The following is a 56,940-nucleotide window of genomic DNA, read 5'->3' on the forward strand; positions in this document are numbered from 1 at the left end:
CGGGTCGACCATGACGAGGTGAACCTGTTCTGCGCCTTTCAGCATGTCGAGCGCCTCGCGAACGGCGCGCGATGACTCAAGGCGAGCGTCCCATGCAACAAGGATGCGTTTCGGCTTCAGCGTCGGGCGCGAACCCTCGGGGACGAGCAGAATGGGTTTTCCCGACGAGAACAGCGCGCCCTGGATGACTTTGTCCCTCAGCGCAGGGCTTGCCCGCAGACCCGGCCCGATAATGGTCAGATCGGCGTAGCGGGCACGCCTTCCGATGACGTCGTCCGCCCATCCTGTGTCGGGGTAGTCGTCGCACATATCGGCCGATAGGGCGCTCTTGGAGAGAAACTCGGCGACATCAGAAATTCGTTTCTCCAACCTTCTGAGTTCGGCCTGACGTTCCTCGAGCCAAGCTGGTGAGACAACAGCAGCATACTCACCGCCCGATGGAGGGGCGGCAAGCTCGAGAACGAGCACGGAAAGGTGCGCATCGATCTGCTCAGACAGCTCAGCGGCGAGCTTGAGATCGCCCTTGCCCTGGTTCGGTCCGGTAACCGTAAGCAGCGTTCTGAAAGTCACAGCGGCAACTCCTCATTTCGGGTGAAGGTTCAGTCGTGATGTCAGTCACTAACAACGATGCGACGTGGTTTCATTGCGCTCAGTCAAACGCCGTGACTGGCGCTGCATTTGATCCGCATCAACGTGCGGGCAGACCAGCGCAGTAGAGTTCAGTCGATCAATCGAGGAAACGTTGATGAGGTTCCTGGTCGTGTCGGCACTCGCAAGCTTGGCCTTCAACGCGGCTGTCGCCCAGGAACTCGGCAATGGCAAGGCGGAATACATGAACTCATGCGCCGTCTGCCATGGCCCCGAAGGCAAGGGCGATGGCCCGTTGGGCGACGAGTTGTTGAAGCGGCCGAGCGATCTGACGCGCCTCTCCAGACGGAATGGCGGCGAGTTTCCGTATTGGCGCGTCTTTGCCGTGATCGACGGCCGCGGCACGGTGCCGGCGCATGGCGAGCGCGACATGCCGGTGTGGGGCAGCCAGTTCCTGCCCGGCGACGTGAAGAGATATGGCCCGAACGCCGGCGAAATCGTCACCAGGGAGCGGATTCATGATCTGGCCGGTTATGTCGAGACGCTGCAGCAATGAGCGCGGATGGCGCGAACAAGACACATCAAGGAGGCCGGCGATGATCGTTGACGACCAGCAAGCTGCTGCCTCGTTTCTGCTTGACCCCGCCTCATATGGCGCGACCGGACCCGTCGAGGCGATCGAAACCCATATCTCCCGTATTTTTCTGATCGGCGAACGCGCCTTCAAGATGAAACGCGCGGTCAAGCTGCCCTATGTCGATTTCTCGTCGCCTACCCTTAGGCTGGCCGCCTGCGAGAAGGAGGTGGAACTCAACGCGAAGACCGCGCCGGGTCTCTACCTGGGTGTGCGGCACATCACGCAGGAGGCCGACGGCAAACTGGCTTTTGACGGTCCGGGGCAAATGGTCGATGCGGCGATTGAGATGGTCCGGTTCGATCAGGCCAAGCTTCTCGACCGCATGGCAAGTGCCGGCGAACTGACGCCGGCGTTGATGACCGCGGTCGCACGCATGATCGTGGGCTACCACCGCGCCGCGCCGACGATCCACAATGGCACCGGCTCGTTCAATCTGACGGGCGTTCTCGACATCAACGAAGCCGGCTTTGGCACCAGCCACGTATTTACAAAGCCAGAGATCGAGACGTTTGCCAGGGCCTTCCGCACTGCGCTTGCCCGGTATTCCGGGTTACTCGACCACCGGGAGACCGCGGGGAAGATCCGCCGGTGCCATGGCGATCTGCACCTGCGCAACATCTGCCTCCTCGAAGGCGCGCCTCGCCTCTTCGACTGCATCGAATTCAATGACCAGATCGCGAATATCGACGTTCTGTACGACCTTGCCTTCCTGTTGATGGACCTCTGGCATCGTGGTTTTCCGCAGCTCGCCAATCTGGTCATGAACCGTTATCTTGACGAAGCCGACGACGAAGACGGTTTCATCCTGCTGCCCTTTTTCATGGCCGTGCGGGCTGCCGTGCGCGCCCACGTCACCGCGACGCAAGTAGAGGAAGGCAGCGCCGATACCGACAAGCTGACTGCCGAGGCGAGATCCTATTTCGACCTTGCCCAGACATTTCTCCGTCAAACACCGTCCAGACTTGTTGCCATCGGCGGCCTCAGCGGCTCTGGCAAGACGACGGTTGCGGAAGCGCTCGCCGCCCATGTCGGTGCGCCACCTGGCGCCCGGATTGTCGAGAGCGATCGCATACGCAAGGCGATGCACGGTGTGGCCGCCGAGACCAAACTGCCAGGCAAGGCTTATCGGCCAGCCGTGTCCGAACGGGTCTATCGCCAGATTGCCTGGCGTGCGGACCTTATTCTTTCACAAGGCGGATCGGTTGTTGCCGATGCCGTCTTCGACAGGCCGGTTGATCGCCACAGGATCGAACGCGTCGCCGCTGAAAGGGGTATCCCCTTTGCCGGATTTTGGCTGGCGGCCGATCCGCTTGTGCTTTGGCGCCGCGTCCAGGAGCGCACGGGCGGGCCGTCCGATGCCACGGTCGACATCCTCTCTCAGCAAATGCAGCGCAGTGTCGGCGCTTTGAACTGGTTGAGGATCGAGGCCGACCGGAGCGTCGCTGAAATCGCGGCGCAGATGCAGAGTCTCCCTGCGGCCACGACTGAAGTCTCTGCAGGCGAAGGGTCACTTCCATCCGCACCGTCTTTATTAAGCAGGAGAGATCATACGCCTCAACGTCCCGTCCCGTAGCCAGAATTGATGATACAGGGCGGCGACGGCATGGATGCCGATGAGGATGATGAAAGCGGGCTTGTTCAGCGAATGGATGTCGCCCCACGGATCGCCGAGGTAGAAGGCAAGCAAGCCCACGATCGGCGTCGCCAGCAGCAGGAGGTAGAACAAGCCGTGTGATGCATGGGCCGCGAGTTGCATCCAGCGCGGATTGTCGCCCGCCGGCGCTGGCGCACCGTGGAAAAGCCTCAGGATCAGGCGCAGCAGAACGAAGCCAATTATCGCAATGCCTACCCAGTAATGGGCCGACGCCAACAACTGATCGCTTGCCGATACGGTTTGGCCTTCGCCGGCAGCATCGACGACGATGGTCATGGTCTCGCCGTAGAAAACCTGGAATAAGACGAGCAGCGCAATAATCCAGTGCAGAGCGATCTGATAAATTGAGTATCCCTGTATAGTTTTATGCACTTCTTTCTCCCTCGGATTTGAAAACACACTGCGATGGCATTGAAAAGACCGCTGAAGATTGGCCGAAATTCGCCAGAATCCTCCCGGAATTGTGGCGGAGAGCTTACACTTTGGTATGATGGACTTGGTGCGTGGACACCTTGCCGTCGCAAAGACGCGTCGTGTCGCTTCGTCACCGGACATCCAACGTCGCAATCGACAAGCCGGTTTCGCTGGGGTGATGGACGATTGAGAACCCGGCCTCGCGGCACATCGCGAGCATCTTGGCATTTTCACCGAGCATGATGCCCTCGATCCGGCCAATGCCATCGGCCTTTGCATAGTCGACGATCTGCCTGAGCAATTCCCAGCCTAGGCCGTGACCCTGCAGATCCGTGCGCACCAGCAAGGCATATTCGGCGACGGAGTGGTCAGGATCGCAGGCGAGCCGGCTGATACCCGCCAAAGCGCCGGTGCTTGCTTCCAGAGCGACGAACGCCATGTTGCGGTCGTAGTCGAGCTGGGTGAAGCGCTTCAATGCCTGGTCGGAAAAGCGCTTGCGCGGCGACAGGAAACGCAGGCGCAGATCGTCTGGCGAAATCCTGGCAAGGAATTCGGGATAGAGCGCGATATCGGCCGGCTTGATTGGCCGGATGCGATAGTGCGCACCACCTGTCGAAAACTCCTTCTCCCAACCCGATGGATAGGGCCTGATGGCAAGTGCGGGATTGGGTCCAGGCTCCTCCAAGCGTTCAGGCTCGATCTCGATGCGGGCATCGAGCGCAATCACCCCAGCGGCGTCCGCCAGCAGCGGATTGATATCCATTGAAACGAGGCACGGAAAGTCGACAACCATCTGCGACAGCCCGTTGAGCGCCGCGATGATCGCCTGTCGATCCGCCGCCGCGCGATCGCGAAAGCCGTCGAGCAGTCGGCCTATCCGGGTTTGCCCGATCAGATCCCCGCCAAGAACGTCGTCAAGCGGCGGCAGCGCGATCGCCGTGTCGTCCATCACCTCGACCGCGACGCCGCCGGCGCCAAACAGGATGACCGGCCCGAAGATCTTATCCCGTTTCATCCCGAGGATGAGCTCCTGCGCCTGTTTGCGCACGACCATCGGCTGAACGGCATAGCCTTGAATATCGGCTTGCGGTGAGTGCTTGCGCACGCGCGCCTCGATGGCGCGCGCAGCCTCACCGGCGGCAGCGGCAGAAGCAATGTTGAGCACCACCCCGCCAATATCCGACTTGTGCGAGATTACCTTGGACAACAGCTTGACCACAACCTGCTCGGACGTCTCGAGGAGCCGGCCGGCCGCCGCTTTCGCTTCCTCAGGAGATCTGGCGACGATCGTCTCGGGGACCGGGATTCCGTAGGCGGAAATCGCCGCCTTGGCTTCGGGCTCGGTCAGCATTCGCCGCCCTTCCCGCGCGACCTGCCTGAATATGGAAAGCAAGGCTTCCCGATCGACCGCGACGTCCTCGCTGCGGCTTGAAGGGGTACGCATCAATGCCCGCTGGGCACGCGACCATTCACTGAGGTAGGAGACGGCCGTTGCCGCGTCAGCGGGCGTCTCGAAACTCGCTATGCCAGCCTGGTGCAGGATTTGCCGCCCTGAGCGCGCCGTGTGTTCCCCGAGCCAGCAGGTCAGGACCGGTTTGCCGCCGATCATCCCGTCTCTTGCGAGTTCTGCCACCGCACTTGCCGCGGCCAGCGGCGAGCCGAGCCCCGTTGGGCAATTCATCACCAGGACGACGTCCGTTCCGGGATCGGCCGCGACGGCTCCAACGGCGGTGGCGTAGCGTTGCGGCGGGGCGTCACCGATGATGTCGACCGGATTGGCGTGCGACCATGTCGGCGGCAGAGCGGCGTTCAGCCGTTCCATGGTGGCAGGGGAAAGCGCGGCCAATTCGCCTTTCAAGTCGATGAGCCGATCGATGGCCAAGACCCCTGCCCCGCCGCCATTGGTGACAATGCCGACGCGGGCCTGCTTGAGGGGAGTGAAACGGGCGATCGTTTCGGCGGCATCGAACAGCTCGGCAAGCCCATTGACGCGCAAGACGCCCGCGCGCAGCAACGCCGCGTCGACGACACGATCGGCCCCCGATAGCGCGCCGGTATGTGTCGCGGCCGCTTTGGCCGATTGCTCGTGCCGGCCCGATTTGATCGCGATGACCGGCTTGACGCGTGCCGCCGCGCGGGCTGCCGAGATGAACTTGCGCGGATTGGGAATGGTTTCCAGATACATCACGATGGCGCGTGTGTGCATGTCACCCGCCAGCATGTCGAGGCAATCGCCCACGTCGACATCCGCCATGTCGCCGAGAGAAACTATCTGCGAGAAGCCGACATTGTTGTCGGCGGCCCAATCGATCAGCGACGTGGCGATGGCACCGGATTGCGACAGCAGTGCGATGTTGCCCGGCCTGGCGGCCATGTGCGCAAACCCGGCATTGAGTTTCAAGGGCGGTATCATCAGCCCGACCGTGTTCGGCCCGATAATGCGGAACAGATCGGGCTTGGCGGCATCGAGCATCGCCTGACGCAAGCCGTTTTGACGTGTGAGCCCAGCGGTGATGACAACAGCTGCGCGCGTACCCTTCGCGGAAAGGTCGCGCACGATGCCGGGAACCGTCTCAGGCGGCGTCACGATGACGCCGAGGTCCGGTACCTCAGGCAGATCGGCAGCCCTGGCATAACAGCGCCGACCGGCGACTTGCGAGTATTTTGGGTTCACTGGCCATATCTCGCCCTCGAAGCCGCCGGTCACGATGTTCTCGAAAACGACGCGTCCGACAGAGCTGTCGCGCCCCGATGCCCCGACGACGGCAACCGACTTTGGGGCGAATGCATGTTCGAGGTTTCGGATCGTCACCTCTTGTATCTCCTGTTCGTTGCGACAATCGCCTGTCGCGCTCGCCGGTTCGTTGCGTTGGATCAAAGCCTCCCGGCATAATCGGATTACACATTGCGCACATTGCACGCGCTCGTCGGCGCCTGCGAAATTGGCGAGCAGCGTTCAAAATCGGGAAGCATCGCATGAACGAGTCCACCCTGCGACGCGCATTGCTGGTCATTGCCATCCTGGGTCTCGCCCTCGGCATCGGCGTCTGGCGAACCGGGCTCGGTCCTCTTGAGGCCGACACGATCTGGACGATAGCGACTTTGCCCGTGGTAGCGGCTCTCGCCATCTCCATTCTGCGTGATTTCTGGATCGGCCGCTTCGGTGTCGACGCGATTGCGCTGGTGTCGATGTCGGCCGCGCTGCTTCTTGGCCAACCGTTGGCTGCAGTGGTGGTCGCCATCATGTATGCCGGAGGCACCGTGCTCGAGGATTTTGCGCGCGGCCGCGCGGAGCGGAACCTCAAGGCACTCACCGACCGGTCGCCGCGTGTCGCTCACCGGACCTCAACGCCAGGGGCCGAGACCATCGCCGTCGAAGAGGTTGCTGTCGGCGATGTGCTTTTGGTTCGCGCAGGCGAACTGCTCCCTGTCGACGGCATTTTGCTTGATGCTTCGGCCTCACTCGACGAGTCGGCCGTCACAGGAGAGCCGCTGCCAGAACGGCGCAGCGCAGGGGATGTGCTGCGCAGCGGCACCGTCAATGCCGGCGAGACCTTCAGCATGCGGGCCTCTGCCGTCGCGGAACAAAGCACCTATGCCGCGATCGTGCGCATGGTCGCTGCAGCGCAGACCGCTAAATCCCCGTTCATTCGCATGGCCGACCGCTTTGCCCTGTTCCTTCTGCCGGTCACGTTGCTGGTTTCCGGCGCGGCCTGGTATGTTTCCGGCGACCCAATCAGAGCGCTTGCGGTGTTGGTCGTCGCCACGCCCTGTCCGCTCATCCTCGCCGCGCCCGTGGCCTTTATCGGCGGTGTGTCGCGCGCAGCACGTGCCGGCATCCTCATGAAAGGCAGCGCGGCTCTGGAAGCGCTTGCACAAGTCCGAACCGCGATCTTCGACAAGACCGGCACCTTGACCATCGGCGGCGCGGAACTCCTCGAGATCGAAGCGGCACCCGGCTGTGACTCGGACCATCTGCTGCAGCGGTTGGCATCGCTGGAACAAGCCTCGCACCATGTGCTTGCCGACTCGATCATCCGGGCGGCGCACGGCCGGCAGTTGATCCTTTCTCATCCGCGCGATGTCCGCGAGCATCGCGGAGCCGGACTGAAGGGCTGTGTCGACGATATGTCGATCGCGGCGGGGTCTCGGGCTCTCGTACTCGCCGAAAAGCCGTTGCCCGGCTGGGCGAAAGGCGGTGAGGACCGCTACCGGACCGAAGCGGTGCTGAGGGTCTTTGTTTCACTCGACAACCAGCTTGCAGGCGTTTTTACCTTCGGCGATGCCGTGCGCGCCGATGCACAAGAGACGCTTGTCAGTCTGCGGTCGGCCGGCATCAGGCGTATGGTCATGCTGACGGGCGATGACAGTACGGCAGCAAATCGTATTTCTTCCAGGCTGGACCTGGATGTTGTCGTCGCTGATGCCGTTCCCGCGGATAAGGTGGCGACGGTCGAAGCCGAGAAAGCCTTGGGACCGACAATGATGGTCGGCGACGGCATCAACGATGCCCCGGCGCTGGCGGCCGCTACGGTCGGTATCGCCATGGGCGAACGTGGAGCGACGGCCTCTTCCGAGGCCGCCGATGTCATCGTTCTCGCCGGCCGGCTGGCGCCCGTCGCCGACGCCGTGCGGATTGCCCAGCGGACGCGCGCGATCGCCCTGCAGAGCATCGTCGTCGGGCTGGCGCTGTCGGCCCTGGCCATGCTTGCGGCTGCCATGGGGCAGATCACGCCGGTAGCAGGCGCATTGCTTCAGGAAGGCATCGACGTGGCGGTTATCGTCAACGCGCTGCGCACTCTTGGCGACGGACGTCTCCGGCGCGCATAGTATGTGACCGAAAGTTGGTGACAGGCCATGGCAGAGCAAAATTTGGTGGTTTGCTGCGAATGCGGCGGCGTCAACCGCTTGCCACCCGCCCGCAACGCGCGGGAGGCAAAATGCGGAAAGTGCGCAAGCAGACTGTTTTCGGGTCACCCGCTGGACGTTGACGCGACGTCGTTCGACCATCAGGTTGCGCGCAGCAGCATCCCCGTTGTCGTCGACATCTGGGCACCCTGGTGCGGCCCCTGCAAGGCGATGGCACCCGCATATGAGGCGGCTGCGAGCGAGTTGGAGCCGCATGTCCGCTTGATAAAGCTCAATTCCGACAATGAGCAGGCCGTCGCGGCAAGGCTCGGCATTCGCGGCATCCCGACGATGATTATGTTTCATGGCGGGCGCGAAGTCGCGCGCATATCGGGCGCAATGACGGCAGGCCAGATCGTCAGGTGGGTTCGCGACCGCCTGCCGACAGTTGCCGCCTGACAGTCCGCACGCCAATGGATCCGCTCATTTCCCGGCTTGGACTGGCGCTGGCGATAGGTCTCCTCGTCGGCCTGGAACGTGGCTGGCAGGAGCGCGATGCGCCTGATCGCAGTCGCACGGCCGGAATTCGCACATTCGGCATATCGGGCCTGCTCGGCGGCGTTCTCGCCGCACTCGCCAATGCGCTCGGCGCGGTGTCGGTACTGGTCGGCGGGTTCATCGCTTTTGCGGCAATTTTCGCCTGGTACAAGGCGCGAGAAGCTGCCCACGACGAGGATTTCAGCGTCACGAGCGTGATCGCGGGCCTTGGCGTTTTCGCGCTTGGCGCGCTCTCTGTCGCCGGCGATTATCGTGCCGCCGCAGCCGGTGGGGCGGCATTGGCGGCACTCCTGGCCAGCCGTGAGCTCCTGCACGGTCTGTTGAAGCGACTGACCTGGGTCGAGCTCCGCTCAGCACTGATCCTGGCGGTAATGACCGCGATCGTCTTGCCCTTGCTGCCAAACCGGACACTGGACCCGTGGGGCGGTTTCAATCCATGGGAAGTCTGGTTCCTGACGGTGCTGATGGCCTCGATCTCTTTTGCCGGGTATGTCGCTGTTCGCATCCTGGGAACGACGCGTGGCCTGCTGGTCAGTTCGCTCGCCGGCGCGATCGTCTCTTCCACTGCCGTCACCTTGGCGCTTGCCCGCAACGCCGTCTCGGCGAGCAACGCAGTGCCGCTCGCAGGGGCAGCTTCGCTGGCTGCGATGGTTTCGGTGCTCCGCGTCTGCGTGGTGATTCTGATCATCGAGCCAAGCGTGTTCGCGCCGGTCGGCGTTCCGGCGATTGCCGCGGCGCTGGCCTTCGCCGCCTGCGGGGCATTGATGCTGTCTCGCGGCAATGGCGATGGCGAAAGTGGCGCTGTCGCGCGCAATCCATTCGAATTGGGTCCGCTGCTGCTGTTCGCCCTGCTCTTCGCGTTTGTCGCGACCGCGAGCGCTGGTCTGGCCGCGCAATTCGGCGGGCGCGGCCTGCTGGCAACCTCGGCGCTGGCAGGCACGTTCGATGTCGACGTCTCGGTGCTCGGTGCGTTGCGGCTGATCAGGCATTCGGTGCCCGTGGAGACGGTAGGCAAAGCGGTACTCGCGGCGTTGGCGGCAAATGCAATTGGCCGTTTGCTGCTCGCAATTTCTGCCGGTCCGGTCAGCTTCTGGCTGCCATTGGCCGCGGCAACCCTCGTCGCCGCGACTATCGGCATCGGCGCCATGTTGTTGACCGGCTTCTGAAGAGCGCGAGATTTCGAGCGATCTTTGACACGGATCAAGGTCAGCCGCCGCAGCCACGCTAAGATACTCCACAAAGGAGTACACCATGACCAGTCCGCAGGATCTCACCCCGAAATTCCGCCACGTCCGGCTGTTGCTTGCCCGCGAAAAAGGCCACCCGGGAGGCGATCGCGAAGAGGGCTATGACGTGCTCGCTCCCTTGACCGGCGAAGGCAAGATCGATGCCGAGGAATGGAGGTCGCACCGGGCTTCCTGCCGTGTGCGCCGCTTCCGCACCGGCGAGGAGGATCTGATCGGCCGGCTGAGGCGCAAGCCCGGCGGCCAGTGGTTTTTCGACTATGCTGACGGCGACCGCGACGACGAAATCGGCTTCCATCTCGGCGACGAGCGATTCGTGACCGGTGAGTACGTCTCGATCGAACGCAACGGCGCCATGCACACCTACCAGGTGGCAAGGGTCGAGCGCCCCTGACGCTGCACCACTACCGGCCCTTGGGAAGAGACCATGTCGATGCGGCGTATCCTGATTGTGGTCGGCCATCCCGACCCGTCCCCGGACCGGCTCTGCCGCGGTCTTGCCAAGGCCTATGGCGAAGGCGCGGAAGAGGCTGGTCACACGGTGCGCAGAGTCGATCTGGCGGCGATCGATTTTCCCATGCTGCGGACAATGCAGCAGTTTGAACACGGCAAAGTTCCTGACGAACTGAAAGAGGCCGCGGAGGCGATCGTGTGGGCCGAGCACATCGTCTTTGTCTTCCCGCTGTGGCTGGGCACGATGCCGGCATTGCTCAAGGCTTTCCTCGAACAGGTCATGCGGCCGGGAACGGCTTTCGCTTACCCGGACAAGGGCGGCGGTTTCACCAAGACACTGCTTCGCGGCCGCTCCGCGCGCGTCGTGGTGACGATGGGCATGCCCTCCACCCTTTACCGGCTTTGGTTCCTTGGCCACGGCATCGCCGGTATGCGGCGCAGCATTCTGCATTTTGTCGGCATCAGTCCCGTGCGCGAGACCTTGTTCGGCATGGCCGCCGGTGCAAGCGATGCGACCCGAACGAAATGGATCCGGCAAATGCGTGCACTGGGAGAGCGGGCCAGGTAACGCTTGGCGGTCGTCGTCGCGGCAGCGGCCTAGCCTTGTTAAGCATCTCGTTTCGTCGAAGGACTGCCTGGGTTCTGGGCCTATGGATCAACGGTGAATTCGGTCCACATGCCGGCTCCATAGTGACCCGGTACGTTGCAGATAAGCAGGTATTTTCCGGCCTTCAATTCGACGGTCAATGTGCCTGATTTGCCAGGATCAAGTTCCGAAACCTCGCCCTTGTCGCCCGCCTTGTCTTCGTCGACCCGGTTCTCGGCCTCAACGTACGGAAGCGGCTTGCCGGGATCGGCAAGGTACATCACGATCATTTCGTGGATGGTGTCCTTGGAGTCATTCTTCACATTGAATGTGACCTCTCCGGCCTTTACCGCACCTGGCAAAGCCTTGATCCCCATGGTCGCCTTGGCGAGATCGAAGCCTGGCGTTGCATAGGCAAGCCCCATCGGCATCTCCGTACTCGCGCCCTTGTCCCACAGCGAGATTTGGACAAGCGAAGCAGCCTGGACGGCGCCGGCACTGCCGGCCATGAGCATCGCCGCCGCGAGCCCGAGCGCTGCTCTCCTCGACATGGTTTTCATCGTGATCCTCTTTCAGGATGGCAGCAGAAGCGCTCTACATCCTGGCCGTCATCCTGCTTGCGGCATCACCCGCCGTCCTTGCGCCAGATCAAACCGATCGGTGCGAGCCCGATCGGCGGTGCCGACCCAGCTGTCAGCCAGTTGTCAGGTTGAACGGGTTATTTCGACCGATGACGGTCAAATCGCCGTCTGACAGGTCCGATCGAAATCCCACCCGCAGGCGCAAGATCGGCGCCCAATCCCGAATGGAGCCATTATGTATCGCACACTCGTCCTCGCCGCTCTCGCTGGCATGATTGCAGGACCAGCGCTCGCCGCCGGCGGCAGCTGCAGCACCGCCCCGAAATCACAGTTCAAGCCCAAAGCAACGCTCGAGGCGCAATTGACCGGCGAAGGGCTCACCGTCCGCCAGATCAAGGTCGAGAAGGGTTGTTATGAAGTCTACGCGGTCGACAAGGCCGGCAAGAAGGTGAACCTGGCCTACAATGCCGAGACCCTTGAAAAGCTCGACAATGCCGAAGCCGGCGAAAACTGATCGAAACGTTTCCATAGCCGCGGACGCGCAACCATCGCCGCAGATGGTGCGCGTCTGGGACCGGGCCGTGCGGAGTTTCCACTGGGCGCTTGTGCTCAGCTTCGTCACGGCCTGGCTCACCTCCCATTCCTCCGAGGACATTCACCATTGGGCCGGCTACACCGCTGCCGCGCTGGTCGCAATGCGGCTCCTATGGGGTGTTCTGGGCACGCCCTATGCACGGTTCTCTCAATTCGTGCGCGACCCGGCGACGGTGCTACGCTATTTCTCGGCAATACTGAGCGGTCGCGAAGCCCGCTACATCGGCCACAACCCGGCCGGCGGCGCAATGGTGGTCGTGCTGATCGCGGCGATGGGGTCAACCGCATTGACCGGTTGGCTGATGACAACGGACGCCTATTTCGGCGTGTCGTGGGTCGAAACGGCGCACAGCCTGAGCGCGCACGGCCTACTTGTGCTGGTCCTTTTCCATATAGGCGGCGTCGCGCTGGCAAGCTTTCGCCATCGCGAAAACCTGGTATGGGCGATGATCACCGGGCGAAAACGCAAAGCCGAGCCGGCGGACATCGCCTGACGACCTACCAATAGACCAAATCCGATTTGCGCCCTGGCTAATTTCGGGGGGCGCAAGTCGGTCGCTCCTTGTTCAACATGGCCCTGGAAGCGCGCGATGCGACAAGGGCGGCGCGGACAAGATAAGAGCCGGCATTGGTGCGTCGACCCAGAAGCCGGAACACCCAGCGCCACTCTTTTTATTCAACAACCACTTATTGACCCGCATCAAAGCTGCCGGGCCTATCTTCCTGTCTATTGCCTCCCATCAGAGCCTTCAAATTGGGGAGAGCATCATGACTACGGCTGATTTCAACATCCCTGCTGCGAAAGTCGCGACCGCGGAGCCAACGAAACTTCGATTGGGGTCCCTGACCGCATTGGTGATCGGTTCCATGGTAGGCTCCGGTGTGTTCAGCCTGCCGCAGAACATGGCTGCTGGTGCTGGTCCCCTCGCCATCCTGATTGGCTGGGCGATCACTGCGGTCGGCATGCTGGCCCTGGTCTTCGTCTATCAATCGCTTGCGACGCGCAAGCCCGATCTCGATGCCGGGCCCTATGCCTACGCCAAGGCCGGTTTCGGCCCCTTTATCGGCTTCAACAGCGCCTGGGGCTACTGGATCAGCGCCTGGGTCGGCAACGTCTCCTACGCGGTGATCGTGTTCAGCGCCCTGTCCTACTTCTTTCCGGCCTTCGGCGATGGGAACACCTGGCAGGCGGTGCTTGGCGCATCGATCCTGCTGTGGCTGATCCATGTCTTGATCCTGGCCGGCATCCGGCAGGCCGCCGTTGTGAACCTCATCGTCACGGTTGCAAAGATTGCTCCGATCGTCCTGTTCGTCGGGGTTGTTGCCGTCGCCTTCAAACTGCAGGTCTGGTCGCTCGACTTCACCGGTCTCGGCAACGCCAGTCTTGGCTCGATCACCGCGCAGGTGAAGAGCACGATGCTGGTGACGCTCTGGGTGTTCATCGGAATTGAGGGCGCCAGCGTCTTTTCCGGCCGGGCGGAGCACCGCAAGGACATCGCCACGGCGACAGTTCTCGGCTTCTTCACCTGCCTCGCGCTCTATGCCCTGGTGTCGTTGCTGTCGCTCGGCATACTGAGCCAACCCGAACTTGCGACATTGAAGAACCCTTCAATGGCCGGTGTTCTGGAGGCCGTTGTCGGCCCCTGGGGCGCCATCCTCATCAACATCGCGCTCGTCGTATCCGTGGTCGGCGCCTTCCTGAGCTGGACGCTGCTTGCGGCCGAAATTCCGCATGTCGCCGCCAAGGACGGGACAATGCCGAAGTTCTTCGGCCACGAAAGCGAACGCGGCGTGCCGTCGACCTCGCTCCTGATCACCAACTTGCTCGTCCAGGCTTTCCTGGTGATCACTTTGTTCGCGCAAAGCACCTATCAGGCGCTGTTCTATATCGCGTCGGCCGCCATTCTGGTTCCTTACATCTTTTCTGGAGCTTACGCGGCCAAGCTCGCGCTGACCGGCGAGAGCTACAAACCTGGCGAGGGCCGCGCCGGTCCGCTTTTTGCGGGATTGCTGGCAACGGTTTACGGGCTGTGGCTCGTCTATGCGGCGGGACCCGCATACCTGTTCATGTGCGCGATCCTCTATGCGCCGGGGATCATCTTCTTCATCTGGGCCCGTCGCGAAAACAAGCAGCGCGTGTTCCATACCGCCGAGGCCGCCCTCGCCGGAACCCTCATCGCGGTCGCCATCCTCGCCGTCTACGAGATGTGGACCGGCGCCGTCAGCCCACTTTGAAGGGATTGGCTCGATGACGAAGCTGGGTGTCCATTCCGAAGTCGGCCGTCTGCGCGAGGTGATGGTCCATCGCCCAGATCTGAGCCTGCGCAGGCTGACACCGGAAAACTGCAAGGCGCTGCTCTTCGACGACGTGCTGTGGGTCAAGCGGGCTCGCCAGGAACACGATGTCTTCGTCGATGCGCTGCGCGAACGCGGCGTGCTGGTGCATGCCTTCGGGGAACTCCTGGCCCAGACAATGAGCCTGGCCAGGGCCCGCGACTGGCTTCTTGACCGCCGGGTCCATCCAGGCGTCGTCGGACTCGACATGGTCGACGAGTTGCGCGGATGGCTCAACGAGATGCCGCCGGAGCAACTGTCGTCTTACCTTGTCGGGGGCATTGCGCGGGCGGAGCTTCCTTTCGAGCCCAAAGGGCTGACCGGAAGGACGCTCGCCCCTCAGGATTTCGTACTGCCGCCGCTGCCGAACCAGCTGTTCACACGCGACAGCTCCTGCTGGATCTACGGCTCGGTCTCGGTCAATCCCATGTACTGGCCCGCGCGGCGCCCGGAAGCGGCCAATGTCGAAGCCGTCTACCGGTTCCATCCCCGCTTTCGCGACAGCGGCATACCTTTCGTCTCGCCGGACCTGGGCTCCGGCACCAGCCTGGAGGGCGGTGACGTCATGCCGATCGGGGGCGGAACAGTTCTCGTCGGCATGGGCGAGCGCACCACACCGCAAGCGGTAGGCGATCTCGCGCGCAACCTGTTTGCTGCCGGCGAAGCCACGCGCGTGATTGCCGCCTTGATGCCCCGCGACCGCAGCTTCATGCATCTCGACACTGTCTTCACCTTCTGCGACCGCGACCTTGTCACCCTGTATCCGCCGGTGGTCGACCGGTTGCGCACCTTCTCGCTGCGTCCGGGCGATGCAGAGGCGGCGGTCGAGGTCATCGATGAGACAAAGCCCTTCACGACGGTGGTCGCCGAGGCCCTTGGGCTGAAGACACTACGCATCATCGCCACGGGCGGCGACCGCTACGAGGCCGAGCGCGAGCAATGGGACGATGGAAACAATGTCGTCGCGGTCGAGCCCGGCGTCGTGATCGGATACGACCGCAACGTCTACACCAACACGCTTCTGCGCCGCGCCGGCATCGAAGTGATCACCGTCGAGGGGGCCGAACTCAGCCGCGGTCGCGGCGGCGGCCACTGCATGACCTGTCCCATGGCGCGCGACCCGATCTGACCAGAAAGGATTCTCCGATGTCGATCAATCTTCACGGCCGCTCCGTCTTGACGCTGGACGATCTGACCGCAGATGAGATTCGGTTTCTTCTGAGGCTGGCGGCTGACCTCAAGGCGGCCAAGGTCGCCGGACATGAGATCCCGCGTCTTGTCAGAAAGAACATTGCGCTCATCTTCGAAAAGGATTCGACACGCACCCGGACGGGATTTGAGGTGGCAGCCTATGACCAGGGCGCCCACGTCACATATTTTGGCCCGAGCGGCAGCCATATCGGCCACAAGGAATCCATGAAAGATACAGCGCGGGTGCTGGGCCGCATGTATGACGCGATCGAGTATCGCGGTTTTGGCCAGCACCAGGCCGAGCTGCTTGCCGCGCATGCTGGCGTGCCCGTTTACAATGGCCTTACCGACGAGGCGCATCCAACGCAGATCCTTGCCGACTTCATGACGATGCGCGAATTCACGCACAAGCATCTGTCGGACATGACCGTCGCCTTTGTCGGCGAGGGCCGCGACAATGTCGCGCTGTCTTTGGCACTGGGTGCAGCCAAGGTCGGCATGGATATGCGCATTGCCTCGCCAAGGGACCTTTGGCCCGACGAAGCGTTCTGCGCCCATGTCAGGGAGCTCGCAGTACAAAGCGGCGGCCGATTCAGGCTGGATGAAGACGTGGCGAGCTGCGTCCAGGACGCCGACTTCGTCTACACCGATGTATGGATGTCGATGGGCGAGGACAAATCCGGCTGGGCGGAACGCATCCGCCTGTTGACGCCATACCGGGTCACGGGCGCAGTCATGGCAGCGACGGGCAACCCCCACGCCAAATTCATGCACTGCCTGCCGGCGTTTCATGACACCGAAACAGAAATCGGCGCCTTCATCGCCAAGGAGTATGGCATCGACTGCATGGAAGTGACCGACGAGGTCTTCGAGTCGTCGGCCTCGATCGTTTTTGATCAGGCTGAGAACCGCATGCACACGATCAAAGCCCTGCTCGTCGCCACGATCGGCACCTGAGATGCGCATCGTGGTTGCCCTTGGCGGAAACGCGCTGTTGCGGCGCGGCGAGCCGATGACCGCAGACAATCAGCGTGACAATGTCAGGCGTGCGGCATCGGCGCTGGCGGCTTTGATCGGCGAGGGCCATTCTATCGTCATCACGCATGGCAATGGGCCCCAGGTCGGGCTGCTCGCACTCCAGTCGGCGGCAGGCCCTGACGGCAGCGCCTTCCCGCTCGACGTGCTCGGCGCCGAGAGCGCCGGCATGATCGGTTACATGATCGAACAGGAGCTCGGCAACCTCATCAAGCACAGACTGTTCGCGACACTGCTCACCCAGGTCAAGGTCGACCCGACGGATCCTGGTTTTACGCATCCCACAAAGCCGATTGGGCCGGTCTACGATGAGGACACGGCGCGACGCCTCGCGACCTCGCGCGGCTGGGCGATTGCCCCGGACGGCGACAAATGGCGCAGGGTCGTGCCCTCCCCACGCCCGCTGGAGATTCTCGAAGCGGCGGTCATCGCCTACCTGGTCGATCACAATGTGACCGTGATCTGCACCGGCGGTGGCGGCGTTCCTGTGGTGGCGCGTGACGATGGCAGCCTGGGTGGCGTTGAGGCCGTCATCGACAAGGATCTGGCGAGCTCGCTACTGGCGCGGCAGCTGACAGCCGACATGCTGCTGATGCTGACCGACGTCGATGCGGTCTATGTTGGCTACGGCACAGCCGGTGCGCGTGCCCTGCGTCGTGTCAGGGCAACAGAGATATCCGGGCGCGATTATGCGGCTGGGTCAATGGGACCCAAGATCGATGCCGCGATCGAATTCGTCGATGCAACCGGCAATCCGGCAGCGATCGGCCGGCTCGAGGACGCGGTCGAGATCGTCAAAGGCCGGCAAGGCACTTGCTTCTACGCATAAGCCGCTGTCGATCTCTCGGTCCCCAGACGCGAAGGCGCAGCGGCGCGGCCTGTCGACCATAGGCGCAGGACAGGTCTCACCTGCGATTCAAGCTCTTGATGTAGGATACGATGGCGTCGATCTGACTGGGCGTGGCGACGAATTCCGGCATGTCAGGGTGGCCAGTGGAAATCCCCTCGCCGAGCGCTTCTTCCAGATCTTCAATCGGATAGCGGCTCGACAAAGTGCGGAAGGGCGGCGCATCGGGATGGGTGCTCTCGCCATTCAAGCCGACGGCATGGCACCGCGAACAGTTCGCCTCGACAAGCCTCTTGCCGCGAGCGGCCTGCGTATCGTCAGCTGCCCATGCCGGCGTCGCACAAAGAAGTGCAAGTCCAAGCAAAAGAGAGCTCCCAGCTACGGATCGAGGTTTCATTATTTTAGGATAGACGAGCTGCGAATACCCGCCTTGATCTGGCTCAAATCCGGCACGGGCGCAAGCCGGTGCCGTCTCGTTGGCAGCGTGTTTCGCAGAGCCAGGCACCTCAGGCGGCAGCGGTCGCGGCAGTCATGTCCTCGACGGTGTTGCGTGCCTCCTTGCGCATTTGGCCGGCCGCTTGCGCGGCAAACCTGGCGCCGATCGAGGCGACCTTGCCGATTTCATTCGCGTAGGAGGCGGTAGAGTTCTGGACAAAGTTGCCGACGATGTCGAACGCATCGGCAAGATCGTCGCGGGCGATCAGAGTCTCGACCAGGTTCAGGCCGGCTTCAAACCGACGGTTGAAGAAAAAAAGACCTTCGATCTGGCAACTGATCAAGGCCCCCGCCGCCTGCGCCTGCAGGGCGGCGTTCATTTGCAAAACCTTTTGCCCGGCCTTCATGAACGGAAGAAGCTCCGGCGCGCGCAACGCTTCACCCAAAACTGCGTCGGCATCCTGCAGACCGCGAGTCGTCATATCAAAACCTCACCTTCACCCGAAGCGGCCGGGTGTGACGGCCAAAGCCATAATTTATCGAAGACGGCACGCCTCTCCTGGCCGAAGCAAGTTCGAAGCAAATCGAGACACCAGCGACATAGGCAAAGCCAAGCGCGGCAGCCCATAGGACGATAGCATCTGCAGACACGGTCGTATCCTTTCGTTAATCCTGAACAGGAATGACAGAACAGCCGCCCAAAACATTGATCCCGATCAAGCCGATCATGGTCGAGCAACCGTCATGACAGCCCCGGCGCCTACGGCCGACGAGCCTGCGCGACGGATGGCGCGACTATGGCGTAGATGGTTGACCGGTGCCTGAAGCACCGCATATCCAGCGTCTTTCGCCGCCTTTGATCGCCGTCAAGGCAAGCGCAAATCGCGCAAGCTAGTTTCAGACATCGAAACAATGATCAGGCGCGATGCAAATGGGCTACAAATCCATCCTCTTGAACGTCGACATCGACGGCCCGATCGAACCGATTGCCAAGGCGGGGATAGATCTCGCCAAGAGATTCGATGCCCGGCTGATCGGGTGCTGTGCGGCCGACGCGCCCTTACCGGTGACAATGGCACCGGAGGGCGCCGAGTTGGCGGCCGAGTTGTGGGAGCAGTCGAAGGAAGAAATCCGGCAACGATGCAAGGATCTGCGCAGCCAGTTCGATGGCCTCGCCGCTGGGAGGGTGTCGACGGAATGGCGGGGCGCGGTGGACAATCCGAACCACAGCCTGGCCATCAATGCGCGCGCCGCCGACCTTATCCTGACGAACGCCTCCCAAGGCGTATTGACTGGAAATGCCTACAGGGTTGCCGACCCGGCAACGGCGGTGTTGCGCGCCGGCAGGCCGGTGATTGTTGTCGCGCATGGCGCCCAGGATGTGCCGGCGCGCAAGATCGTGGTCGCTTGGAAAGACACGCGCGAAGCAAGACGAGCCATGGCGGACGCCGTGCCGCTGATGCTCGGCGCCAAGGAGGTCGTGCTGGCAACGATCGACCCTCATCCAACCGACTGGTTGGAGGAGAGCATGAAGGATGCTGCGGGCTTCCTGCTCCATCATGGCGTCAGAGCGCGCACGGAAGTGCTAAAGGCCAAGGACGAGCCCGCCGCGCTCAGTGATTTCATCCGCTCGGTCGGCGCCGACCTGATCGTCTCGGGTGCCTATGGCCACAGCCGCCTGAGGGAATGGGTTTTCGGCGGGATGACCCGTTCGCTGCTTGACGATGTCTGGCTCAGCCGCTTCATGTCGAGCTGATTGCGTCACGGACCTCGGCCTTGACGCCCAAGCCCTGCGTAACGTTTTGACCCGAGGCGCGACGCGCGGCTGCGCGGATTTCATGCGTACGCTCTGCCTATCAAGGTTCGGTGCAACCAAGCGACTAAGTAGTTTCCCTTAGGGACATAAACGAATTTCGGCCGGTTCGAATTTGCGCGATTTCTGTTGTCACGGATCAACCGGGAACACAGCCATGTACGCTCAACAGATCGCCAATATCGAACTGCCTACGCAGCAGAACCCTTTTGCTCTGCTCGATGCGACGCAGCCGGTAAGCTTCTTCCCGGCGGGTACGGAGATCTACGCCCAAGGCGAAAAGGCAGGGCCGCTTTACCAAGTCGAATTCGGCGCCGTGCGTGTCTACCGCCTTCTGGCCGATGGCCGCCGGCAGATCAGCGCCTTCCATATGGCCGGAGAGACATTCGGCTTCGAAGCCGACGCCACCCATCATTTCTTCGCCGAGGCGATCAATGCGACCGGCATCCGGGTTTTCCGGATCGCCGCGGCCGCGGATATGTCCCGGCAGCTGCTGCCACTGGCGCTCAAGGGTCTCGTCAGAGCCCAGGAACATCTGCTGGTGCTTGGCCGCCAGAATGCCATCGAGCGCGTCGCGGCCTTCCTGGTCGACATGGCGGAGCGCCAGGGCGGCCTGCGCCAGGTCGAGTTGCCGATGTCGCGCATGGATATTGGCGACTATCTCGGCCTCACCATCGAGACCGTGTCGCGGGTGTTCACCCGCCTGAAGGACAAGGGCGTCATTCGCCTGCTTGGCCTGCGCAGCCTCGAGATCCTCAAGCAGGACGTGCTCCTCGACATGGGCGAATAAAGCGGCGCGGCCACAGCCTCCCAGACCAAAATGCCCGCAAGGGCAAGCCAAGGACCGAAGACGATGAAAACCATCCTTACCACGCACTCAGGATTCCGCTTTGACGTTCGCGAGGCCCGCCCCGAGGACGAGCCGACACTTGCAGAGTTCTTCACGCACGTAACGCCCGAGGATCTGCGCTTCCGCTTTCTTGGCGCCGTGCGGGAAGTTTCGCACGAGAGGCTGGTTGCGATGACCCGCTCCGACGACGCGCATATCCATAATTTCCTGGCGTTTGGACCGGACGGAATGTTGATCGCGGTGGCGACGCTGGCCAGCGATCCGGCCGATCGGCGCGGCGAGGTCGCCATCTGCATCCGCGATGACCGCAAACATCTGGGCGTCAGCTGGGAATTGCTCGCCCACGTCGCGCGCTACGCGGACAAGCACGGCCTCGAAACGATCGAATCGATCGAAAATCGCGAGAACCGGGCGGCGATCGAACTTGAGCGCGAGATGGGTTTCACGGTCACGGCTGACCCCGACGATGCGACCCTCGTTCTGGTTCAGCGCAAGCGTGGCGCCAGCTTGCCCGCATAGGTCCGTGAATCCCATCCAGCCGCAAGAAGACCTGCTTAGAATGCAAGCAGGTCTCGCGCCACGGCGACCTCCTCATCGGCCGGAATGACAAGAATATCGACACGTGACGTCGCGGCGCTGACGAGTTCGCCGCCGCTTCGGTTCAACCCTTCGTCAAGCGCCAGGCCAAGCCATGCGGCAGCCTCGCAGATCTTGTGCCGGATCAGGGGCGCGTGCTCACCAATACCTGCGGTGAACACCAAAGTGTCGAGGCCGCCTAGCGCGGCAGCCAGCGATCCGATTTCTCGCCCGACGCGATAGACAAAGAGATCGACGGCTTCAACAGCCGCAGCGTCTTTGGAGTCGAGCAAAGTCTGCATGTCCCCGGAAATGCCGGACACGCCCAGCAGGCCTGAACGCTCGTAGAGAAGGTCGTTCAGTTCATCGGCAGATAGGGTCTTGCTACGCAGAAGATGAAGGATCACGCCCGGATCGAGCGCACCGCAGCGGGTGCTCATGACGAGACCATCGAGCGTCGAAAATCCCATTGTGGTCGCCACACTTGCCCCTTCCCGCATGGCACAGAGGCTTGCGCCGCTGCCGAGATGGGCAACGATCGCGCGACCGCCGGCGCCCGTGCCGTACCGTTCCCGCAGCATCCCCGCGATGTGACTGTAAGACAGTCCGTGGAAGCCGTAGGAGACGATTCCCTGCTCCGCCAGGTCGCGCGGCAGACCGTAGATCTTGGCGAGCGCCGGCCGGGTCGCATGAAATGCCGTATCGAAGCAGCCGACCTGCACGGCATGCGGCAGCAGCTCAGCTGCCAGCTTCACGATCTCAAGATTGACCGCCTGGTGGATCGGCGCAAGTGGCTCCAGCCGGCGCAGAACCGCAAGAGTTTTTGCCTCGAGCCGGACCGCATGTGTGAAGGTTTGGCCGCCATGAACGATGCGATGGCCGATCTTGCCGATGCGGCCGAGGAGATTGCGATCGGCGAGCAGCGAGGCCACCACCGAAAATGCGTCGGCGATCGCGATCGGCCCATCGCCGACGCTCGTGTCGATGGCGGACGCCGCCGCCGTGGCCATGGTGCGCAGTCTGGGATTTCGGCCGAGTGAAGACACGCTGCCGCGCAACAGCAGGGGAAGCGTCCCCTGCTCCTCGAAGACGGCGAACTTCAAGCTGGATGAGCCGCCATTAAGAACCAGCACCGCATCAGTCATGGTCGGCCTGGCGCCAGCTTACGGGACCCACTTCCAGCCGAGAATCTCCGGCATGTCCTGCCCGTGGGCGCGGATATAGGCGCGATGCTCAATCAGCTTTCCTTCCATCGCGTGTTTGAGCCCGACATGGGCGCCGCTCGGCTCGGGAATCCGGTCGAGCACGCTGAGCACAAGATGATACCTGTCGAGGCCGTTGAGTACAGTCATGTCGAAGGGCGTTGTGGTCGTGCCTTCTTCATTGTAGCCGCGCACATGAATGTTCTGGTGGTTGTTCCGTCGGTACGTCAGGCGATGGATGGTCCAGGGATAACCGTGATAGGCGAAGATCACTGGCTTGTCCTTGCTGAACAGGGCGTCGAAGTCGCGGTCCGACAGGCCGTGCGGATGATGTTCCTTGGGCTGCAGGGTCATCAGGTCGACAATGTTGACCACCCTGATCCGCAGATCCGGAATATGCTCTTTCAGGATCTGCACCGCGGCAAGCGTCTCCAGCGTCGGCACGTCGCCGGCGCAGGCCATGACCACGTCCGGCTCGGCGCCGTGGTCAGTCGAGGCCCACTCCCATATCCCCACGCCCGCGTTGCAGTGGACGATCGCCTGCTCGAGGCCCAGCCACTGCCAGGATGGCGCCTTGCCGGCGACAATGACGTTGATGCGGTTCCAGGTCTTGAGCACATGATCGGTCACGCACAGCAGGCTGTTGGCATCCGGCGGCAGATAGACACGCACGACATCTGCCTTCTTGTTCAGGGCGACGTCGATGAAGCCTGGATCCTGATGGCTGAAGCCATTGTGTTCCTGGTGCCAGACGTGACTGGACAAGAGGTAATTCAGGGACGCAACGGGCTGGCGCCAAGGCAGCTTGCGGCAGGCATCCAGCCATTTGGCATGCTGGTTGAACATGGAATCGATGATGTGCGTGAAGGCCTCGTAGCACGAGAAGAAGCCATGCCGGCCGGTCAGCAGATAGCCTTCCAGCCAGCCCTGGCAGGTATGCTCGGACAGGATCTCGATCACCCGGCCGTCTCGCCCGAGATGGACGTCCTCTGGAAGGATCTCGTCCATCCAGGCGCGTTCCGTCACCTCAAAGACATCCTGGAGCCGATTGGACGCCGTCTCGTCGGGGCCAACGATGCGGAAGTTCCTGGCATCCTGGTTGAGCGCCATCACGTCGCGCAGGAAGTGGCCCATGATCCGCGTCGATTCTGTCTTCACGGCGCCGGGGCGCGCGACCGCTATGGCATGCTGATCAAGGCCGGGCAAATCGAGAGAACGCCGCAGCAGGCCGCCATTGGCATGCGGGTTGGCGCTCATGCGCCGTGAGCCCTGCGGAGCAGTCGCGCGGATCGTCGGCGCTGGAGCACCTGTTGCGTCAAACAGCTCTTCAGGCCGGTAGCTGCGCATCCAATCCTCGAGCATCTTCAGATGCGCCGGGTTTTCGGCGAGACCCGACAAGGGAACCTGATGCGCGCGCCAGAAACCTTCGGTCTTCAATCCGTCGACTTCCTTGGGCCCGGTCCAGCCCTTCGGGCTGCGCAGCACGATCATCGGCCATCTCGGCCGCGACTGGACAATGGCGCCGCTGCTGCGCGCAGTTTCCTGGATCGCCTTGATGCGGTCGAGCGCTTCGTCGAGCACGACCGCCATCTTTTCATGCATCAGGGCCGGGTCGTGGCCTTCGACGAACAGCGGCTCATAGCCGTAGCCTACGAACAGCGCGCGCAGTTCCTCTTCGGGGATCCGGGCGAGAATGGTCGGATTGGCAATCTTGTAGCCGTTGAGATGCAGGATCGGCAGCACCGCACCGTCATGCGCCGGATTGAGGAATTTGTTGGAATGCCAGGCGGTGGCAAGCGGTCCGGTTTCCGCCTCGCCGTCTCCGACCACGCAAGCGACGATGAGGTCGGGGTTGTCGAATGCCGCGCCATAGGCATGCGAGAGCGAATATCCCAATTCGCCTCCCTCGTGGATTGAGCCCGGCACATCCGGCGCCGCATGGCTGGGGATGCCGCCTGGAAAGGAGAACTGGCGAAACAACTTCTTCATGCCGGTTTCATCCAGCGAGATGTCCGGATTGAGCTCGCTGTACGTGCCCTCCAGATAGGTGTTTGCAACCATGGCAGGCCCGCCGTGACCGGGGCCGCAGACATAGATGACGTTGGCGTCGCGCTGCCTGATGGCGCGGTTGAGATGCGCATAGATGAAGCTGAGACCAGGCGAGGTCCCCCAATGGCCAAGCAGTCGCGGCTTGACATGCTCGAGCCGCAGAGGTTCGCGCAGCAGCGGATTGTCGAGCAGGTAGATCTGGCCGATGGTCAGGTAGTTGGCGGCACGCCAATAGGCGTCGAGATCGCGCAGCTCCTGTGCGGACAAGCGGTTGGCGTCAGCCGCGGGTCTCGAATGATCGTCCATTTTCCTGTTCCTCTGCATTCGCGAAAATCCTGGCTACCGTCCAACGCAAACCAGCGGGTTGAGTTCGTTTCGACGCTTTCAATCCGATGTCGGCGGGAACCGTCGCACACATCTACCGCGACTCTGTGACCGTCGCTGTCACCTAACGGCTGCGATCCTTTCTGGATCCCAGCTGAAATCCCGGTCGACTGGTTTCGTTTCTAGGTCGGCGGGGTGCGCGCGGCATTGATGCAGCGCAAATGCGCCGTTCACGGATTTGCCAGTTGAATGCCCGGCCGGCCGATGCGGGTTGTCCTTCCAAATCTCAAAGGACACGTTCCACGACGCAGCGGGTCACTGAATGGTGGGCCGTTGATGTGCGTCAATTCGCTCAAAGCCTTGGCATGGCACTAATCCGTCATGCTCCACGCCGTCTCGAATTGCCAAGACAATCGCCCAATGGTGCCGGAACAACCTGACGGGTCCGACCTGCATCCCATTCCTACATCGGCAGCGCCGGGCAGCACGGCACTTTGCCAGGCGCGAACCTTTGCCGCCCCCGGCCTGCGTGCCGCTATAGCGCTCCAAATGGTGCGTTCGGTCCTGCGACTTGCCTTCACCGGCCTGTCTGCAATCTTCGTCGGCGAGATGATCACGGGAGACGCCAATTTGCCGCTCCTCGGAGCGGCATTGGCTACCCTGATCCTCGTTTCCACGATCGGCCTTTTGACAGACCGCGCTGTTGCCAATACGGAGCTGAAGGTCGCCAATGGGCTACTTGGGACGGCGCGCAGCGCCCTTGCCGCGGCGCAGTCCCGCGACATCCAGGCAATGCCGCTCGGAACGTTGATTGCCGGACTGCAACGCTATCCGCAAGCCGTCGCAAGTCTCGCAGTGGGACATCGCCTGGCCTCGGTCATGCTGGGGCTCGGCCCACTGGTTGCCGCGGCAGCAATCATGGCGGTCTCTTGGCAAGCTGCGTTGGTACTTGTGGTTCTAACGCCGGTGATGATTGTCTTCTTTATCCTGATCGGCCGTGCGATCCGGATCGGCGCCGAGGCACAGGAGAAGGCCTTCGGCCGCCTCGCAGCACAATTCGCCGATCGAATCCGGGCGTTGCCGACAATTTTGGGAAACCATGCACTGCCGCGTGAGAGCCGCAAGCTCGCGACGCGGATGGACGCCTATACATCGGGCACGATGAGCGTCCTCAGGGTCGCCTTCCTCAACGCTGGCATCATCGACCTCTTCGCGTCGCTTTCGATCGCGATCCTTGCCGTATTTCTCGGCCTCGGACATCTCAAGCTGATGAGTGTTCCCGGCTTTGCCGGGCTGCAACTCTGGCAAAGCCTGTTCATACTCATGATCGCGCCCGAATATTTCGCTCCGTTCCGCCGTTATGCCGAGCAGTATCACGCCAAGTCGGAGGGGTTCGCAGCCGCCACGGCGCTCGACACGCTTGTTCTGGCAGCGCGTCCGCAGTTCGCGGACTTCGAAGCGGCTATCTTGACCCGCGAACTGCTTGGCGAAGCATCGCTCCTGCCTCGGACGGGGCTGGTGGCCATCACCGGGGCGAGCGGATCAGGCAAATCTACCTTGCTGCGCCACGTTGCCGGGCTCCGTTCAGCACTGCCGGATCAAACGGAGCGCGACCAGCCTGGCATCGCGTGGTGCTCGACCGAGATCTATGTACCCGAAGGCACCCTTGGCGACGCCATCGGCTGGGAAGCTGGACCGTGTTCCCGGACCCGCTTGTTCCTGGCTGCGGGCAGTGTCGGCCTCCTCGACGACGCGCTTCTGCCTGGAGGGATCGATGCATCGATCAAGGCCGGCGGCGAAAACCTTTCAGGCGGACAACGCGTGCGTATCGGACTGGCGCGAGCGCTGCTCTCGGGCCGCGACATCTTCGCCGACGAGCCGACCGCCAAGCTTGATCCCGCAAATGCCGCGATGGTCCGCCGCGCGCTCGCCGATGCGGCGCAGACCCGCCTGGTTCTCGTCGCAACGCATGACAGGGCCCTGGCCATGCTTGCTGGCAACACGATCGACGTTGGATGGCACAACCGGCAGGCACAGGAGAAGGTCGCGTGAAAGACAACGTTTCCTCGATCGTCAACCTGCCGCAGGCAAGCATCCGGCAGACGGCGCCATGGCGCCTCGCCCTTGTGTTCGCATTTGCGGCCTTGGCGGGAGGGATCTTGCTGACGAGCGTATCCGTATGGCTTTTGGGCGCTGTCGCTCTGGCTGGAATGACACCCGCCGCTTTGACGTTCAGCTTTCAAATGCCCGCCGCATTCATACGGCTGTTCGCCCTGACCCGAACGGCGGCCAAATATGGCGAGCGTGTTGTCGGGCATCGGGCGGCGCTGACGGATCAGAACGTGCGCCGATCGGCGCTTTTCGCCGCGATGGCCGCCGCCCCGTCCGTTCGCAGGGCCAGTTGGCAACTTGGCAACCAGGATCGCCTTGCCGACTTTCTCGACGATGTCGAGGACGTGGACTACGCACGCCTGCGCGTCAGCCTGCCGTCGGTGACCCTTTGTGTTGCCCTTCTCTTGCTTCTGGCAACAACTCTTTGGATGACCCCGTTGGCAGGCGTCGCTATTTTGATCCTCTTCGCGGCGAGCGCCGCCGCGGCCGTCTACCTCGCCAGCCGGATTGAAGCCGATCAGGCTGCACTGCGCCTAAGCCGGCGGCACGCCTCGCGCCTGCTTGGCGCCGCGATGCAGGCCGTGGTTCCGTTACATGGCGAAAGGCGCTGGGACGCTATGCTTGGCGAGCCGTTCGGCGGTTATACCGATGCGCAGAACCGCGCGCTGATGCTTCGCCGCCGCCAGGCGCTGTTGGACATGCTGGCCAGTTGCATGGCGCCATGCGCCATGCTGAGCGTTCTGGCATGCGCGTGGCTGGCGGGCCTGCGCGGCGCGGCTCTGTTGCCACCGGCGCTCCTGGCATTCGCCTGGCTTGCCGTCGGGGACTCTCTCCAGGGCGCATCGAGGATTCTGATTGCCTTTGTACGCGCGAAGGCAGCGAAGGCCGCGCTGGCGAAATGGCTTACCGCTCCGGACGCACCGCCACGTCGATATGCCCAGGATCGCATTTCCACGCTTTCCCTGGACGGCTTGCCGCGCTGTGCTCCAGATGGCCGACGGATTGGACGGCCTCTCGCCGCAGTGTTCAAAGCGGGCAGGCCGACAGCCCTGCATGGCCCCAGCGGCTGCGGCAAGACCTCCCTGCTCAAGCAGATCGCCGGCTGGCTGGATGCCGGTGATGGACGCATCGCGGCAGATGGCGTGGGGCTGCGGTTGGAAGCACGCCGGTCCATGACTTGCTTTTGCCCGCACGACGCGACCGTTTTGGCCGACACGGTGCGCGAGAACCTGTTTGCCCCAAACGCCACCGACGAAGAATTGTGGGCTGCGTTGAACGCGGTGGAACTGGAGGGCAGGATCAGCGCAGCCGGCGGCTTGGACAGCTGGCTCACGCAAGGCGAGCTGTCGCTCGGCGAGGCGCAAAGGCTGAACCTCGCCCGCGCCTGGCTTTCCGACAAGCCTATCGTGCTGTTGGATGAACCGACCGAACATCTTGATGCCGAACAGGGCGAACGCATCCTCAGCATCTTGCTGCATCGGCTGCGGCAACGCATCGTGATCCTGTCGAGCCACGAGCCATGCGGAATGGCTTCGGGGGGTCTCGTCTTTCGTCACATTGCGCAAGGGTGAGCTGGACGATGGTGCAATCGCCACTGCCGGCCAGTAACCGCGGCGTCTTCAACGTCGTCAACGTCATAGAAATCGAGGAAAAGACCATCCAAAGGGAATGAAGCTTTGTAAACGGCCTCCTTTAAAACAAACAGGCAGCGGGCATAAAGTGGAGACATGCCAAGGCGACTGCGTTCGCCATTTGTCGTCACGATGTCGATGAGATCTTTGGGCAAGGTTTCTGCTGGCTCGATATCAATACCGAGAGTCAAAAATCTGCTTTTCGGTGAAACGGCCGCCACTGCTGTTTTTCGATCATGCGCCAATGAACCCACAATTCCTCTGGGCCAGATTGGTGGTCCACCCGTTGACTTGTTGATCGCTTCGCAGGCCTGGCCCAACTCTTGGAGCAATGATCGGGCAACGATTCGAGCAGCACCACTTTGTCTGCGAACTGTGTTCACCGAATTGCTATAAGAAACCGCCTCCGAGGGGAGGAGGGCGTCCTCCTCCCCTGCGCATATAGGTCGACGGCCAACGAGTAAATCAGACTACCACCAGAAACTTTCGGCCGTGCTCGTGGGCGAAATCCCCAAGGATCTTACAGGGCATTCAGCGCATGAGATAGAGAAGGTGGTTGCCGCCGCGTAGTTGGATGGGTGCTCCTGGTCTTTTTGCCTGCAGGCGACATGCCAGGCACCCTCCTTGGATATTTTGAGATTTGCACGGGTGTGTCTCGATACACCCGTGCCCCAGGGAATGCGTTAGCCAGCCGGTGCGCCCCCAAGTCACAAGATTGATGTCAGGTCTAAGCCGGTCGACCATACTGCGTGGCCCGCACTATGATTGGGGAACCTGGTTCTTGCGAAGCCGTTGTGGACTGTAGATCGAGGTCCTGCGCTTGAGCGAACCAGCCCCAGATATCGAGCGAAGGCCTCTCGGCAGTCCCTGCCCTCCCCCGCCGACTGGGATTAGCGGTGCATCCGCTCAAGACAAATACAGCCTTGTCGCGGTGATGCTTGTGGCATGCCTCGTTCTCGGCTTTGGGGTGCTCGCCGAGGAGGTCCTGGAAGGCGATACGACCAAATTTGACCTGGCGATCATGTCGACCCTTCGCGCTGCCGATCCCGCCAACCCGATCGGTCCGCCATGGCTACAGGAAGCAGCCAGGGATGTGACCTCAGTCGGAAGCGTGGTGTTTCTTGGATTCGTGTTGGTGGCAGGGGTTGTCTATCTTCTTCTCATTCACAAGCGGGCTCTCGCCATTTGGATGGGGGTGGCGGTGACCGGCGGCGAACTGCTTGGCACCATCCTGAAATTGAGCTTCAACCGGCCCAGGCCGGAAATCCCTCATGTCACGCGGGTATTCACCGCAAGCTTCCCGAGCGGCCATGCAATGCTCTCGGCGATCACGTTCCTGACCGTGGGCGCCCTCCTTTCGCACGCAAATCAGGATCGGCGTCTCAAACTGTATTTCATGGCGCTCGCTGTGTTTCTGACGGTGGCCGTTGGCGTAAGCCGGGTTTATCTCGCGGTCCACTATCCCACGGATGTGTTGGCCGGCTGGTGCATTGGTTCAGGCTGGGCGATCCTGTGCTGGATAGTCGCTTTATGGTTTCAGGAAAGGCCGAAGCGGGGGCCAAAGACTTGAAGGTCATGGCACTCATCAACAAAAGGGCCGGCGCTGCGGCGCGCAAGGGCGACATCGAGAGAGCCGTACGGGATGGGTTCGCCGAACGTGGCGTCGAGGCGGATGTGCGATTGGTGGAAGGGCGAGAGGTTGGAGAACTCGCCCGGCGCTTCGTTGCTGACAACAAGTCGACTTCCGGCGATCAATCAATATTGGTAGTGGGCGGTGGCGACGGCACTCTCGGCAGCGCGGCCTCGGCGCTGGCGGGGACGGATGTGGTGCTCGGTATTCTTCCGCTCGGCACGCTAAACCACTTTGCCAAGGATTTGGGTGTGCCGCTCGACCTGACTGCGGCGATCGGTACAGTCGCGACGGGCAAGCCTGTCGCAGTCGATGTCGCCGAGGTCAACGGCCGAGTCTTTCTCAACAACTCATCGATCGGCATCTATCCCTTCTTTGTAGCAAAGCGTTCAGCCGAGCAGCGGCACCGCGGGTTCGGCAAGCTTGCCGCCATCGGTCCCGCCCTGATGAGAACGTTGAGATCCGCCTCCTGGCAGGCTGTCCACGTCGCTGCCCAGGGCACCCGCGAGAGATTGCGGACCCCTTGCGTATTTGTCGGCAACAATTTCTACGACATCGCCGATCTTGGCCGTCGCGGCAGCCTCACGTCAAAAGAACTGTGTGTCTATGTCGTCAAGCAGCAGTCCTGGTTTGGACTCGCACTGCTTCCGTTCAAAATCGCGTTCGGCATGATCGACTCCGCCCGAGATCTGGAAATCTATCGGGCTGGTTCACTTCAAATCACATCGCATCGCCACGCCATGCTGGTTTCTCTGGATGGCGAAGCCGTCAGTATGGCCATGCCCCTGAACTTTCGGATTCGACCAGCGGCCTTGCACGTCCTTGCACCTGCCAAAAGAGACCAGAACCGGTGACCGTCGCTGAAAGCGGAGAACTTCAGTGAAAACCCTGGTCCACCTTTCGGATTTGCACTTCGGAAAGACAGAGAGCCGGCTTGTGGAGGCGATTGCGACGGAGGTTCTTGCGGTCGACTCCGATTTGCTCGTCGTGTCAGGAGATCTGACGCAGCGCGCCCGGAAAGAGGAGTTCCTGCAGGCGCGGGCATTCCTTGATTCCCTTCCTGGCCCCCGCATCGTGGTGCCAGGCAATCACGACGTGCCGCTCTGGAATCTCTTCGCGCGTGCCATGACGCCTCTGTCGCGTTACAGGCGCTACATCGAGGCGGACACCGACCCGTTCTATGCCGACGGCGAAATCGCCGTGGTCGGGATCAACACGGCACGATCCCTGACAATAAAGGACGGCAGGATCAACGTCCGCCAGCTCGAGGCGGCGACGGAAAAATTCGCACATATGTCCGATGACGTTACCCGGATAGTGGTCACGCATCATCCTTTCGAAGGGCTGGACCTGGAAAACGACGACGGCATCGTGGGCCGGGCTGATCTGGCAATGGACGCCTTCTCGCGCAGCGGCGTAGACGTAATATTGTCTGGCCACCAGCATCTTCACCGCGCTGGTTCGAGCGCACGGCGCTACCTTATCGACGGCTATGCGGCACTGCTTATTCAAGCGGGAACGGCGGTTTCGTCGCGGGTACGCCAAGCTGCAAATTCGTTTAACATCATTCGCGTCGAGCAGCCGAGGATCTCCATCGAATGTCGGGCATGGCAGCCTTCGCAGTCCGGGTTCGAAACCTCAGCCAGTTATTCCTTTCGGCAAGGTCCAGGCGGGTGGGAACCTGCTTGAATGGCGGTTGTGGAGAGCGTCAACATTCCCAGAATCCGCCGACATACGGCTAAAGCTGAGATTCGATGGGGAGGTGCCTGACCAAGGCGGCCAGTATGCGGCGGGACCATGCTGCCTCGGGTTCGCGAGTGTAGGTTTGCGGCCTGCCTTCATCGCTGCCATGCCAGCGAAGAACCTCGTTCTTCAATTCGAGCCGGTAGCTCGCTTCCGGCGCTATCTCCGATTTGAACCTGTGCCGCAGTTCCGCGACCAGATTCTCGTGTTCAAAAAGCACGCCCATTTCCGAATTCAGGGATACGGACCGCGGATCGAAGTTGAAGGATCCGACGAAACCGATCCTGTCGTCGACGCTGAACGCTTTGGTGTGCAGGCTGGCGCCCTTGGATCCAAATACGGAAATCTTGGGCTGCCGGCTAAAGGGTTGGAGCTCGAAAAGCTGCACGCCCATTCTCAGCAAGCGCTTGCGATAGTTGGCGTATGCCCCGTGGACCGCGGCGACATCGGTCGCGGCCAAGGAGTTGGTCAAAACAGAAACCTGCACTCCATCGTCGACGAGGTCGCCGAGGATTTTTGAACCCTTCTTGCCGGGGATAAAATACGGGGACACGATTTCCACCCGCTTGCGCGCCGACTGAATGATTGGAAGCAACTCCTTCATCAGCCAACCGCGCGGTCTCCAGCCTCGGACCTTTTCCGGAGGGTCGGAGATCACGCGCACGCGCTCGACCCAATGTACGTTGCTGCTCGCCGCTATGAACTCGGCGATGGAGCCCTTGTCCCTGATACCGCTCAGAAGCGTCGATTCGGTTTTCTCCTCGCTTCCGTCGAAATACGAGGCATGCGAGCCTGGAACGGATGCGCCGAGTTCAGCTATTGGCTTGGCGTCCTGACATACCCAGAACGTTTGGAAGATCTGTGCGGTTTGCTGGACGGCGGGACCGAGAAGCAGCATGTCGAGGTCACGGAAATTCGTCTCCGCTGCGTCAAAATACGCATCGCCGATATTGCGCCCACCGACAATGGCGATGTTGTCGTCGGCAATCCACGCCTTGTTGTGCATCCGCCTTGTCAATGCAAAGAGCCGCAAGAGGACTTCCGCGCCGCGCATGAGGCCGCGCGCTCTGATGCCGCTCGGGTTGAACAATTTGAGTTCGATGTTTGGATGGTTGCTCAGCGCCAAATAGGCGGCATCGCTCTTGCGCGGATTGACGTCGTCGAGCAGCATTCTGACCCGCACGCCTCGCTGGGCCGCCCGGACAACTTCCTGCAAAAGCAAGCGCCCAGTGTGGTCGTCATGCCAGAGATAGTACATGAGATCGAGAGTGCGAGCCGCGCCCCTTGCCGCTAAAACACGCGCGGCGAACGCATCGTAATTGTCCGAAATCAGCAGCAGGCCGCTCTTACCTGCTTTGATTTTATCGGCCGATGTTTGCGTAATCGAGACGTCCATGGATTGACCAGTTTCGGAGGAGAACGAGGCGCCGTTTCATTACGTCAAGAACCCGCGAGCGCTGATCTGGTTGCACGGGGGCTTTCAGCCTGCTGAGAGCGCACGGACAGTTCGCCCGTAGGCAATCAGGTGGCTCGCTCATTTCGTTGCGCTGCTTCTTGTTCGAGCAACGCAATCTTTTCGCGGATTTCCTCCGGCTCGGCATGTTCCAGGCCGACAACGTCGTTTCTGGTCTCGTCCAGTGAAACGATGATCTCATCAAGCTTGGCGTGGATGGCGGCGGTATCGCGATAGCCCTGTATCAGGACAACACCGGTGATCACAATGGCGGCCACCGAAAGGGCATAGGTGACTGCGTTGGTCAGTCCGAATGGCACCAGCGCGGTGCACAATACCATTGCGACCATCATGACGTAGAAGCCCGGCGGGCGGGAAAGGAAGTCCGCCGCCACAAAAAGGATGCGGTTCATTCAAGCGTTCCCATAATTGCGCGGCCGGGGACTCGATCTCGCGCCGAACGCCGCCGAGGATACAACCACATCATCATATCTTGGCCAGAGTGAATGCGGCTATCAGCGCGGTGAGACCGACGCAAATGGGCACAGCCAGGAGGAAACCGGCCTCTATGAAGCGAGTCTTTTTGTCATTGAACATCCACCCGTCGCTGGCCAAATTGAAGTTGACGGGTTCGCTCGCCGCTAATGCAGCGAGCGAACCGTTATCAGCGCAGGAAGGGACATAGCTGCGCGGATTTTGAAGTGTGGGGTATCCAGATTCAGCCAAGGGATAATCCAACCATGAGCAGGGCTATCGCCAAAAAGAAGACTGGCGCCAGCAACCACCGCGCTTGACCAACACTCCTGTCCATAAATTCGTTCCTCCGGTTCCTTCGCTGGCAACTTCCAGGACATCCTACCGTTCCAAGCTGAGCGGCCGGCAAGACCCTTGCGCCATTCGACCGGACTTTGGTCCAACCATTTCGCCCGACTGAAGTCCACCCAAGGGAACGATTGCACCCACGCCAAGTTGGCAGCTGAGCTTCGACATCACCGATCGGAGCCAATCTAACGAGGAGCAAGACTATGAAATTGCATCTGTCTGCCGCAGCCGCGGCATTTCTTCTGCTCGCAGGGGCCGGCGTTGCGGCGGCCGAGGACATCATCATTCAGCCGGAGCAGGAAACGGTTATTCGTGAATATGTGAAGAAGCAGCCGCTTGCTTCTGTGAAGGTTCCCGGTGTCGAACTCAACATCGGCACGGCGCTGCCCGACACGGTCGAACTCCACGAAGTTCCGAACGTCAAATACCGCTATGTCGTGATCGACAACCGGACGGTTCTGGTCGATCCAAGCAGCCACAAGATCATCAAAGTCTACGACTGACCGGCCTTGCCGGCCAAAACCCGTCGCCTCTGCCGGCGACGGGTTTTCATTGAAACGGGAGCTCACATGACCGCGAGATCTCGCAAAATCCGATGCCTTGGAAATGCGCGTTGAAACCTTCGGACCAAGTTCGCGGACGCGAACATTACCGGCGACGACCTGATCGCCGCTTCTTTTCTCAATGACGATTAGCTCATTCCTGGCCATTGGCCTAAGGTGGTCCAGCCGGCTGCGTCTATAGCGTCGGAGTGGAACAAGGAAACGCCATGACTTCGACAGCAGCGCTGATCTGGTATCTGGTGATTGCCGGCCCGCAGGGCGGCATGGCGGTGTTGCCGAGCACTTTCGACAAGCGCGAACAATGCACGGCCGCCATTGCCGAATACCAGAAGCAGCCAACCCCGCCGGGCTGGACCCTGCAGTGCGTCCCCAGCGCTTCCCCATTCACCAACAATGGATCCGCCGAATAGCGGGAAGCGCAGCCAAAGGCCCGGCAGAGCTATCACCTCCTCTGGCGCAACCTCCTCCTTACGCCTTCGGCTCGACCGCCGCCCCTAGAAGGTGGATATGTTCGGTCGCAATTTTGAGCAGGGTTTCCGCGGTCTCTTGCGCTGTCCATCCCTGGGCCTCCGATTCAGCCACCAAGGCCGCGAACGCCGCTTCCAGGGCCACCTCACAGTTGACCGCCCGATCCGGACTTCCTTCCGGCAATATCGGTGGTTGAATTGTCTGGGACATGCGCGATCTCTTCCAAAAAGGGGAAACCCGCGCCCTTAGTGAAGAACGCGGGCCGATCAAGGTTTCTGGCCCGATCTTCAGCAAGTAGCGCGAGGGAGCGTTGCCTGCCGCAATCACCAACCCTCGGAAGTCACATATGTTCCAGATCAACGAATCGAAAGTCGCACGCATCGACCACGGTCGGTCCAGCGACCTAAAATCGATTCGAACTCGGGTTCACTTGCGAAAATCAGGCGAGGGATGCTCGATGGCATCGAGGATAGTGCGTCCCAAGAATCCTGCGTAGAAGCGTGCCGCAAAAACGTGTTGCCACGCAATTGTTTCACCAAAGGGTTTGCCCCCGCCTGTGTTTGCCTTGTCGCTCGCGCGCGACGATAGCCCGAACTGCCTCGGCCGACGCATGGGCAGACCAGGATGATCCTGTCGCAGCATGAGCCGACATGGCCCTCGCCCTTCTCCCATATCAATTCGCTCTTCAGGATGCCGAAGCCAGGATCGGTCACCTCAGGGCGCCTACCTTCCCGTGGATTGCTTCCAGAGCAACTCACGCACCGCTCTCGAATCGCAGCAAAGCCAGCGCCCATATTGGTAGATCAACTTTCAAATAGCCGTTCGGGTATGTCAAAGTGAAATGACAGGCCGGGCGAACCGTTGCATAGCGGGGTGGTCAGCGGCCAAATGATGGGCTCCGCTGCTTGGGAGCGACGATCGCACTCTCGCCCGTAGTGGAGGCGCCTGATGCTTGACCGACCTATTCGCTCACATAACGAGGGGTTTTACCCTAATGACCTCGAGACGCTGAAGGTGGCCTTCGACGCCCTTTGTGTTGAATTCAATGTTCTTCCCGACACAGCTGGTGCGCATGGGCTTGCAGCCGAGCTGATAAGGCTCTTTCAGACCGGCATGACGAGTGAAGATATGCTGATGATCGCAGTGCGTGGCCGTTGGCAAGACGAATGGAAGATTGCTGGTTAGAGCTTTCCCCTCTCGTGAATGCCGACATCCGGCTAGCTTGCCGGCAAGGAGGCGACAGAATGGAATTCGTACATGTGGCTACCGAACTTATTGCTGGTCCCGCTTAAGTATCCTGGCCTCGCGGACGAGCGAAGAATGATCGTAACCGACTATTGAAATGAGGTAACGTACCTGCGGCTCTGAAATACCGGTCTCGTCAGCGACCTTGCGCACAAACTCGGCCCTTGGGTCGAATATTTTTGGCAATTCGGTCATCAACAGCTTCCTTTGTTTCACCTGAGCACTTCTAACGCGCAACGCGCGCGGGACAAAAAATGAAGGCCGGAGCAAAAGCCCTCAGATCACCAGACTAAGCTGCGCATAGGTCTGCTCGGTATCGACGATGCGCTTCTTGGTGGCCAATGCGTTAGTGGCTGGCCTTGCGAGCGGCCTCGGCCTCGAGGACATCCACCGTATAGACAAGTTCACCCTTTTCGTCCGAGACCCGGACCAGCCAGCCGGACAGTGCATCGGTCCCGGGCTCCAGATCGACCAACAGATCGACTGCGCAGCGGATTGCTTCGGCCCGTGCAGCTTCGAGGCTTGGCATACGGGAGGGAGGTATCCGCCGACTGGTTTCGCCGTCGCGATAGTCGAAGAGATAAACATCGCCCCCCGTATCGCTTGCCGACGTCACCGCGACTTCGTCGAAGTTTCCATTGCTGGTTGCGTCATACTCGTTGGCGGCAAGACCGAATGTGGCGGTTTGGACGAGAATGGCCTTTGCGCGGGTCAGAGCAAATTCCTCGTCTCCATCGACATTAGCCATATCCACGGTAACGCATTCACTGCCCTCGCCGCAAAAAACCACGCGCAGGATCGCTTGGCCGTTCAACGCGGTGGCATTCAAGACTTGAGTCCGAACGATTTCCATTTAGGGGCTCCTAGCGTCGGTGATGGCGGGGCCGGCCCGAAGCCGGCCACCAGTTTCAGTCCAGATGTTCAGGCATGTCTTCCAAATGATGCTTGGTCCAAGTCGTTACGGCGTGGATGGCACGTCTGCGTCACGCATGAAGTCCAGCTGGTTGGCAGCGACAGCACCGGCTTGGCGCCGATTCCGAGAAAGCCGCCGACATCGATGACAATCTGACTGCCGTGCAGATGAGAGACGGTGCCAATTTTTTCGTCGTCAGCGCCATAAATGGTCGCGCGGTCAAGAAACTCCGGTGTCAGTTCATTGCCGGCAAGCCGCGTGTGACTGGTATGGTCCATTGGTGCATCTCCTCAGTGCGTGGGTCAGTCCCAATCTATGAACAGGCTAAGGGTTCCAAATCGAGGAAGACCGTTCACCGTGACCAACTTCAAAAACCCGGAGGTCAAATCAATGATGGCCGTGACGCCGCCAGTCGATGCAACCGCTACCGGAACCAAACGAGAGCGATCAAGTTAGCCTTCTGCGCACAATCAACGCATCAGCGTCTTAGGGCGCGAACAGGAGTAAGACATGGGCGTTCTCAGCAAATTCTTCTCTGGCCTGGGTCGCAAGGCGCCAGCCGACAAATCGAGTGGAGACATGCGCAAGGCAACGGGCGCCGGCCCAGCGATTGCTGCTCATTCCAAGGACGCCAAGACGTCGGCAGCGACCGGTCAAAATCCAGCGGCGGCCAAGAAGAAATCAGCCAGCTGACGCCGACGCTTTACACGTCCTGTCACAGGCTTCAACAATGCCCGCAATGGAAAATTCCAGTCCATCCGCCGCGGCTCTCACTGATCAATCGCCTCCGCAATATATTCCTTGAGATTGCCGATTTCGTCCTGAATGTCCTCGGCGGTCGGTATCGTCCGCGAGCACCGCCTCCGATGTTAGCTCGGCTTCGCTCAATGCCTTCATCTCTTCATCCTCTGGTAGGCACTTCGCCAAACGTCGATGTGTCTGAAAAGGATGCGCGCCTACCGAAAAATCGTTGTGCAGCCCAACGACATGGTCGATCTTTCAGGAATAGCGGGAACAGCTTTGCTGTTTAAGACGTTGAGGAGATAAAAGCCCGGGCATGAGGAGGCGAATTGGTGGAAGCGCTCGACCGCAACCCAACTCCGGGTCAAGGGAGGGACGCACCGGCGACACACTCTAAAGTCCTGGTCGCATGTGGCGGCCAGTGAGACCAGAGCATTGACGTCGGGAGCGAACCGGGCTCAGCAGCCACCCGGAAAAGAGGCCTCGTTGATCGATGGAGAGGCCGCCAGTCGCGCTGCATCGACAACGGAAGACAGCAAGGCAGCTCTGAGATCGGAAGATGGCGATCGCGGCCGCGAGGCGGCCTGGCCGTCCCAGATCCCCGCGCTTGGCTGGAAAGATATTTTCTGGCGCTTGTGGGAAGAATTTAACAAGGACCGGGTTCTGCTCGTCGCGGCCGGTGCCACGTTCTACTTGCTGCTGGCGCTGTTCCCGGCTTTGGCCGCTTTCATTTCAATTTATGGCTTTGTCGCGGACCCGGTTACGGTTGCGGACCATGTCGCGTATCTCGGCGGATTGCTTCCGTCAGGGGGGCTGGACCTCATTCGTGGTCAACTGCAAGCCCTGGCCAGCCAGAAACCCGGTGCTCTCGGCATAGGCTTCTTCATCGGCCTTGGTATCGCGCTGTGGAGTTCCAACAGCGGCATGAAGGCCCTCTTTGATGCCATGAACATCGCCTATGAGGAACGCGAAAAACGCAGCTTCATAACGCTCAACCTCATGTCGATCCTGTTCACAGTTGGAGCGCTGCTGATCGGCATCGTGCTGTTGCTCACGGTGGGCGTCGTTCCGGCACTTTTGGGCTATTTCTATCTTGACGCGTGGACGGAAACGCTCGTCGCGGTATCTCGGTGGCCGATCCTGGTCGGTGCGATGCTGACCGGAATTTCCTTGCTCTATCGCTTCGGACCGAGCCGCGAGCGAGCCAAGTGGCGCTGGCTGAGTTGGGGCGCGTTGATTGCGACGGTGGCATGGATCGCAGCGTCTTGGCTGTTCTCGTTCTATCTGCAGCATTTCGCGAACTACAACGCCACCTACGGGTCGCTAGGGGCTGTTGTCGGTTTGATGATGTGGACATGGATTTCCGTCATCATTCTCATTGCTGGCGCAGCCATCAATGCCGAGATGGAGCATCAGACAGCCGTGGACTCGACCACAGGCCCTCCCCTGCCCATGGGCAAGCGAGGTGCTGTGGTAGCGGACACGTTGGGCAAAACCGCAGACTGACTATCGAACGAACAGGCACTGTCAGCGAGGATGCGTAGTCGGGTCCCGTCAGCGCGCCTGGCTAGATGTTTCTACTTTGCGTCCTATGCGGCTTTGCTCTTGCGTGATTTTGCATGTGCTGGTCTTGGTTGCGAGCGGGATCGTGCGTTGAAGGAACCGTGCTCATCGCGATAAGCTCTGCGGCAGGGTTAGGTTCCGCCTTACTCAACCTCGATAGTCTTTCGGGCTGGCTTCCTCGCGGCTGCTCGACGACGCCTGAGGAGAGCCGGGTTATCAACCGGTGGTTCAGCCAGAAGGCGCTGTGCTCTAAGCCGCTCCGTCTTGGCAATTCTGGCTACGCGCTCGGCCTCGATCGCCAGTTTCGATTCACGATCTGCACGCTCGATTCGTTCCTTGTCGATCCGACGTTGGGTCAAAGAGAGCCTCCCTTTGCTAACAGACCAAATGAATGCCGACCTGCCAAAAATGTTCCGTCTTTCTGGAATGGATCATCGCCCGTTGCACGCCGTTGATTCGATCACCGCAGACTCGTCGAGTTCGGCTTCCAGTTGATGGCCGACAGGCCCGTTTTTGGCTCCGCCGGGTGCAGAGAGTCTTCAAAACCCTGCAGCCATGCCTCAGCCAACACCTGCCAGTAATCCGGCAAGGCGTGTTCCTTGCCTTCCGTGCGCGCCTGTGCGCAATACGCCGAGGCGACTTGCGCACAGCGTCGCCGATGAAGGCCTAGCTAACGGCCGGCGCGATCGGCCCTCGGGGCGAAGCCTTCAACCAGTTCGTCGATGGGCCGCTGCGGCATTTGCTGTCGCGCCACTTGGAGACTATCCCTGCTAGGCCGGCCTTGCCGAGCAGCCGGAAAACACTTCGGCTTCGCCTGGCAGCGCTCGCTGAACTGAATCCGGCTGCGAGGCTCGATCATGCCGGCCGGCAAACGCGGATCACCCCGATATGGCGAGCCGTGGTTTTTGGGTTTTTGCACCGCGGAAGAGGCGCGCGCGACCGGTTGGCGAAGGCGCGTCGGAAAAATGCTGATTGGCGAAGAGGAGGTTTGCCGGCTGTTTGGATCAGGAAGGTTACGGCGTAATCGGCCCTTGAGCATGCTCAAGACAGAAGAACCCGCCACGGAAGCCCCTGGCGGGTTCTATGAAGGCTGATCCACCCAACCCTCGCGAGGAAGTGCCTGGCCGAGATCAAATTCTGGATGCTCTATAGGTTCCAAATCAGTTGAGGAGGCGCCTCACTTAGCCGTGAAAAATGTGAGCAGGACTTTACCTTTTTCCCCGAGCAAGCAGACAAAGCGGTCTGGCGCTCCGGTTTTGCCGCCTCGAGCGATGTAGGCTTCGCCCAGAACAACCGTCTTGACAGGGACGTTCTCGACAGTCGTGTCGGCTTTGCTCAGCGCGACGCTTTCCATGTCGATAACCAGGTCGCTGATGTTCTTGTCCGTCTCCTGAAGAGCCACCAAGCCGGTCGACTTGCAGGCACCGAGCGCCGGATCGTCGGGTGTCTGCGCAAGGCAGCTTCCGGTCAGCAACCCCATAATTACGGACGACGCGAACATATTGTGAATCATATTGGTTCTCCAAAGGACGAGCCAACTTGCGAGTAGCCCTGCCACCACGAAGCAATGGCGTCGGGAGAAAAGTCACAGTCTCGAAATTCGTTCCTAGCGGGGAGGAGATAAACGTGGGCCGGCAGGATTTTGAGTGTTGGGATCGATCAACCAGCACTTCTTCGCCGCAATGCGCGCGCTGGCAGCCTCCTCGGAAAGCATTCAAGAGAGGCTGATCGGAGCGAATGTGAACATTCTGAATGTCACGATCGACAAATTCGTCGGCGAACGCGAACTCAAAATTTGCAAAATTGCTTGACCTTCTGGCTGTTGATCAAGACGATTTGGAGACGGTCGCAGTTGAGAACGCGGCGCACATGTCGGACTTCGAAGCTGTGAAAGTCGCCGATCTGATCTACGATTTCTATTGCGAGATCACCTAAACCGCGGTGGCTGGCTAGCAGGCTCACTCCATACGCCAGATGTTCGACCAATGCGCCAACGGAAAAGCCCGCCGCCGAGCAAGCGACGACGGGCTCTGCTCGCTCGCTCGGTCGAGGGAGAACCGAGCAGACAACGAACCTCATGGGCGCGAGTTGGTTCCAGACAACCGATGGACAATAGCGGTACCTGCGGAATTGCGGGCCATGGCTTCTTCGTCATCCGGCCAACAAATGCCCCAGCCGATCACAGCGAGCAGCACCCCTCCTAGCAGCATGCCAAGGACAGGCTTCCCTATTGCCGCTTGCGCTCTGTCGTTAATCATGTACCTCATCGTCAGAATTGGTGGCCATCTCGGGGATGCGCGGGCAAGGTTTCCCCTGGTCAAGCGACCGCGCCGCTGAAAAGTCGGCCGCCGCCTGCACCAACCATTAATACAAAGGTATGTTCCAGAAATAAAAACCCGCCGCTCTGAGGGAGAGCAGCGGGCCAGGGTCATGGAGTGCTGGGATCAACCAGCATGGGTCAACGAGCGGTGGAAGTGTTGGTTGCGAAGGAAGCCGAAGGTTGACGGCGATTTTTCACAGCACTTTCCGACCGGTCTTGACGGCCAAAATCGCGAGACCCATATCGCCGTCGGCGCTGACCGTTCGTGGCGCGCCTATATCAAAAATCAATTGTTCGTTCGACTTGGAGGATCCTATGAACGATCGGATGTTTGACAGCCCTGTCTTCGTGAAGAGCGGCGGGAACCTGATCCAGGAAATTGCTTGCCTCGAGGACGCCCTGGAATTTCTTTACGATTGGCCGAAAGAACGGCGGGGAGTTATCTACCAGACCGCCCTTCGCGCCTGTCAGCGCGCATTCGACGCCGGCTATCCGCTCTCAGGCGCTCGCGAAGCATTTCGCGGTTTCGCTAGGTCGGCCAAAATCCATGAAGAAAACACCGTGCCTTGGGCGAGGGCTGGAAACCGGAGCCAGAGCGGCGGATTGGTCGCTTAGGCTTGCGAGGGAGGCAGATCGCGATGCTATCAAAACCTTTTGAAAAACCGGTTCGCGTCTGGGTTGGATTGGGTTTCCCCCGCCAACTCAACACAGTCGCCGACGCCTATCAATTCGCAGTGGAGTGGTGCGGCAATAGCCCGGAACAGAAAGCGGCTATTCGAGCCTGCAAAGCCGCGTTGGTCGGTGATGTCGACCCTGAGACTGCACGAGGCGTTTTTACAGCCTTCGCGCGGAAGAAAGACATCCTGATGGAAGATGTGGTCACGCCCCCGTCCCTCGGAAGATGGACGCCCAGCCACGTCTAAAGGCCACGAAAGGCGGTTGCCACGACGAGCGGCCGCCTTTCCCTGATCTTTCATTTTCAAGAGAACGTTAATGGCAAACGAAGCCACAGTTAGATCCCCTGCCCATGAGGTAAACGCAACTCCGTATGACGCTGATTGCCAGGATGCTCTAGCTTCCCATGTCGACGAGCTGATAAGCCGCGCTGAAGCAGCCGGTTGGAACCGAACTCGTGTAGCTTCAGCACTAATGTACTTGGGTGCCAAGCGGCTTACTTCGACCTAACAAGTCGATCGCTCCACTTAAGCGGTCGTTTGGAGGGGCCGGAGGGTCAACGTTTCCTAAGGCAATCAATACGTTACCGCATGGTTCGCCAACCCATTTCCTTCGTATTCTCGTATGGTCGGGCGAACCTAAGAACGACGAACGAGATTAACTACTGGCTTCGAGATGCCGACGCTGTGGCTGCGGGTCGCCAAGAACTTCCTCCTACTGAATGACGGACGCGATCAAACAACTAGTTCGACCCGGCCGCGCCGACCGTGTCTTGATGGCGTTGACCAAATCCGGCTTGCCACATCGGGATCACCTTTACCGTTCAGGCATGGCTCTCGATGAAACTTAGAACGGCCCTGTTGAAGCCTTCCGGCCGCTCCCAATAGGCCGAATGTCCACAATCGGATACGAGAACCCTCTCAGCGCGGCAACGCGGCTGTGGAGGAGACGCATCATCGACGGCGGCATATAGAGACCGGCGTCACCGGCCATGATGAGCACAGGAAGCGTCCAGGCCGCCAGATGATCCCACACCACCTTGTACTGGTAACCCTGCACTTTCATGTCACCAACCTTGGCTTTGCTCAAGCTCATTCCAAAGGGCGCGACCTGCCGTATCGATGTGCCGATAGGAAGGACCAAGCTCCTTGAAATCGCCCGGCATCGCGTCGAAACCCTCTGGCCATAACAGTTTATAGATGGCGCGATAGTCGTCATTGGTGATGCCCACAATCGTATTTGCAAGCACCAGAGACCGGACCCGGTCTTCATCAGAGACAGTAAAGTCGGTCGCGATCATGCCGCCTGCCGCGGTGCCAACGAGATGAAATTTGCCGAGGCCGAGATGATCCACAAGCTTGAGCAGATCTTGCGAACCAGTACCAGGCTTGGCCATTCGCTGCTGACCTCGCGGTCACCATGCCGGATCGCGCACAAAGAGACCCGGTGCAGCCATCGCCCCAGCCAACAGAGCGCTACCACCACGCCAGCTGAGACTGAACCCACACCAAAGAAATAGAGAAGAAGCAGGGAGGCCAATACAGCGCAGGATTCGCAGCTACTATCGCGAAATTCTGCAGCAAAATCAATATCTTATCGGAACAATTGATGGTACCGTTGGCTGGGATCGAACCAGCGACCTCCGGATCCACAATCCGGCGCTCTAACCAGCTGAGCTACAACGGCACATTTGCCTGAGCGGAATCGGTGCGGAAATTCGTTCCACTTGATCCGCTCTGTCGTTCGGCGATGCGTCCATACGGGCTTATGGATTTTAATTCAAGGCCTTTGCGAAGCAAAGGCCACTTGCCCACATCTCGCCGCATCGCGCGATATCACCGGGCAAAGAAAAAGGCCGGCGGGAGGAGGTGCCGGCCTTTTCCTGTTACGAGCCAGCGGGAGGAGGCGCTGGCTGGTCACCCCGGGAGCAGAGGGAGGAGGTTCCACTCGCCGGGTATTCCTTGATGGCCATCATCATACGCCTGATCGTTTTTAAGAAAATGCGACCTTTTGTTGCATCTTCAGATCATGCGCAAATATTAGGCAGCCTTGATGTCCTTGATCGCCTTCTCGAAGGCGGTCTTGATCGGCTTGGAGACGTCTTCGGCCGCCTTGGAGGCAACAGCCTGGAAGTCCTTGGCCTGCTCGACCGTCAACTCGACGCGCTTGCGCAGGAAAGCGGTCTGCAGCTCGACGACTTCCGACAGCGACTTGGCGCCGATCAGGGCTTCGAGATGCGAGAAGCCGGCTTCGGCATTGGCGCGCAGCGTCGCGATGGTCTTGAGCGACAAGTCGCTGGAAACAGTCTTGGCGGTTTCGTAGGTCGACTCCAGAGCCTTCTGGGTCTCCTCGGCGCCGGTCTTGAGCTTGGCATAGGCCTCTTTCGACTGCTCAACGCCCTTCTCGGCGAATGCGCGGATCTGGTCGGTGGCCTTGGAAGCATCGAAGCTCGGGAATTCAACGTTTTCGATCGTGTCGGCAGTCTTGGTCCTGGACATTTTCCATCCTTTTCAGCGGCAGCGGCTTTGACGGAAAGCCGTCTCGTTCAGTTATGATGGCAATATAAAGGCAAATTTTGTGCATTGCAATATCTTTGTTGCAGTGCACCATAAATTTCTTTCCGGCCGTTAACCAAAAGCCCAGAAACCAGCCTTTGCACGTTCTGGCTTGTGGACCTTCGCGGCTGCGGCTTTTATTAACAAAGCGTTAACTGCAAATTTCGCCGCTCCGTTAGGGTTCGCCAAGCGCATGCCGTCCGAATATTCCTTCCTCGACGTTGCCGTGCTCGACGCGGTGCGCCAGCGCTTTGCCGCCGGCGACGCGCTCGCGATCCTGTCGGTGGACCTGGAGCAGGTGATCTGGGCCAATGGGCCGGGCGCCGCCCTGTTCGGCTACCCCGACATCGAAGCGATCATCGGCGCCTCGGCACAGTTGCCATTGATCGCCCGCCGCCAGATCATGGCGACCAGCGGTTTTCCCGAGATCGGCAGCGATCGCGGCATTACCGTCAGGCTGGCGACGGGCATGACCAGCCGCACCATCGGCTTCCAGGCAAGTGCGGTGACGCTGCCCGACGGCGAGAAGGCGATCATGCTTGCCGTGCCAGCGGCCCAGACTGGCTCGCGCGGCGCCGCCGAGATCGCCAGTCGGGCGATCAGCGGCTTCACCGAGGACGGCCATTTCATCGCCTTCATCGATGCGGTGGGTAATGTCGAGGCGGCGTCGGACGGCTTTTCGAAGCTCGGCATCCTGCCCGCGACGCTGGCCGCTCTGGTGGCTGATGTGGCCGCCGAGGGCGAGCGCATCGTCAAGCGCCTCGTTCCGGGCGGCAACACCTCCTACCCGGCCGGTCTCGCGCGGCTGACGCCGGAGCGGCATCTTCTGGTGGTGATCGATGAGGATCAGCTCGAGGACAACGCCGCTGCTTCAGGGGCGTCGGCAGACAGTCCCTCGGCAGCAACGGAAAACCCCGCCAACGAGATTGACCATGCAACAGCGGCAGAAGGCGCCGCGCAATCCGATCCTCACCAGGACAATCAGCCAACGGCGGATGTTTCGCAGGCGGAGCCTGTCGAACGGTCGCCCGGCACTGCCGAAATCGAGCAGGAGCCCGCCTCTTCCGAGCCCGAGGCCGAAGACAGGCCGGAACGGGCAGCACAAGAGGTTTCGGAGCCAACCGGCCCGGCGCCGGTTGCCGCCGACAACGATCAGCGGGCCGCAAGGGGCACACCGGCACAGCACGATCACTGGTACTTTAACGCCGGTGAGGATGACGCGCGACCCGCGCCTGCCGCGCCGGAAGCGAAAAATGCGGACCAAGCGGCCGGCGCCGAGGCTTCGGTGGGCAGCGCGACGCCGGACGAGGCCGCCTCCCCGGCTGCATCGACCGCGACCCAAGCTCGCACGATAGACCGCTCGGCGGCGCCGCTGCGCTTCGTCTGGCGCACCGACGCAGAAGGCAAATTCAGCGCGCTGTCGCCGGAATTCGCCGACATTGTCGGCAAGCCGGCCGCCGACGTGATCGGCCGGCGCTTCAGGGATGTCGCGGCGGCCTTCGGCCTTGACGCGTCCGGCGAGATCGCCGGCCTGCTGGAGCGGCGCGACACCTGGTCCGGCCGCTCCGTACTTTGGCCTGTCGTCGGCACCGACCTGAAGATTCCCGTCGACCTGGCGGCTTTGCCTGTCTATGGCCGCAGCCGCGCCTTCGAGGGTTTTCGCGGCTTCGGCGTCGCGCGCGCCAGTGATGCGGTCGTCGATCCAGAAGCGATCGGCATGGCCCTGGTGCCCAATGGCCGGGCTCCGGACCCGGAAGCGGTCGAGCCTGCCGCTGAAGAGCCTAAAGCGAAAGAGCCGAAGACCGAGGAACCAGATGCGGCGGACCCGTTCAAGGGCGAGGTGCCGGCGCTGACCATCGTTCCGAAACAGGAGCGGCGCTTTGCCGACAAGGTCATCCGCCTGGCCGAACACCGGCAGCCGGCCAACGACAAGGGGTTGTCGACGCTGGAACGCAGCGCCTTCCGCGAGATCGGCGAGCGGCTGAAGAAAGACAGTGCGCCGGCCGAGCCGCCGGAAGCGGAGAAGCCCGGTACCGAAAGCCTACCGGTGGTCGAGACACCGGCTGAGCCCGCGGCTGAAACAGCAGCCGAGGCGCCGGTCGCGAAGACGGAAGCTCCGATCGAGTCCGCTGGCGAGATTGCGTCGACGCCCGATGCTGTCCCGGATCAGGAGCCGGCAAAGGCCGGCGAAATCCCGGTTGCAGAGCCAGACAACGACGCGGTGCCGGCCGAGCCATCCGAAACCGATGCCGAGGACCAGGCGGATCTCGCACGGCTCGACGGCGCCCATCCGGACGACGCGGTTCACGAGGAGGAGAGTGACACGCGGGCTGCTGCCACAGGCTCGCTGCTCAGCTACGCCGACCGCGAAGACGAGCCAGGCCCCGTTGCGGACAATGACGAGCCCACGGCCTCTCAACCGGAGCCTGTGGAACCGGAAGCTGCCGAGCCCGACTCGATCGACGATGAACCGGCAGCTGCAGACGCCGGACATCTCGCGGCCGATGACGACAGCATGACGTCGGCCGATTTCCGCGATGCCGAGGACAATGAAGACTGGGTCGATGGCGAGAAGGCCGTAGCCTCTAACGGGCGGGCCGCCGCGTTCAGCCGCGAAATCGCCGGCACAGCCGACGCTGTCGAGAGCCCGGCTGGACGGCCGCGTCTGCAAGTGCCGCCGCTCAAGACCGAAGGGATCGTGCCGTCGGCCTTTTCGATCGGCGACGAAGGCAAGGCTCCGGACACTTCGCTGCTCGGCAAGCTGCCGGTGCCGCTGCTCATCCATTCGGGCGACCAGCTGCACTATGCCAATGAGGAATTCCTCGACCTGACCGGCTACGACACGCTCGAGGATCTTGAGGATGCCGGCGGCCTCGGTGCGCTGTTTGCCGATCCCTATGCCGATGACGGTGCCGCCGATGGCAGCGACCGGGCGTTGCGGCTGAAGACCCGCGACGGACAGGAGTTCCCGATCGACGCCATCCTGCGCTCCGTTCCATGGCGCGACGGCAAGGCGCTGATGCTGGTCGTGCGCCGTTCCGGCGAGGATGACGCGCCCGCGGCCCTGCACGTGGTCGGCGAAGAGCCGACACAGCCCGACATTTCCGAGCTCAAGGCGCGCATTGCCGAGATGCGTACCATCATCGACACCGCCACCGATGGCGTCGTGCTGATCGGCAGCGACGGCACCATCCGCTCGATCAGCCGGCCGGCCGAAGCGCTGTTCGGTTTCGACAGCGACGAGGTGACCGGCAAGCCGTTCGCCTCGCTGTTTGCCATCGAAAGCCAACGCGCGGCGCGCGACTATCTCGCCGGCCTGTCCGAACCCGGCGTGGCGAGCGTCATGAATGACGGCCGCGAGGTGATCGGGCGCGAGGCGCAGGGGCGCTTCATCCCGTTGTTCATGACCATCGGCCGGCTGCCCAACGACAGCGGCTTCTGTGCCGTCGTGCGCGACATCACGCAGTGGAAGCGAGCGGAAGAGGATTTGACGCAGGCACGCGCGGTGGCCGAACGGGCGTCCTCGCAAAAGACCGATTTCCTGGCCCGCATTAGCCACGAGATCCGCACGCCGCTCAATGCCATCATCGGCTTTTCCGAATTGATGGTCGACGAAAAGTTCGGGCCGGTCGCCAATGACCGCTACCGCGACTATCTCAGAGACATCAACCGCTCGGGCAACCATGTGCTCGATCTGGTCAACGACCTGCTCGACATCTCGAAGATCGAGGCCGGCCAGCAGGAAATGGCCTATGAGGCGGTGTCGCTCAACGACACGCTGGCCGAGACCGTGGCGATGATGCAGCCGCAGGCCAACCGCGAACGCGTCATCATCCGTTCCAGCTTCGCCTCGCGGCTGCCGGAAGTGGTGGCCGACCTGCGCTCCGTGCGCCAGATCGCGCTCAACATCCTGTCCAACGCCATCCGCTACACCCAGGCCGGCGGCCAGGTGATCGTTTCGACGGCCTATGAGACTTCAGGCGACGTCGTCATGCGGGTGCGCGACACCGGTATCGGCATGAGCCAGGCCGAGATCGAACAGGCGCTGAAGCCGTTCAAGCAGATCAACGCGCTGAAGCGCGGGCGTGGCGACGGCACCGGCCTTGGCCTGCCGCTGACCAAGGCGATGGTGGAAGCAAACCGCGCCCGCTTCACCATCAATTCGACGCCCGGCGAAGGCACGCTGGTCGAGGTCGCCTTCCCGTCGACGCGCGTGCTGGCGGAATAGCAAGCCCAAAAGAAAAGGCGCCCAAAGGGCGCCTTAAGAGATGGGATTGCTGTCACAACGGGGGCTTGAGCGAATTCAGATCCTCCGGGGGCTGAGGAACGGGATTTCTCCCTCAAGTTACATGCGACTATCGGGGCCGGGCCTTAACAAGTCCTTACCGGACCGCTGAAAGATTTACGAATGTGTACCACTCGTGAAATCTAGGTAAATTCCCGCGACATGGTTCGTTAACCATGCCGGTCGGGATCACTCGGCAAGCTGCGGCAGGTTCCTGAACAGCTCCAGCGCTTCCGGGTTGGCGAGCGCTTCCTTGTTCTTGATGGCGCGGCCATGCACCACGTCGCGCACGGCAAGCTCTGTGATCTTGCCCGACTTGGTGCGCGGAATGTCCGACACCGCGACGATCCTGGCCGGCACGTGGCGGGGGCTGGCGCCACTGCGGATCTTGGCGCGGATGCGTTTTTCCAGGTCCTCGTCCAATTGGACGCCCGCGGCCAGCCGCACGAACAGCACGACGCGCACGTCATTGTCGAAATCCTGGCCGATGCACAGCGCCTCCAGGATTTCCGGCATCTGCTCGACCTGGTTGTAGATCTCCGCCGTGCCGATGCGCACGCCGCCCGGATTGAGCGTGGCATCCGAACGGCCATGGATGATCATGCCGCCATGCACGGTCCATTCGGCGAAATCGCCATGGCACCAGACATTGTCGAAACGCTCGAAATAGGCGGCCTGGTATTTCTTGCCGTCGGGGTCGTTCCAGAAGCCGATCGGCATCGATGGAAACGCCTTGGTGCAGACCAGTTCACCCTTCTCCTGCCGGATCGGCTTGCCGTCATCGTCCCAGACATCGACAGCCAGGCCGAGGCCCGGTCCCTGGATCTCGCCGGTCCAGACCGCTTGGGTCGGCACGCCGAGCACGAAGCAGGAGACGATGTCGGTGCCACCGGAAACCGAGGCCAGATGCACGTCCTTCTTGATGCCGTCATAGACGAAGCGGAAATCCTCGGGCGAGAGCGGCGAGCCGGTGGAGGCGATCGCCCGGACATCAGACAGATCATGGCTGCGGATCGGCTTGAGGCCGGCCTTGCGCACGGAATCGATGAACTTGGCCGAAGTGCCGAAGAAGGTCATCTTCTCGGCATCGGCGAAGTCGAACAGCACATTGCCGTCGGGGTAGAAAGGCGAGCCGTCGTAGAGCAGAAGTGTCGCCCCGGAAGCCAGGCCCGACACCAGCCAGTTCCACATCATCCACCCGCATGTGGTGAAGTAGAAGAAGCGGTCGCCGTCAGCGAGCCCGGCATGCAGCCGGTGTTCCTTGACATGCTGGATCAGCGTGCCGCCGGCCGAATGGACGATACATTTGGGGATGCCGGTGGTTCCTGATGAAAACAGGATGTAGAGCGGATGTGAAAACGGCAGCCGCTCGAAGCCGACGGCTTTTTCCACGAAAGGGAACAGCGCCTCTTCCATCGCCATCGCCTTGTCGATGGTTGCGGCCACATCGGCCGAGGTGCCGAGATAATCGACAAGCAGGACCTTGCGGACACTGCCGAGCTTGGCCGCGACCGCGGCGACCTTGTCGGCGACCTCGATCGCCTTGCCATTGTACCAATAGCCGTCTGGCGCGATGAAGATGACGGGTTCGATCTGGCCGAACCGGTCGAGCACGCCCTGTTCGCCGAAATCGGGGGAGCAGGATGACCACACCGCGCCGATGGAGGCGGCGGCAAGCATGGCGGCGACGGTCTCGGGCATGTTCGGCATCATCGCGGCAATGCGGTCGCCCTTCTTGACCTTGAGCGACAGGAAAAGCTGCTGCAGGCGCGACACCAGGCCATGCAGCTGGTTCCACGACAGCCGTCGCTCCACCTTGTCCTCGCCGCGAAAGACGATCGCCTCGCCGGCACCGGTCTTCTTCAACAGGTTCTCGGCGAAATTCAGCGTTGCGTCGGGGAAGAAGGAGGCGCCCGGCATCTCGTCGCCATCGGCCAGCAGGCGCTCGCCCTTGTCGCCGACGATGCCGGAAAAGTCCCAAACCAGGCTCCAGAACGCCTCGCGATCCTCGACCGACCAGCGGTGCAACTCGGCGTAGGAGGCGAATGTGGCGCCGGCTTTCGCCTCAGCCGCCTTCAGGAAAGCCGTCAATGGCGATGCGTCGATCCGGTCTTGCGTCGGGGTCCAGAGCGGTACTTCGGCAGCCATGATCGATCCTCCCACGGTCGTCATCGCTTATGCATATCGCAGCGCAGCAGAGCAAGATTTTGTTGGGCGCAAGCGGCCAGGTGTGCGCAAATGCCATCGCCGGGCCATAAAGACTTGAAATGCCTCAGTCTTAAGTCGTAGTGACGGCTGGGGTTACACACCGGGCGATTAATCGGAACGCAAGCAGACAGGGCGAGATGCCATCATCCTTGATCCGCCGCGGAGTATGGGCGATCGGCGCTGCCGTGATCGTTATCGCTCTTGTGGTCGCCACGCTGCCGCTGATCGCCTCGACGCGCATCGTGCGCGACCGCATCGCCTGGGAAATGAGCGCCTGGAGCGGCTTCCGGGTCGCCATCGAAGGCTCGCCGCGCATCGAGGTCTGGCCGAAATTCCGGGCAATCCTGAGCGATGTGACGCTGTCGAAATGGACGGACACCGACGCACCACCGGTCGTCGAAGCCGAACGGGTCGAAATCGACCTCTCGGCCATGGCGGCCTTGCAGGGCGACGTGGTGTTTTCCACGGCGCGACTGGTGCGGCCGACGATCCGGGTCCAGCGCACGGCGGACGGCCTGTTCCTGCCCACCGCGCCGACGGGCGGGCGCATCGCGCGCTCCATCGACACGGCGCGCGGCGTGGTCAGCGCCGACCCCGCCAAGCCCGACCTCGACAAGCTGCCGGCAGATGCCTTCGGCACGGTTGAGTTCAGGGACGGACGCATGGTGGCTTCCGTCAACGGCAAGGACGTGGAGATCCTGAGCAGCCTCAGCGGTCAGGCGACCTGGGCGGCGATGAACAGCAATGCGACGCTGTCTGCAACCGGGATCTGGCGCGGCGAGAGCGTCGCCCTCGATGCCGCCTCGCAGAAGCCGCTGGTGCTGTTTGCCGGCGGCATGGCACCGCTCACTCTGTCTTTCAAGGCTGCCCCCGCCACCTTCTCCTTCGACGGCACGGCCAGCATGTCCGACAACGCCTATTTCGACGGCCAGGTGAAATTCGCCGCACCGTCGCTGCGCCGCGTGCTGGAATGGTCGCAGGCCGGCATCGCACCGAGTGCCGCGATCGGCTCGGTCGGCATTTCGAGCAAGGTCACGGCGTCGGCCGGACGCGTCAAATTCGAGAACACCGCGCTGACGCTGGACAACAATCCGGGCATGGGCGCACTCGACCTGTCGCTTGGCGACGCCCAACCCGTGATCTCGGGCACGCTTGCCTTCGACACGCTCGATCTCAGGTCCTTCCTGTCGGCCTTTACCCCGCTGGGGCCGGCAAGCGGGGGCGGACCAGGTGACGTGGAGGCAAGTTTCGCCGACCGGGTCAATCTCGATCTCAGGCTGTCGGCGGCGCATGCCACGGCCGGCGCGATCCAGCTTGCTGATGTCGCCGCCACCGCCCAGGTCAAGGACGGTCTTTCGGTCTTCGACATCTCCGACGCCTCGGCCTTTGGCGGCAACATTCAGACCAGCCTTCGTTTCGACCGCAAGCCCGAGGGCACACAGGTCGAGATCCGGCTGCTTGCGTCTGACGTCGATGGCGGCGCGTTCGGCACGGCGGCCGGCATGACCCGGCTCGTGCCGGTCGGCACGGGCACCGTTTCCGTCATCCTCAAGGGGCCGGGCAGGACCTGGGATTCGATCTTTGAAAACGCCGACGGTTCGGTCTCGGCGACCTTCGGCCCCGGCGCGCTCAGCAAGTTCAACCTGCCGGCCTTCCTCAAGCATACCGAACAGGGCGGCTTCTTCGCGCTCGACGATGTCTCCGACGGCACCCTGCCGATCGATGGCGCCGAAGTGAAGGCGACCATTTCGCGAGGCGTGGCAAGGCTGGACAAGGCCGAGGCCAATTCAGCGAAGTACAAGATCTGGCTTTCCGGCATCGCCTCCTATGCGGGGCGTGGGCTGGCACTGTCCGGCGGCGTCATCCAGCCGGACCAGGCGGCCGCACAGAAGACCGGCCAGCAAGGCCCCAACCAGTCTTCCTTCTTCGTCGGCGGAACCTGGAGCACGCCGTTCATTTCGCCGATAAGCCGCGGCGTTTCGGGCGAATAGCTCGCGATCTCCTCAGCCGCGCTGCGCGGCCTGTTCGTCGAGTTGGCGCTGCACTTCGCGCCGCTTGTTGGCGATCGATGCGATGATGACGCCGACAGCGACGACGGCGATCAGGATGGTGCAGGCGGCATTGATCTCCGGCGTCACGCCGAGACGGACCTGGCTGTAGATCTTCATCGGCAGCGTCGTCGCCCCCGGCCCGGAGGTGAAGGAGGCGATGACCAGATCGTCGAGCGACAGCGTGAAGGCCAGCATCCAGCCGGACACGATCGCCGGCAGGATGACCGGCAGCGTGATCTGGAAAAAGGTCTTGGCCGGCGTTGCGCCGAGATCCATCGCCGCTTCCTCCAGCGACCGGTCGAAGGAAACCAGGCGCGACTGCACGACGACCGCCACGAAGCACATCGTCAGCGTGATGTGGGCGAGCGTCACCGTGAAGAAGCCGCGGTCGAGCCCGACGGCGACGAACAGCAGCAGCAGCGACAGGCCGGTGATGACTTCCGGCATGACGAGCGGCGCGAAGACCATGCCGGAAAACAGCACCCTGCCCCGGAACCGCGTGTAGCGCGTCAGGGTTAGCGCCGCGAGTGTACCGAGCACCGTCGCCACGGTGGCCGAAATGACGCCGACGCGCGCCGTGACCCAGGTGGCGTCCATCAGACCCTGATTGTGGAACAGCGACACGTACCATTTGGTCGAGAAGCCGCCCCAGACAGTGACGAGCTTGGATTCGTTGAAGGAGAAGACGATGAGCAGCACGATCGGCAGGTACAGGAAGGCAAAGCCAAGCACGATCGAGGTGACGTTGAAACGGCTCCAGGTGGCGTTCATTTACCCTGCTCCTGGGCACGCGCCTGTGCCTGCTGGAAAAGCATGATCGGCACGGTGAGCAGCAGAAGCAGGATGACGGCTACCGCCGACGATACCGGCCAGTCGCGGTTGGCGAAGAACTCGTTCCACAGCGTCTTGCCGATCATCAGCGTGGACGAGCCGCCGAGCAGATCGGGGATGACGAACTCACCGACGGCCGGGATGAACACCAGCAGGCAGCCGGCAATGACGCCCGGCAGCGACAGCGGGAAGGTGATCTTCCAGAAAGCCGATGTCGGCGGGCAGCCCAGATCCTTGGCAGCCTCGATCAGCGAGTAATCCATCTTTTCCAGCGACGAATAGAGCGGCAGCACCATGAAGGGCAGATAGGAATAGACGATGCCGATGAAGATCGCCGTATAAGTGTTGAGGATGACCAGCGGCTGGTTGATGATGTGCAGCGACAAAAGCAGTTGGTTCAGCAAGCCCTCGGGCTTGAGGATGCCAATCCAGGCATAGACGCGGATCAGGAACGACGTCCAGAACGGCAGGATGACCAGCATCAGCAATGTCGGACGGATGGTCGCCGGCGCGCGTGACATGCCATAGGCGATGGGGTAGCCGACGATCAGCGTCAGCACGGTCGAGATCGCGGCAATGATGACACTCGTCACATAGGCCTTGAAATAGAGCGCGTCCTGCGTCAGCCAGACATAGTTGTCGAAGTTGAGGTCGCGAAACCCGGCGAAGAAGCCGGAGACGCCGTCGCTGAAATCGAGCACCGGCGTGTAGGGCGGCATGGCGATCGCTGTCTGCGACAATGAAATCTTGAAGACGATGACGAAGGGGATGAGGAAGAAGAACAGCAGCCAGAGGTAGGGGACGATGATGACGAGCCGGTTGACGAAGCCGGCTCCCAGGCGCGTCAGGAACGGCTTGGCGGCGGTCGGTGGCGCGGCGGCAGCGGTGACGGCGATGTTGGACATCTCAGCCCCCTACCGTGCCAGCACGACGCCGGCGTCGGGCCGGAAGGACACCCAGGCGCGGTCGTTCCAGGTCAGCGGATCCTCGGTCACGCGCGCCGCGTTCAAGGCGCTTGCCCGCACGATCTGCCCGTCGTCGAGCCTGATGTGGTAGACGGTCATGTCGCCGAGATAGGCAACGTCATAGACCTCGCCTTCCAGCGCGTTGACGGCATCGGCCGGCTTCTTCGACGACACCTTGATCTTCTCCGGCCTGATGGCGAAGACGATATCGGCATTGGCCGCGGCGGCCGCACCGCCATTCTCGACGAGGATCTGGGCTCCACTCGATCCGGTGATGCGGGTGGTGTTGGCCGACCGCTCGGCGACCTTGCCCTCGAACATGTTCACGTTGCCGACGAAATGGGCGACGAAGCGCGAGGCCGGGGCCTCGTAGACTTCCGCGGGCGTCGCCACCTGCATGACCTCGCCCTTGTCCATGATGGCGATGCGATCGGCCATGGTCATCGCTTCTTCCTGGTCGTGGGTGACGACCACGAAGGTGAGACCGAGCTCCTGCTGAAGATCCATCAGTTCGAACTGGGTTTCCTCGCGCAGCTTCTTGTCGAGCGCGCCGAGCGGCTCGTCGAGCAGCAGCACTTTCGGCCGCTTGGCGACCGAGCGGGCGAGCGCGACGCGCTGGCGCTGGCCGCCAGAGAGCTGGTGCGGCTTGCGCTTGGCGAACTGCTCCAGCTTGACCAGCTTCAGCATCTCGGCGACGCGCTTTTCGATATCGGGCTTGGGCATGCCTTCCTGCTTGAGGCCGAAGGCAATGTTGTTTTCGACCGTCATATGCGGGAACAGCGCATAGGACTGGAACATCATGTTGACCGGCCGGCGATAGGGCGGGATGCCGCGCAAATCCTGACCGTCGAGCAGGATGCGGCCGGCCGTCGGTTCCTCGAAACCGGCAAGCATCCGCAGCAGCGTCGATTTTCCGCAACCCGAGGCGCCGAGCAAGGCGAAGAACTCGCGCTCGAAAATGGTCAGCGACAGATTGTTGACGGCGGTGAAGTCACCGAACTTCTTGGTGACGTTGTCGAACTGGATGTATGGCTTGGCGTTCGGGTCGTTCCATGGCGCGAAGTCCCTGCGGATGCTGCCAAGCGATTTCATATCCCCACTCCGTGCTGTTTCCTGCTTCATGCCCCAAAAAGACGCGACCCCGGCTTTTGTTCGCCGAGGTCGCTTCAGATCCTTATTGGCCGGTGACGATCTTGGTCCAGGTGCGCGTGATGACGCGCTGGGTCTTGGGATCGTAAGGAGAGACCGTGTAGAGCTTCTGCAAGGTCGCGTCGTCCGGATAGACGGCCGGGTCGCCCAGCAGTGCCTTGTCGACGAACTGCTGCGAGGCCTTGTTGCCGTTGGCGTAGAGCA

The 56,940-nt window shown here is 61.6% G+C and carries 56 protein-coding genes, 1 tRNA gene and 1 pseudogene (2 of these 58 only partly in view); 32 read left to right on the forward strand and 26 right to left on the reverse strand.

The features are described from left to right. Positions 1–570: the 5' portion of a universal stress protein gene (locus JG746_RS30110; RefSeq protein ID WP_202356042.1), read on the reverse strand. Its footprint begins 267 nt before the window's first position; 570 of the gene's 837 nt are visible here — the first part of the coding sequence; it begins with the start codon at positions 568–570; its stop codon lies beyond the left edge, outside the window. A 175-nt stretch (positions 571–745) separates the two neighbouring features. On the opposite strand from JG746_RS30110, the gene JG746_RS30115 reads away from it, so the two are divergent. Beyond that, complete coding sequence (locus JG746_RS30115; RefSeq protein ID WP_202356043.1) at positions 746–1,144, forward strand: c-type cytochrome; 399 nt, start codon at positions 746–748, stop codon at positions 1,142–1,144. 40 nt (positions 1,145–1,184) lie between these two features. Continuing rightward, positions 1,185–2,798, forward strand: coding sequence for a bifunctional aminoglycoside phosphotransferase/ATP-binding protein (locus tag JG746_RS30120; RefSeq protein WP_202356044.1), 1,614 nt, complete (start codon positions 1,185–1,187; stop codon positions 2,796–2,798). Here the strand turns inward: JG746_RS30120 and JG746_RS30125 are convergent. Both JG746_RS30125 and JG746_RS30130 read right to left on the reverse strand, forming a co-directional pair. Continuing rightward, the gene (locus JG746_RS30125) at positions 2,757–3,251 is read right to left on the reverse strand and encodes a cytochrome b (RefSeq protein ID WP_202356045.1); all 495 of its coding nucleotides are present in this window, start codon (positions 3,249–3,251) and stop codon (positions 2,757–2,759) included. The two genes, JG746_RS30120 and JG746_RS30125, sit on opposite strands and share 42 nt — an antisense overlap. Positions 3,252–3,423: 172 nt before the next feature. Further along, on the reverse strand, positions 3,424–6,105 hold the full coding sequence (locus tag JG746_RS30130) for a bifunctional acetate--CoA ligase family protein/GNAT family N-acetyltransferase (protein WP_202356046.1): 2,682 nt from the start codon (positions 6,103–6,105) through the stop codon (positions 3,424–3,426). Positions 6,106–6,269: 164 nt separating this feature from the next. Between JG746_RS30130 and JG746_RS30135 the strand changes: the two genes are divergently transcribed. From JG746_RS30135 to JG746_RS30155, 5 genes are all read left to right on the forward strand, one after another. Continuing rightward, positions 6,270–8,123 carry a heavy metal translocating P-type ATPase gene (locus JG746_RS30135; protein WP_202359535.1) on the forward strand — a complete coding sequence of 618 codons (1,854 nt, stop codon included), beginning with the start codon at positions 6,270–6,272 and terminating at the stop codon, positions 8,121–8,123. A 27-nt stretch (positions 8,124–8,150) separates the two neighbouring features. After that, positions 8,151–8,600: a thioredoxin TrxC gene (gene trxC / locus JG746_RS30140; protein ID WP_202356047.1), complete on the forward strand. Its 450-nt coding sequence runs from the start codon at positions 8,151–8,153 to the stop codon at positions 8,598–8,600. Positions 8,601–8,614: 14 nt separating this feature from the next. After that, positions 8,615–9,865: an MgtC/SapB family protein gene (locus tag JG746_RS30145; RefSeq protein ID WP_202356048.1), complete on the forward strand. Its 1,251-nt coding sequence runs from the start codon at positions 8,615–8,617 to the stop codon at positions 9,863–9,865. A gap of 85 nt (positions 9,866–9,950) precedes the next feature. After that, entirely contained in the window at positions 9,951–10,337 is a 387-nt protein-coding gene (locus JG746_RS30150; RefSeq protein ID WP_202356049.1) for a hypothetical protein, read from the forward strand. Positions 10,338–10,370: 33 nt separating this feature from the next. Beyond that, positions 10,371–10,964, forward strand: coding sequence for an NAD(P)H-dependent oxidoreductase (locus tag JG746_RS30155; protein ID WP_202356050.1), 594 nt, complete (start codon positions 10,371–10,373; stop codon positions 10,962–10,964). Positions 10,965–11,044: 80 nt separating this feature from the next. Here JG746_RS30155 and JG746_RS30160 read toward each other — a convergent pair whose 3' ends face one another. After that, entirely contained in the window at positions 11,045–11,542 is a 498-nt protein-coding gene (locus JG746_RS30160) for a cupredoxin domain-containing protein (RefSeq protein WP_202356051.1), read from the reverse strand. 256 nt (positions 11,543–11,798) lie between these two features. Here JG746_RS30160 and JG746_RS30165 point away from each other — a divergent pair, with 256 nt between their 5' ends. The 6 genes from JG746_RS30165 (at position 11,799) to arcC (ending at position 17,546) form a co-directional block, all read left to right on the forward strand. Next, a complete protein-coding gene (locus JG746_RS30165; RefSeq protein WP_056587822.1) occupies positions 11,799–12,077 on the forward strand; it encodes a PepSY domain-containing protein in 279 nt (92 codons plus the stop codon). Beyond that, a complete protein-coding gene (locus JG746_RS30170) occupies positions 12,055–12,651 on the forward strand; it encodes a cytochrome b/b6 domain-containing protein (RefSeq protein WP_342216520.1) in 597 nt (198 codons plus the stop codon). Before JG746_RS30165 ends, JG746_RS30170 begins: the two co-directional genes overlap by 23 nt. A 274-nt stretch (positions 12,652–12,925) precedes the next feature. Next, positions 12,926–14,392: an arginine-ornithine antiporter gene (arcD, locus tag JG746_RS30175; protein ID WP_202356052.1), complete on the forward strand. Its 1,467-nt coding sequence runs from the start codon at positions 12,926–12,928 to the stop codon at positions 14,390–14,392. A 13-nt stretch (positions 14,393–14,405) separates the two neighbouring features. Then, on the forward strand, positions 14,406–15,620 hold the full coding sequence (locus JG746_RS30180) for an arginine deiminase (protein ID WP_202356053.1): 1,215 nt from the start codon (positions 14,406–14,408) through the stop codon (positions 15,618–15,620). A 17-nt stretch (positions 15,621–15,637) separates the two neighbouring features. Beyond that, a complete protein-coding gene (gene argF / locus JG746_RS30185) occupies positions 15,638–16,639 on the forward strand; it encodes an ornithine carbamoyltransferase (protein WP_202356054.1) in 1,002 nt (333 codons plus the stop codon). Position 16,640: 1 nt separating this feature from the next. Next, complete coding sequence (gene arcC / locus JG746_RS30190; RefSeq protein ID WP_202356055.1) at positions 16,641–17,546, forward strand: carbamate kinase; 906 nt, start codon at positions 16,641–16,643, stop codon at positions 17,544–17,546. Between the two features lie 76 nt (positions 17,547–17,622). Here the strand turns inward: arcC and JG746_RS37865 are convergent, their stop codons facing one another. Continuing rightward, complete coding sequence (locus tag JG746_RS37865) at positions 17,623–17,814, reverse strand: hypothetical protein (protein ID WP_446721127.1); 192 nt, start codon at positions 17,812–17,814, stop codon at positions 17,623–17,625. Positions 17,815–18,070: 256 nt separating this feature from the next. Further along, entirely contained in the window at positions 18,071–18,481 is a 411-nt protein-coding gene (locus JG746_RS30200) for a phasin family protein (protein ID WP_202356057.1), read from the reverse strand. A gap of 449 nt (positions 18,482–18,930) precedes the next feature. Between JG746_RS30200 and JG746_RS30205 the strand changes: the two genes are divergently transcribed. The 3 genes from JG746_RS30205 (at position 18,931) to JG746_RS30215 (ending at position 21,181) form a co-directional block, all read left to right on the forward strand. Then, the gene (locus JG746_RS30205) at positions 18,931–19,755 is read left to right on the forward strand and encodes a universal stress protein (protein ID WP_202356058.1); all 825 of its coding nucleotides are present in this window, start codon (positions 18,931–18,933) and stop codon (positions 19,753–19,755) included. 214 nt (positions 19,756–19,969) lie between these two features. After that, positions 19,970–20,602, forward strand: coding sequence for a helix-turn-helix domain-containing protein (locus tag JG746_RS30210; RefSeq protein WP_202356059.1), 633 nt, complete (start codon positions 19,970–19,972; stop codon positions 20,600–20,602). A 63-nt stretch (positions 20,603–20,665) separates the two neighbouring features. After that, the gene (locus JG746_RS30215; protein ID WP_202356060.1) at positions 20,666–21,181 is read left to right on the forward strand and encodes a GNAT family N-acetyltransferase; all 516 of its coding nucleotides are present in this window, start codon (positions 20,666–20,668) and stop codon (positions 21,179–21,181) included. 35 nt (positions 21,182–21,216) lie between these two features. On the opposite strand, the gene JG746_RS30220 is transcribed toward JG746_RS30215, so the two are convergent. After that, on the reverse strand, positions 21,217–22,383 hold the full coding sequence (locus tag JG746_RS30220) for an acetate/propionate family kinase (protein ID WP_202356061.1): 1,167 nt from the start codon (positions 22,381–22,383) through the stop codon (positions 21,217–21,219). Positions 22,384–22,401: 18 nt separating this feature from the next. Next, the gene (locus JG746_RS30225; RefSeq protein ID WP_202356062.1) at positions 22,402–24,795 is read right to left on the reverse strand and encodes a phosphoketolase family protein; all 2,394 of its coding nucleotides are present in this window, start codon (positions 24,793–24,795) and stop codon (positions 22,402–22,404) included. Positions 24,796–25,233: 438 nt separating this feature from the next. On the opposite strand from JG746_RS30225, the gene JG746_RS30230 reads away from it, so the two are divergent. Next, complete coding sequence (locus JG746_RS30230; RefSeq protein ID WP_202356063.1) at positions 25,234–26,865, forward strand: ABC transporter transmembrane domain-containing protein; 1,632 nt, start codon at positions 25,234–25,236, stop codon at positions 26,863–26,865. Beyond that, positions 26,862–28,496, forward strand: a complete 1,635-nt coding sequence (locus tag JG746_RS30235) for an ATP-binding cassette domain-containing protein (protein WP_202356064.1) — start codon at positions 26,862–26,864, stop codon at positions 28,494–28,496. The genes JG746_RS30230 and JG746_RS30235 overlap by 4 nt, the downstream gene beginning before the upstream one ends. Here JG746_RS30235 and JG746_RS30240 read toward each other — a convergent pair. Then, entirely contained in the window at positions 28,478–28,939 is a 462-nt protein-coding gene (locus JG746_RS30240) for a 4'-phosphopantetheinyl transferase family protein (protein WP_202356065.1), read from the reverse strand. The genes JG746_RS30235 and JG746_RS30240 overlap by 19 nt on opposite strands. A gap of 58 nt (positions 28,940–28,997) precedes the next feature. Between JG746_RS30240 and JG746_RS37280 the strand changes: the two genes are divergently transcribed. The 4 genes from JG746_RS37280 (at position 28,998) to JG746_RS30255 (ending at position 31,875) form a co-directional block, all read left to right on the forward strand. After that, positions 28,998–29,126, forward strand: a complete 129-nt coding sequence (locus JG746_RS37280) for a baeRF12 domain-containing protein (protein WP_446721222.1) — start codon at positions 28,998–29,000, stop codon at positions 29,124–29,126. A 250-nt stretch (positions 29,127–29,376) separates the two neighbouring features. Further along, on the forward strand, positions 29,377–30,126 hold the full coding sequence (locus tag JG746_RS30245; protein ID WP_244730551.1) for a phosphatase PAP2 family protein: 750 nt from the start codon (positions 29,377–29,379) through the stop codon (positions 30,124–30,126). Further along, complete coding sequence (locus tag JG746_RS30250) at positions 30,087–31,040, forward strand: diacylglycerol/lipid kinase family protein (protein ID WP_244730553.1); 954 nt, start codon at positions 30,087–30,089, stop codon at positions 31,038–31,040. Before JG746_RS30245 ends, JG746_RS30250 begins: the two co-directional genes overlap by 40 nt. Positions 31,041–31,065: 25 nt before the next feature. Further along, positions 31,066–31,875, forward strand: coding sequence for a metallophosphoesterase family protein (locus tag JG746_RS30255; protein WP_202356066.1), 810 nt, complete (start codon positions 31,066–31,068; stop codon positions 31,873–31,875). 49 nt (positions 31,876–31,924) lie between these two features. Here JG746_RS30255 and JG746_RS30260 read toward each other — a convergent pair whose 3' ends face one another. From JG746_RS30260 to JG746_RS30270, 3 genes are all read right to left on the reverse strand, one after another. Continuing rightward, a complete protein-coding gene (locus JG746_RS30260; protein ID WP_202356067.1) occupies positions 31,925–33,325 on the reverse strand; it encodes a phospholipase D family protein in 1,401 nt (466 codons plus the stop codon). 125 nt (positions 33,326–33,450) lie between these two features. Then, a complete protein-coding gene (locus tag JG746_RS30265) occupies positions 33,451–33,795 on the reverse strand; it encodes a low affinity iron permease family protein (protein ID WP_202356068.1) in 345 nt (114 codons plus the stop codon). A gap of 73 nt (positions 33,796–33,868) precedes the next feature. Beyond that, complete coding sequence (locus JG746_RS30270; RefSeq protein ID WP_202356069.1) at positions 33,869–34,108, reverse strand: hypothetical protein; 240 nt, start codon at positions 34,106–34,108, stop codon at positions 33,869–33,871. A gap of 299 nt (positions 34,109–34,407) precedes the next feature. On the opposite strand from JG746_RS30270, the gene JG746_RS30275 reads away from it, so the two are divergent. Both JG746_RS30275 and JG746_RS30280 read left to right on the forward strand, forming a co-directional pair. Then, on the forward strand, positions 34,408–34,707 hold the full coding sequence (locus tag JG746_RS30275; RefSeq protein ID WP_202356070.1) for a DUF1236 domain-containing protein: 300 nt from the start codon (positions 34,408–34,410) through the stop codon (positions 34,705–34,707). Positions 34,708–34,973: 266 nt separating this feature from the next. Then, complete coding sequence (locus JG746_RS30280) at positions 34,974–35,177, forward strand: hypothetical protein (RefSeq protein WP_202356071.1); 204 nt, start codon at positions 34,974–34,976, stop codon at positions 35,175–35,177. Between the two features lie 58 nt (positions 35,178–35,235). Here the strand turns inward: JG746_RS30280 and JG746_RS30285 are convergent, their stop codons facing one another. Further along, positions 35,236–35,445, reverse strand: a complete 210-nt coding sequence (locus JG746_RS30285; protein WP_202356072.1) for a hypothetical protein — start codon at positions 35,443–35,445, stop codon at positions 35,236–35,238. A gap of 738 nt (positions 35,446–36,183) precedes the next feature. On the opposite strand from JG746_RS30285, the gene JG746_RS30290 reads away from it, so the two are divergent. Further along, positions 36,184–36,420, forward strand: coding sequence for a hypothetical protein (locus JG746_RS30290; RefSeq protein WP_202356073.1), 237 nt, complete (start codon positions 36,184–36,186; stop codon positions 36,418–36,420). 87 nt (positions 36,421–36,507) lie between these two features. Here JG746_RS30290 and JG746_RS30295 read toward each other — a convergent pair whose 3' ends face one another. The 3 genes and pseudogenes from JG746_RS30295 to JG746_RS30305 form a co-directional block, all read right to left on the reverse strand. Further along, positions 36,508–36,675 carry a hypothetical protein gene (locus JG746_RS30295; RefSeq protein WP_202356074.1) on the reverse strand — a complete coding sequence of 56 codons (168 nt, stop codon included), beginning with the start codon at positions 36,673–36,675 and terminating at the stop codon, positions 36,508–36,510. Between the two features lie 151 nt (positions 36,676–36,826). After that, positions 36,827–37,333 carry a DUF6894 family protein gene (locus tag JG746_RS30300; protein ID WP_202356075.1) on the reverse strand — a complete coding sequence of 169 codons (507 nt, stop codon included), beginning with the start codon at positions 37,331–37,333 and terminating at the stop codon, positions 36,827–36,829. A gap of 55 nt (positions 37,334–37,388) precedes the next feature. Beyond that, positions 37,389–37,671 (reverse strand): annotated as a pseudogene (locus JG746_RS30305) (PRC-barrel domain containing protein). Positions 37,672–37,903: 232 nt separating this feature from the next. Here JG746_RS30305 and JG746_RS30310 point away from each other — a divergent pair. Both JG746_RS30310 and JG746_RS30315 read left to right on the forward strand, forming a co-directional pair. After that, positions 37,904–38,086 (forward strand): hypothetical protein, encoded by a 183-nt coding sequence (locus JG746_RS30310; RefSeq protein ID WP_202356076.1) that lies wholly within the window; start codon positions 37,904–37,906, stop codon positions 38,084–38,086. Positions 38,087–38,623: 537 nt separating this feature from the next. Then, positions 38,624–39,640: a YihY/virulence factor BrkB family protein gene (locus JG746_RS30315; RefSeq protein ID WP_446721223.1), complete on the forward strand. Its 1,017-nt coding sequence runs from the start codon at positions 38,624–38,626 to the stop codon at positions 39,638–39,640. A gap of 1,234 nt (positions 39,641–40,874) precedes the next feature. Here the strand turns inward: JG746_RS30315 and JG746_RS30320 are convergent. Continuing rightward, positions 40,875–41,210, reverse strand: coding sequence for a hypothetical protein (locus JG746_RS30320; protein WP_244730556.1), 336 nt, complete (start codon positions 41,208–41,210; stop codon positions 40,875–40,877). Positions 41,211–41,346: 136 nt separating this feature from the next. Here JG746_RS30320 and JG746_RS37285 point away from each other — a divergent pair, with 136 nt between their 5' ends. From JG746_RS37285 to JG746_RS30335, 3 genes are all read left to right on the forward strand, one after another. Next, positions 41,347–41,508 (forward strand): hypothetical protein, encoded by a 162-nt coding sequence (locus JG746_RS37285; RefSeq protein ID WP_244730558.1) that lies wholly within the window; start codon positions 41,347–41,349, stop codon positions 41,506–41,508. Positions 41,509–42,332: 824 nt separating this feature from the next. Next, entirely contained in the window at positions 42,333–42,632 is a 300-nt protein-coding gene (locus tag JG746_RS30330; RefSeq protein WP_202356078.1) for a DUF982 domain-containing protein, read from the forward strand. Between the two features lie 23 nt (positions 42,633–42,655). Then, the gene (locus JG746_RS30335) at positions 42,656–42,940 is read left to right on the forward strand and encodes a DUF982 domain-containing protein (protein WP_202356079.1); all 285 of its coding nucleotides are present in this window, start codon (positions 42,656–42,658) and stop codon (positions 42,938–42,940) included. Between the two features lie 598 nt (positions 42,941–43,538). Here JG746_RS30335 and JG746_RS30340 read toward each other — a convergent pair. From JG746_RS30340 to JG746_RS30355, 4 genes are all read right to left on the reverse strand, one after another. Beyond that, the gene (locus JG746_RS30340; protein ID WP_202356080.1) at positions 43,539–43,781 is read right to left on the reverse strand and encodes a hypothetical protein; all 243 of its coding nucleotides are present in this window, start codon (positions 43,779–43,781) and stop codon (positions 43,539–43,541) included. Then, complete coding sequence (locus JG746_RS30345; RefSeq protein ID WP_202356081.1) at positions 43,759–44,088, reverse strand: alpha/beta fold hydrolase; 330 nt, start codon at positions 44,086–44,088, stop codon at positions 43,759–43,761. Before JG746_RS30345 ends, JG746_RS30340 begins: the two co-directional genes overlap by 23 nt. A gap of 213 nt (positions 44,089–44,301) precedes the next feature. After that, positions 44,302–44,378, reverse strand: a tRNA-His gene (locus JG746_RS30350). 353 nt (positions 44,379–44,731) lie between these two features. Continuing rightward, positions 44,732–45,190, reverse strand: a complete 459-nt coding sequence (locus JG746_RS30355; RefSeq protein ID WP_202356082.1) for a phasin — start codon at positions 45,188–45,190, stop codon at positions 44,732–44,734. Positions 45,191–45,440: 250 nt separating this feature from the next. Here JG746_RS30355 and JG746_RS30360 point away from each other — a divergent pair, with 250 nt between their 5' ends. Continuing rightward, positions 45,441–49,475: a PAS domain S-box protein gene (locus JG746_RS30360; RefSeq protein ID WP_202356083.1), complete on the forward strand. Its 4,035-nt coding sequence runs from the start codon at positions 45,441–45,443 to the stop codon at positions 49,473–49,475. Positions 49,476–49,721: 246 nt separating this feature from the next. On the opposite strand, the gene JG746_RS30365 is transcribed toward JG746_RS30360, so the two are convergent. Then, positions 49,722–51,680, reverse strand: coding sequence for an acetoacetate--CoA ligase (locus JG746_RS30365; RefSeq protein WP_202356084.1), 1,959 nt, complete (start codon positions 51,678–51,680; stop codon positions 49,722–49,724). A 197-nt stretch (positions 51,681–51,877) separates the two neighbouring features. Here JG746_RS30365 and JG746_RS30370 point away from each other — a divergent pair, with 197 nt between their 5' ends. Continuing rightward, positions 51,878–53,731 (forward strand): AsmA family protein, encoded by a 1,854-nt coding sequence (locus JG746_RS30370; protein WP_202356085.1) that lies wholly within the window; start codon positions 51,878–51,880, stop codon positions 53,729–53,731. Positions 53,732–53,743: 12 nt separating this feature from the next. Here JG746_RS30370 and JG746_RS30375 read toward each other — a convergent pair whose 3' ends face one another. From JG746_RS30375 to JG746_RS30390, 4 genes are all read right to left on the reverse strand, one after another. Continuing rightward, complete coding sequence (locus JG746_RS30375) at positions 53,744–54,562, reverse strand: ABC transporter permease (protein WP_019860323.1); 819 nt, start codon at positions 54,560–54,562, stop codon at positions 53,744–53,746. After that, complete coding sequence (locus tag JG746_RS30380) at positions 54,559–55,527, reverse strand: ABC transporter permease subunit (RefSeq protein WP_202356086.1); 969 nt, start codon at positions 55,525–55,527, stop codon at positions 54,559–54,561. Before JG746_RS30380 ends, JG746_RS30375 begins: the two co-directional genes overlap by 4 nt. A 9-nt stretch (positions 55,528–55,536) precedes the next feature. After that, positions 55,537–56,679, reverse strand: a complete 1,143-nt coding sequence (locus JG746_RS30385; protein ID WP_202356087.1) for an ABC transporter ATP-binding protein — start codon at positions 56,677–56,679, stop codon at positions 55,537–55,539. Positions 56,680–56,761: 82 nt separating this feature from the next. Then, positions 56,762–56,940, reverse strand: partial view of a polyamine ABC transporter substrate-binding protein gene (locus JG746_RS30390; protein ID WP_202356088.1) — the 3' end only. Its footprint extends 919 nt past the window's final position; the window shows 179 of its 1,098 coding nt (coding positions 920–1,098); its start codon lies beyond the right edge, outside the window; the stop codon is at positions 56,762–56,764.

Source organism: Mesorhizobium sp. 113-3-3 (assembly GCF_016756495.1).
In the GTDB taxonomy this organism is placed as follows: Bacteria; Pseudomonadota; Alphaproteobacteria; order Rhizobiales; family Rhizobiaceae; genus Mesorhizobium.

Coding starts and splice junctions, on each gene's coding strand:
- JG746_RS30115 (WP_202356043.1), top strand. CDS start 746: ATGAGGTTCCTGGTCGTGTCGGCACTCGCAAGCTTGGCCTTCAACGCG.
- JG746_RS30120 (WP_202356044.1), top strand. CDS start 1,185: ATGATCGTTGACGACCAGCAAGCTGCTGCCTCGTTTCTGCTTGACCCC.
- JG746_RS30135 (WP_202359535.1), top strand. CDS start 6,270: ATGAACGAGTCCACCCTGCGACGCGCATTGCTGGTCATTGCCATCCTG.
- trxC (WP_202356047.1), top strand. CDS start 8,151: ATGGCAGAGCAAAATTTGGTGGTTTGCTGCGAATGCGGCGGCGTCAAC.
- JG746_RS30145 (WP_202356048.1), top strand. CDS start 8,615: ATGGATCCGCTCATTTCCCGGCTTGGACTGGCGCTGGCGATAGGTCTC.
- JG746_RS30150 (WP_202356049.1), top strand. CDS start 9,951: ATGACCAGTCCGCAGGATCTCACCCCGAAATTCCGCCACGTCCGGCTG.
- JG746_RS30155 (WP_202356050.1), top strand. CDS start 10,371: ATGTCGATGCGGCGTATCCTGATTGTGGTCGGCCATCCCGACCCGTCC.
- JG746_RS30160 (WP_202356051.1), bottom strand. CDS start 11,542: ATGAAAACCATGTCGAGGAGAGCAGCGCTCGGGCTCGCGGCGGCGATG.
- JG746_RS30165 (WP_056587822.1), top strand. CDS start 11,799: ATGTATCGCACACTCGTCCTCGCCGCTCTCGCTGGCATGATTGCAGGA.
- JG746_RS30170 (WP_342216520.1), top strand. CDS start 12,055: ATGCCGAAGCCGGCGAAAACTGATCGAAACGTTTCCATAGCCGCGGAC.
- arcD (WP_202356052.1), top strand. CDS start 12,926: ATGACTACGGCTGATTTCAACATCCCTGCTGCGAAAGTCGCGACCGCG.
- JG746_RS30180 (WP_202356053.1), top strand. CDS start 14,406: ATGACGAAGCTGGGTGTCCATTCCGAAGTCGGCCGTCTGCGCGAGGTG.
- argF (WP_202356054.1), top strand. CDS start 15,638: ATGTCGATCAATCTTCACGGCCGCTCCGTCTTGACGCTGGACGATCTG.
- arcC (WP_202356055.1), top strand. CDS start 16,641: ATGCGCATCGTGGTTGCCCTTGGCGGAAACGCGCTGTTGCGGCGCGGC.
- JG746_RS30200 (WP_202356057.1), bottom strand. CDS start 18,481: ATGACGACTCGCGGTCTGCAGGATGCCGACGCAGTTTTGGGTGAAGCG.
- JG746_RS30205 (WP_202356058.1), top strand. CDS start 18,931: ATGGGCTACAAATCCATCCTCTTGAACGTCGACATCGACGGCCCGATC.
- JG746_RS30210 (WP_202356059.1), top strand. CDS start 19,970: ATGTACGCTCAACAGATCGCCAATATCGAACTGCCTACGCAGCAGAAC.
- JG746_RS30215 (WP_202356060.1), top strand. CDS start 20,666: ATGAAAACCATCCTTACCACGCACTCAGGATTCCGCTTTGACGTTCGC.
- JG746_RS30220 (WP_202356061.1), bottom strand. CDS start 22,383: ATGACTGATGCGGTGCTGGTTCTTAATGGCGGCTCATCCAGCTTGAAG.
- JG746_RS30225 (WP_202356062.1), bottom strand. CDS start 24,795: ATGGACGATCATTCGAGACCCGCGGCTGACGCCAACCGCTTGTCCGCA.
- JG746_RS30230 (WP_202356063.1), top strand. CDS start 25,234: ATGGTGCCGGAACAACCTGACGGGTCCGACCTGCATCCCATTCCTACA.
- JG746_RS30250 (WP_244730553.1), top strand. CDS start 30,087: ATGGTTTCAGGAAAGGCCGAAGCGGGGGCCAAAGACTTGAAGGTCATG.
- JG746_RS30260 (WP_202356067.1), bottom strand. CDS start 33,325: ATGGACGTCTCGATTACGCAAACATCGGCCGATAAAATCAAAGCAGGT.
- JG746_RS30265 (WP_202356068.1), bottom strand. CDS start 33,795: ATGAACCGCATCCTTTTTGTGGCGGCGGACTTCCTTTCCCGCCCGCCG.
- JG746_RS30275 (WP_202356070.1), top strand. CDS start 34,408: ATGAAATTGCATCTGTCTGCCGCAGCCGCGGCATTTCTTCTGCTCGCA.
- JG746_RS30280 (WP_202356071.1), top strand. CDS start 34,974: ATGACTTCGACAGCAGCGCTGATCTGGTATCTGGTGATTGCCGGCCCG.
- JG746_RS30285 (WP_202356072.1), bottom strand. CDS start 35,445: ATGTCCCAGACAATTCAACCACCGATATTGCCGGAAGGAAGTCCGGAT.
- JG746_RS30290 (WP_202356073.1), top strand. CDS start 36,184: ATGCTTGACCGACCTATTCGCTCACATAACGAGGGGTTTTACCCTAAT.
- JG746_RS30295 (WP_202356074.1), bottom strand. CDS start 36,675: ATGACCGAATTGCCAAAAATATTCGACCCAAGGGCCGAGTTTGTGCGC.
- JG746_RS30300 (WP_202356075.1), bottom strand. CDS start 37,333: ATGGAAATCGTTCGGACTCAAGTCTTGAATGCCACCGCGTTGAACGGC.
- JG746_RS30310 (WP_202356076.1), top strand. CDS start 37,904: ATGGGCGTTCTCAGCAAATTCTTCTCTGGCCTGGGTCGCAAGGCGCCA.
- JG746_RS30320 (WP_244730556.1), bottom strand. CDS start 41,210: ATGATTCACAATATGTTCGCGTCGTCCGTAATTATGGGGTTGCTGACC.
- JG746_RS30330 (WP_202356078.1), top strand. CDS start 42,333: ATGAACGATCGGATGTTTGACAGCCCTGTCTTCGTGAAGAGCGGCGGG.
- JG746_RS30335 (WP_202356079.1), top strand. CDS start 42,656: ATGCTATCAAAACCTTTTGAAAAACCGGTTCGCGTCTGGGTTGGATTG.
- JG746_RS30345 (WP_202356081.1), bottom strand. CDS start 44,088: ATGGCCAAGCCTGGTACTGGTTCGCAAGATCTGCTCAAGCTTGTGGAT.
- JG746_RS30355 (WP_202356082.1), bottom strand. CDS start 45,190: ATGTCCAGGACCAAGACTGCCGACACGATCGAAAACGTTGAATTCCCG.
- JG746_RS30360 (WP_202356083.1), top strand. CDS start 45,441: ATGCCGTCCGAATATTCCTTCCTCGACGTTGCCGTGCTCGACGCGGTG.
- JG746_RS30365 (WP_202356084.1), bottom strand. CDS start 51,680: ATGGCTGCCGAAGTACCGCTCTGGACCCCGACGCAAGACCGGATCGAC.
- JG746_RS30370 (WP_202356085.1), top strand. CDS start 51,878: ATGCCATCATCCTTGATCCGCCGCGGAGTATGGGCGATCGGCGCTGCC.
- JG746_RS30375 (WP_019860323.1), bottom strand. CDS start 54,562: ATGAACGCCACCTGGAGCCGTTTCAACGTCACCTCGATCGTGCTTGGC.
- JG746_RS30380 (WP_202356086.1), bottom strand. CDS start 55,527: ATGTCCAACATCGCCGTCACCGCTGCCGCCGCGCCACCGACCGCCGCC.
- JG746_RS30385 (WP_202356087.1), bottom strand. CDS start 56,679: ATGAAATCGCTTGGCAGCATCCGCAGGGACTTCGCGCCATGGAACGAC.